General features: G+C 40.8%; 46 protein-coding genes. 17 read left to right on the top strand and 29 right to left on the bottom strand.

The genetic code is table 11. The annotated features are described in order from the left end of the window. The first annotated feature begins 162 nt into the window (after positions 1–162). On the top strand, positions 163–501 hold the full coding sequence (locus tag RV00_RS14785; protein ID WP_071863329.1) for a thioredoxin family protein: 339 nt from the start codon (positions 163–165) through the stop codon (positions 499–501). Positions 502–724: 223 nt separating this feature from the next. Here the strand turns inward: RV00_RS14785 and RV00_RS14780 are convergent, their stop codons facing one another. Further along, a complete protein-coding gene (locus tag RV00_RS14780; protein ID WP_071863328.1) occupies positions 725–1,363 on the bottom strand; it encodes a redox-sensing transcriptional repressor Rex in 639 nt (212 codons plus the stop codon). A 202-nt stretch (positions 1,364–1,565) separates the two neighbouring features. Between RV00_RS14780 and RV00_RS14775 the strand changes: the two genes are divergently transcribed. From RV00_RS14775 to RV00_RS14765, 3 genes are all read left to right on the top strand, one after another. After that, entirely contained in the window at positions 1,566–3,485 is a 1,920-nt protein-coding gene (locus tag RV00_RS14775) for an ABC-F family ATP-binding cassette domain-containing protein (RefSeq protein WP_071863327.1), read from the top strand. Positions 3,486–3,553: 68 nt separating this feature from the next. Continuing rightward, the gene (locus RV00_RS14770; protein ID WP_071863326.1) at positions 3,554–4,216 is read left to right on the top strand and encodes a C39 family peptidase; all 663 of its coding nucleotides are present in this window, start codon (positions 3,554–3,556) and stop codon (positions 4,214–4,216) included. 419 nt (positions 4,217–4,635) lie between these two features. After that, on the top strand, positions 4,636–7,002 hold the full coding sequence (locus tag RV00_RS14765; protein ID WP_071863325.1) for a phosphoketolase family protein: 2,367 nt from the start codon (positions 4,636–4,638) through the stop codon (positions 7,000–7,002). Between the two features lie 54 nt (positions 7,003–7,056). On the opposite strand, the gene RV00_RS14760 is transcribed toward RV00_RS14765, so the two are convergent. The 9 genes from RV00_RS14760 to RV00_RS14720 are packed head-to-tail and all read right to left on the bottom strand — an operon-like array spanning position 7,057 to position 14,606. Then, positions 7,057–7,689, bottom strand: a complete 633-nt coding sequence (locus tag RV00_RS14760) for a bifunctional 4-hydroxy-2-oxoglutarate aldolase/2-dehydro-3-deoxy-phosphogluconate aldolase (RefSeq protein WP_071863324.1) — start codon at positions 7,687–7,689, stop codon at positions 7,057–7,059. A gap of 9 nt (positions 7,690–7,698) precedes the next feature. Further along, positions 7,699–8,772, bottom strand: a complete 1,074-nt coding sequence (gene uxuA / locus RV00_RS14755) for a mannonate dehydratase (protein WP_071863323.1) — start codon at positions 8,770–8,772, stop codon at positions 7,699–7,701. Between the two features lie 20 nt (positions 8,773–8,792). Then, the gene (locus RV00_RS14750) at positions 8,793–9,239 is read right to left on the bottom strand and encodes a PTS sugar transporter subunit IIA (RefSeq protein ID WP_071863322.1); all 447 of its coding nucleotides are present in this window, start codon (positions 9,237–9,239) and stop codon (positions 8,793–8,795) included. Positions 9,240–9,257: 18 nt separating this feature from the next. Continuing rightward, on the bottom strand, positions 9,258–10,130 hold the full coding sequence (locus RV00_RS14745) for a hypothetical protein (RefSeq protein WP_071863321.1): 873 nt from the start codon (positions 10,128–10,130) through the stop codon (positions 9,258–9,260). A 41-nt stretch (positions 10,131–10,171) separates the two neighbouring features. After that, complete coding sequence (locus tag RV00_RS14740) at positions 10,172–10,678, bottom strand: PTS sugar transporter subunit IIB (RefSeq protein ID WP_071863320.1); 507 nt, start codon at positions 10,676–10,678, stop codon at positions 10,172–10,174. Between the two features lie 22 nt (positions 10,679–10,700). After that, positions 10,701–11,573, bottom strand: coding sequence for a PTS system mannose/fructose/sorbose family transporter subunit IID (locus tag RV00_RS14735; RefSeq protein WP_071863319.1), 873 nt, complete (start codon positions 11,571–11,573; stop codon positions 10,701–10,703). Positions 11,574–11,603: 30 nt separating this feature from the next. After that, complete coding sequence (locus RV00_RS14730; protein ID WP_071863318.1) at positions 11,604–12,452, bottom strand: PTS mannose/fructose/sorbose/N-acetylgalactosamine transporter subunit IIC; 849 nt, start codon at positions 12,450–12,452, stop codon at positions 11,604–11,606. A gap of 12 nt (positions 12,453–12,464) precedes the next feature. Further along, positions 12,465–13,568, bottom strand: coding sequence for an iron-containing alcohol dehydrogenase family protein (locus RV00_RS14725; RefSeq protein ID WP_071863317.1), 1,104 nt, complete (start codon positions 13,566–13,568; stop codon positions 12,465–12,467). 39 nt (positions 13,569–13,607) lie between these two features. Continuing rightward, a complete protein-coding gene (locus tag RV00_RS14720; protein ID WP_071863316.1) occupies positions 13,608–14,606 on the bottom strand; it encodes a D-isomer specific 2-hydroxyacid dehydrogenase family protein in 999 nt (332 codons plus the stop codon). 287 nt (positions 14,607–14,893) lie between these two features. Here RV00_RS14720 and RV00_RS14715 point away from each other — a divergent pair, with 287 nt between their 5' ends. Next, positions 14,894–15,745, top strand: a complete 852-nt coding sequence (locus RV00_RS14715) for a MurR/RpiR family transcriptional regulator (protein ID WP_071863315.1) — start codon at positions 14,894–14,896, stop codon at positions 15,743–15,745. 257 nt (positions 15,746–16,002) lie between these two features. On the opposite strand, the gene RV00_RS14710 is transcribed toward RV00_RS14715, so the two are convergent. The 8 genes from RV00_RS14710 to RV00_RS14675 all read right to left on the bottom strand — a co-directional run bounded on the left by RV00_RS14710 (position 16,003) and on the right by RV00_RS14675 (position 25,994). After that, on the bottom strand, positions 16,003–17,385 hold the full coding sequence (locus RV00_RS14710; protein WP_071863314.1) for a M24 family metallopeptidase: 1,383 nt from the start codon (positions 17,383–17,385) through the stop codon (positions 16,003–16,005). A 206-nt stretch (positions 17,386–17,591) separates the two neighbouring features. After that, complete coding sequence (locus tag RV00_RS14705) at positions 17,592–18,353, bottom strand: DeoR/GlpR family DNA-binding transcription regulator (protein WP_071863313.1); 762 nt, start codon at positions 18,351–18,353, stop codon at positions 17,592–17,594. Between the two features lie 224 nt (positions 18,354–18,577). Beyond that, the gene (locus tag RV00_RS14700; RefSeq protein WP_071863312.1) at positions 18,578–21,238 is read right to left on the bottom strand and encodes an HAD-IC family P-type ATPase; all 2,661 of its coding nucleotides are present in this window, start codon (positions 21,236–21,238) and stop codon (positions 18,578–18,580) included. 373 nt (positions 21,239–21,611) lie between these two features. Next, positions 21,612–22,682, bottom strand: coding sequence for an ABC transporter substrate-binding protein (locus RV00_RS14695; protein WP_071863311.1), 1,071 nt, complete (start codon positions 22,680–22,682; stop codon positions 21,612–21,614). After that, the gene (locus tag RV00_RS14690) at positions 22,679–23,524 is read right to left on the bottom strand and encodes an ABC transporter permease (RefSeq protein WP_071863310.1); all 846 of its coding nucleotides are present in this window, start codon (positions 23,522–23,524) and stop codon (positions 22,679–22,681) included. Before RV00_RS14690 ends, RV00_RS14695 begins: the two co-directional genes overlap by 4 nt. Further along, positions 23,521–24,330: an ABC transporter permease gene (locus RV00_RS14685; protein WP_071863309.1), complete on the bottom strand. Its 810-nt coding sequence runs from the start codon at positions 24,328–24,330 to the stop codon at positions 23,521–23,523. The genes RV00_RS14690 and RV00_RS14685 overlap by 4 nt, the downstream gene beginning before the upstream one ends. A gap of 15 nt (positions 24,331–24,345) precedes the next feature. Continuing rightward, a complete protein-coding gene (locus RV00_RS14680; RefSeq protein ID WP_071863308.1) occupies positions 24,346–25,434 on the bottom strand; it encodes an ABC transporter ATP-binding protein in 1,089 nt (362 codons plus the stop codon). 17 nt (positions 25,435–25,451) lie between these two features. Further along, on the bottom strand, positions 25,452–25,994 hold the full coding sequence (locus RV00_RS14675) for a helix-turn-helix domain-containing protein (RefSeq protein ID WP_071863307.1): 543 nt from the start codon (positions 25,992–25,994) through the stop codon (positions 25,452–25,454). Between the two features lie 343 nt (positions 25,995–26,337). Between RV00_RS14675 and RV00_RS14670 the strand changes: the two genes are divergently transcribed. From RV00_RS14670 to RV00_RS16170, 4 genes are all read left to right on the top strand, one after another. Next, positions 26,338–27,324, top strand: a complete 987-nt coding sequence (locus RV00_RS14670) for a YhdH/YhfP family quinone oxidoreductase (protein WP_071863306.1) — start codon at positions 26,338–26,340, stop codon at positions 27,322–27,324. Between the two features lie 89 nt (positions 27,325–27,413). Then, positions 27,414–28,139 carry a phosphopantothenate--cysteine ligase gene (locus RV00_RS14665; RefSeq protein ID WP_071863305.1) on the top strand — a complete coding sequence of 242 codons (726 nt, stop codon included), beginning with the start codon at positions 27,414–27,416 and terminating at the stop codon, positions 28,137–28,139. After that, positions 28,136–28,678 carry a phosphopantothenoylcysteine decarboxylase gene (gene coaC / locus RV00_RS16175; protein WP_084133314.1) on the top strand — a complete coding sequence of 181 codons (543 nt, stop codon included), beginning with the start codon at positions 28,136–28,138 and terminating at the stop codon, positions 28,676–28,678. The genes RV00_RS14665 and coaC overlap by 4 nt, the downstream gene beginning before the upstream one ends. 3 nt (positions 28,679–28,681) lie before the next feature. After that, entirely contained in the window at positions 28,682–29,305 is a 624-nt protein-coding gene (locus RV00_RS16170) for an ECF transporter S component (RefSeq protein WP_084133313.1), read from the top strand. Between the two features lie 45 nt (positions 29,306–29,350). Here RV00_RS16170 and murB read toward each other — a convergent pair whose 3' ends face one another. Both murB and RV00_RS14650 read right to left on the bottom strand, forming a co-directional pair. Further along, positions 29,351–30,247, bottom strand: coding sequence for a UDP-N-acetylmuramate dehydrogenase (gene murB / locus RV00_RS14655; protein WP_071863330.1), 897 nt, complete (start codon positions 30,245–30,247; stop codon positions 29,351–29,353). A 94-nt stretch (positions 30,248–30,341) separates the two neighbouring features. Beyond that, positions 30,342–31,253 (bottom strand): Gfo/Idh/MocA family protein, encoded by a 912-nt coding sequence (locus RV00_RS14650; RefSeq protein ID WP_071863304.1) that lies wholly within the window; start codon positions 31,251–31,253, stop codon positions 30,342–30,344. 114 nt (positions 31,254–31,367) lie between these two features. Between RV00_RS14650 and RV00_RS14645 the strand changes: the two genes are divergently transcribed. Both RV00_RS14645 and RV00_RS14640 read left to right on the top strand, forming a co-directional pair. Further along, on the top strand, positions 31,368–32,123 hold the full coding sequence (locus RV00_RS14645; protein WP_071863303.1) for an exodeoxyribonuclease III: 756 nt from the start codon (positions 31,368–31,370) through the stop codon (positions 32,121–32,123). A 75-nt stretch (positions 32,124–32,198) separates the two neighbouring features. Then, positions 32,199–32,732, top strand: coding sequence for a 3'-5' exonuclease (locus RV00_RS14640; RefSeq protein WP_071863302.1), 534 nt, complete (start codon positions 32,199–32,201; stop codon positions 32,730–32,732). A 35-nt stretch (positions 32,733–32,767) separates the two neighbouring features. On the opposite strand, the gene RV00_RS14635 is transcribed toward RV00_RS14640, so the two are convergent. The 4 genes from RV00_RS14635 to RV00_RS14620 form a co-directional block, all read right to left on the bottom strand. Continuing rightward, entirely contained in the window at positions 32,768–33,289 is a 522-nt protein-coding gene (locus tag RV00_RS14635; RefSeq protein ID WP_071863301.1) for a GNAT family N-acetyltransferase, read from the bottom strand. Next, the gene (gene tsaE / locus RV00_RS14630) at positions 33,286–33,753 is read right to left on the bottom strand and encodes a tRNA (adenosine(37)-N6)-threonylcarbamoyltransferase complex ATPase subunit type 1 TsaE (protein ID WP_071863300.1); all 468 of its coding nucleotides are present in this window, start codon (positions 33,751–33,753) and stop codon (positions 33,286–33,288) included. Before tsaE ends, RV00_RS14635 begins: the two co-directional genes overlap by 4 nt. A 156-nt stretch (positions 33,754–33,909) precedes the next feature. Beyond that, the gene (gene pta, locus RV00_RS14625) at positions 33,910–34,890 is read right to left on the bottom strand and encodes a phosphate acetyltransferase (protein WP_071863299.1); all 981 of its coding nucleotides are present in this window, start codon (positions 34,888–34,890) and stop codon (positions 33,910–33,912) included. A 158-nt stretch (positions 34,891–35,048) separates the two neighbouring features. Next, entirely contained in the window at positions 35,049–35,729 is a 681-nt protein-coding gene (locus RV00_RS14620) for a uracil-DNA glycosylase (RefSeq protein ID WP_071863298.1), read from the bottom strand. A 151-nt stretch (positions 35,730–35,880) separates the two neighbouring features. On the opposite strand from RV00_RS14620, the gene RV00_RS14615 reads away from it, so the two are divergent. Beyond that, positions 35,881–36,744, top strand: a complete 864-nt coding sequence (locus RV00_RS14615) for a Cof-type HAD-IIB family hydrolase (RefSeq protein ID WP_071863297.1) — start codon at positions 35,881–35,883, stop codon at positions 36,742–36,744. A gap of 23 nt (positions 36,745–36,767) precedes the next feature. Continuing rightward, on the top strand, positions 36,768–37,289 hold the full coding sequence (locus RV00_RS14610) for an LURP-one-related/scramblase family protein (RefSeq protein WP_071863296.1): 522 nt from the start codon (positions 36,768–36,770) through the stop codon (positions 37,287–37,289). A gap of 54 nt (positions 37,290–37,343) precedes the next feature. On the opposite strand, the gene RV00_RS14605 is transcribed toward RV00_RS14610, so the two are convergent. Continuing rightward, positions 37,344–37,925 (bottom strand): GNAT family N-acetyltransferase, encoded by a 582-nt coding sequence (locus RV00_RS14605; RefSeq protein ID WP_071863295.1) that lies wholly within the window; start codon positions 37,923–37,925, stop codon positions 37,344–37,346. 128 nt (positions 37,926–38,053) lie between these two features. Between RV00_RS14605 and RV00_RS14600 the strand changes: the two genes are divergently transcribed. After that, complete coding sequence (locus tag RV00_RS14600; RefSeq protein ID WP_071863294.1) at positions 38,054–39,121, top strand: endonuclease/exonuclease/phosphatase family protein; 1,068 nt, start codon at positions 38,054–38,056, stop codon at positions 39,119–39,121. A gap of 100 nt (positions 39,122–39,221) precedes the next feature. On the opposite strand, the gene RV00_RS14595 is transcribed toward RV00_RS14600, so the two are convergent. Continuing rightward, positions 39,222–41,639, bottom strand: a complete 2,418-nt coding sequence (locus RV00_RS14595) for a hydroxymethylglutaryl-CoA reductase, degradative (RefSeq protein ID WP_071863293.1) — start codon at positions 41,637–41,639, stop codon at positions 39,222–39,224. A gap of 233 nt (positions 41,640–41,872) precedes the next feature. Here RV00_RS14595 and RV00_RS14590 point away from each other — a divergent pair, with 233 nt between their 5' ends. The 3 genes from RV00_RS14590 (at position 41,873) to RV00_RS14580 (ending at position 44,962) form a co-directional block, all read left to right on the top strand. Beyond that, positions 41,873–43,024 (top strand): hydroxymethylglutaryl-CoA synthase, encoded by a 1,152-nt coding sequence (locus RV00_RS14590; protein WP_071863292.1) that lies wholly within the window; start codon positions 41,873–41,875, stop codon positions 43,022–43,024. Between the two features lie 514 nt (positions 43,025–43,538). Further along, complete coding sequence (nrdI, locus tag RV00_RS14585; RefSeq protein ID WP_071863291.1) at positions 43,539–43,988, top strand: class Ib ribonucleoside-diphosphate reductase assembly flavoprotein NrdI; 450 nt, start codon at positions 43,539–43,541, stop codon at positions 43,986–43,988. Between the two features lie 68 nt (positions 43,989–44,056). Further along, entirely contained in the window at positions 44,057–44,962 is a 906-nt protein-coding gene (locus RV00_RS14580; RefSeq protein ID WP_071863290.1) for an L-lactate dehydrogenase, read from the top strand. Between the two features lie 31 nt (positions 44,963–44,993). Here the strand turns inward: RV00_RS14580 and RV00_RS14575 are convergent, their stop codons facing one another. The 3 genes from RV00_RS14575 to rsxC form a co-directional block, all read right to left on the bottom strand. Continuing rightward, on the bottom strand, positions 44,994–45,554 hold the full coding sequence (locus RV00_RS14575; RefSeq protein WP_071863289.1) for a histidine phosphatase family protein: 561 nt from the start codon (positions 45,552–45,554) through the stop codon (positions 44,994–44,996). 156 nt (positions 45,555–45,710) lie between these two features. Next, on the bottom strand, positions 45,711–46,700 hold the full coding sequence (locus RV00_RS14570; RefSeq protein ID WP_071863288.1) for an RnfABCDGE type electron transport complex subunit D: 990 nt from the start codon (positions 46,698–46,700) through the stop codon (positions 45,711–45,713). Next, entirely contained in the window at positions 46,700–48,016 is a 1,317-nt protein-coding gene (gene rsxC, locus RV00_RS14565; protein WP_071863287.1) for an electron transport complex subunit RsxC, read from the bottom strand. Before rsxC ends, RV00_RS14570 begins: the two co-directional genes overlap by 1 nt. Positions 48,017–48,303 lie beyond the last annotated feature (287 nt).

Raw genomic sequence — 48,303 nt, 5'->3', positions numbered from 1 at the left:
CCACTAAACTACACCCGCATGTACAATAGAGAGTATAACGCTTTTTATTAAATCTAACAACCATTTCTCCCAAACAATAAAATTGACAATTTAACCAATACTGACTATCTTACAAATAAGTAGAATCGTTCTTTCGTGACGGTTTAAAAAGGAGCCTTAACAATGGAAACTTTAGCAGCTTTTCAAGCGGCACTTAAAGATCAGACCAACACAATCGCCTTCATCTCTTCTGAAAATTGTAGCGTTTGTCATGTAGATGAACCGAAAGCCCGCAAACTGGCAGAGGAATTTGAGATACCTTTTTATCATTTAGATATTATGCAAGAACCTGAATTGGCCGGTTTTTTTAAAGTCTTGACTGTTCCAGCCGTGCTAGTTTATCACGAAGGCAAAGAAATCGCTCGACAAGCGCGCTTCATTGACTTTCATACATTAGAAAAATTAGTGCAGCAGCTACCGAAACAATCAGAAGAAACCGATTATCAAACTTTATTTAATTAACGCGTTAATATAAGAAAGGCTTTCGCGAACTCGCTCAGCTTTTGAGCAATAAGACCAAACGATTTCTAAATTGTTTCTCAAATTTCGAAATCGTTTTACTTATTGTCGATAAAGCTAGTTTGTGAAGCCGGACATGAATATGCCTATTGTAAAGCGATTTATTCATATGAAAATTTTATACTTTCTTCATAGTCAAAAAAAGACTGAGCCGAGGCTCAGTCTTTTATTTATTGTCTGTATTATGATGCAAGAAGTAAATCAAGGTCTGCAATTCGTTGGTTAGATCGACGCTTTGGATAATGATATTATCTGGCGCTGTCAAACGAGCCGCAGTAAAGTTTAAGATACCCTTGATACCGGCAGCTACTAATTGATCTACCACTTGTTGGGCTTGTTGCGCTGGCAACGTCAAGATGGCGATCTCAATTTGTTGTAATTTGATTTGTTCTACCATATTGTCTAACGGGTATACGGGAATACCATCCACGATACGGCCGACGATATCTTCTTTGACATCAAAGGCGCAGCTGACACGAATACTATTGCTTTGATGGAATTTAAATTTCAGCAAGGCGCTACCTAAATTACCGACACCAACTAAAGCCACGTTAGTCAATTGATCGTCGTTTAAGATTTTTCCGAAGAAATGCATCAAGTCTTCTACGTCGTAGCCATATCCACGTTTTCCAAGTTCACCGAAATAAGAAAAGTCGCGACGGATCGTTGCGCTGTCGACTTGGATCGCCTCACTTAGTTCTGTTGATGACACTTTCGTTTTGCCAGCGTTATTCAATATACGTAAATACCGATAGTACAACGGTAGTCGTTTTACAGTCGCTTTTGGGATTGAATGTTCTTTCACAATAACTCTCCTTTAACAAAAAATTTCATAAATGTTGATTACTGAACTATAATAGCAAGAATGTTAGGTAAATTGCAACGCTCTTGCTCAAAATTTTGTGAAAAAATCACGATATAGTAGAAATGACCGCTTCCAATCGCGTCACTTTTAAAAATATGGTAGACTGAAGCCATTCGGAAAATAAATTTAAGGAAGAAAATAAATGATTTTATTACAAGCAAATCAAATCGCCCGTTATTTTGGGGCGGATACATTATTTGAAAATATTCATCTAGAAATCGCCAGTAAAGGTCGCATCGGCTTAGTCGGTCGCAACGGTGCCGGAAAGTCGACTTTATTGAAGATTATCGCAGGCATTGAAGCTCCTGACGCTGGTCAAATCATAAAAAATAAGCAAGCAACCTTAGGCTACTTGGCCCAAGATACCGGATTGGATTCTAATGAAACAATTTGGAATGAAATGCTGAAGGCGTTTGAAGCCGTTCGTAAAATGGAAACACGGATGCGTGAAGTCGAAGTCGCAATTGGCGAGACTTCGGAAAGTGATAGCCGCTACGCTTCTTTATTAAAAGAATACGATCAATTACAACATGATTTTAACGACCAAAATGGCTATGGCTATGAAAATGAAATACGCAGCGTCCTTCACGGCTTTAAATTCGACGAAAGCTTTTACGAAAAAGAGATCAGCACCTTATCCGGTGGACAAAAGACCCGTTTGGCTTTGGCCCGGATGCTCTTAGTACGACCTGACATCTTGATTCTCGATGAACCAACGAACCATTTAGACATTGAAACGCTGGCTTGGCTAGAGGATTATCTACAAGGCTATCCCGGTGCTCTCTTGATCGTCTCTCATGACCGATACTTCTTGGATCGGGTCGTAAATGAAATCTATGAAATTTCTCGCCATAAAATTCGCCATTACACAGGCAATTACTCCCGCTATCTTGATTTAAAGGCCGCGCAACTGGCGAGTGACTGGAAAGCCTATGAGAAACAGCAAACCGAGATCGACAAACTTGAAGATTTCGTTGCTCGTAATCTTGTTCGGGCTTCCACGACCAAGCGGGCTCAAAGCCGGCGAAAGACGTTGGAAAAAATGGATCGGCTGGATCGGCCTGATGGCAAGGAAAAATCGGCCACTTTTATGTTTGACATCGATAAAGTTTCCGGCAATGTCGTTTTACAAGTGGAAGAAGCGGCGATTGGCTACGCCGAAACGTTAGCCGAACCAATTGATCTGGATGTGCGCCGTGAAGATGCCATTGCGCTAGTTGGTCCAAATGGGATCGGCAAATCGACCTTGTTGAAATCGTTGATTGGACAGCTTCCCTTCATTAAAGGCGAGGCTCACTTTGGGACCAATGTGTCCATCGGCTATTACGATCAAGGCCAAGCTGATCTGCACGGCAATAAAACGATTTTAGCTGAGCTTTGGGACGAGCACCCAACCACACCGGAAAAAGACATTCGCTCTGTCTTAGGCGGCTTTCTTTTCAGCGGTGAGGACGTGGAAAAGACGATTCCTTTATTAAGCGGTGGTGAAAAAGCCCGCGTGGCATTAGCCAAGCTTTCGATGAACAAAGAAAACTTTTTGATTCTTGATGAACCAACAAACCATTTAGATATCGACAATAAAGAAGTTTTGGAAAACGCCTTGATTGATTATCAAGGAACGCTACTATTCGTTTCTCATGACCGCTACTTTATCAACCGGATCGCCAATAAAGTCATCGAGCTTTCACCAGAAGGCAGCAAACTGTATCTAGGTGATTATGATTATTATTTGGAGAAGAAACGTGAAGAAGAAGAATTAGCGGAACTTTTAGCAAAAGAGGAAACGCCAGTAGCTGCGCCAAAGAAAAAATTCTACCAAGACAAAGAGCAGCAAAAATTGATTCGTAGTTTAAAACGTAAGATCGAAGCTATTGAAGAAAATTTATCCAACCTGGATGAAAAGATTGATCAGTTGGAAACACAGATGAGCCAGCCGGATATCTTGAATGATCATGTTCAACTATTGGAATTGACTAATGAGCTTGAAGCGAAAAAAGCTGAGCAGGAAGAACAATTAGCCAGTTGGGAAGAGCTTAGCATAGAATTAGAAGAATTCGCATAACCTACAACTTTCGACCGATGACACCACCCTCCTTTTTCGCTTTAATAAAGGAGTGGAGGTGTTTTTTTATGACACGGCGAAGACGTCCGTTTTCAATTTTTCTAGGATCTATTTTAGTCATGGCAAGCTTAGGCATTTTTGCCACGCGCTTTTTAAATATAAATAGTAGTGCTGACAGCCAGCAAGATTTCTCTGAAACAGCCAATCAGTACTTGCAAGGACACGGACAGGATTTCCCACTGTTGCTCCAAACCGACCCTCGCTGGAAGGAAACCGCCTACGGCAGCGGCTCGGATCAAAATAATTTGGCGACGAATGGCTGTGCCATTACCTCTTTAGCTATGATCTTATCTTATTGGGAACATCGAACCGTTTATCCAACCGAAGTTTTACAATGGAGCGGTGATCGCTATTATCAAACTGGACAAGGAACAGCCTGGTCGATCTTTCCTGCTTTTGCCCAGAATTATGGGCTAACGATAACTGACCTCGGAAAAAATCAGACGACAATTCAACAGCATCTAAATCAAAACCAACCGATTGTAATTTCCGTTAATCCCGGCGAATTTACTGATGTCGGTCACATTATGGTCATCAAAAAAGATATTCAGAGCGACCAGCTCATCATTTATGATCCTAATGACAATCAAACAAAGGAACATTATCGACAAAAATATTCATTAGATCACTTGATGCCTCAACTGGCAAATGCTTGGGCATACACAAAATAGAGCGGACGCAAATGCGTCCGCTCTATTTTGTTGGGGGTTCCTGCTTTTACAGAGGAAAAAGATATTTTTTAGGGTAATTTCATCATAAAGGATAGATTTGAAAAAGCAGTGAGCTTTTTTAGCTAAAGATAGAATAATTTATGGCGAAAGTATGAAGCTAATTTTTTTTTAGCTTTAAGAGTAAATCCCTTAAAGCGTTTAATAAAAAAATAAATTATTTATTTACTATTCATTATTGTTATTAAGTTAGAATCCCAATTGATTGTATCAGCAATTCACTAAATTATATATGTTATCTTAAAAATAACCTTAGCTAATTAATGTAAAAAGTACTACAAAAAGGTTTACATATTTTGATTTAACGGGTATATTGTGTGTGTAAACTTTAAAGTATTTTTTACTTAAAGAGGAGGATTTTTATGTCAATCAACATAGACTCACAAGAATATTTAGACAAGATCGATGCGTGGTGGCGGACAGCCAACTATATTTCTGTTGCACAAATGTATTTGAAGGATAACCCATTACTACGTCGTCCGTTGCAAAAAGAAGATTTGAAAACTCATCCAATCGGTCACTGGGGAACCATTGCTGGTCAAAATTTCCTTTATGCTCATTTGAATCGGGTGATTAATAAATATGACTTAAATATGTTTTACATCGAAGGTCCAGGTCATGGCGGACAAGTCATGGTTTCAAACTCCTATATCGATGGAAGCTACACTGAAATTTATCCTGAAGTAACTGAAGATGAAGCAGGCTTGAAACGTCTATTCAAAATGTTCTCATTTCCTGGCGGGATTGCTTCACATGCAGCTCCTGAAACACCTGGTTCAATCCACGAAGGTGGCGAATTAGGCTATTCCCTTTCTCACGCTACCGGCGCAATCTTAGATAATCCAGACGTAATCGCTGCAACGGTCGTTGGTGATGGTGAATCAGAAACGGGACCTTTAGCAGCTGGTTGGTTTTCAAATACGTTCATTAACCCTGTAAACGATGGGGCTGTCTTACCGATTCTTTATTTAAATGGCGGAAAAATTTCAAATCCAACAATCCTTTCACGTAAAAGCGATGAAGATTTGACCAAATATTTTGAAGGAATGGGCTGGAAACCTTACTTTGTTGAAGGCAATGATCCTGAAAAAGTTCATCCATTAATGGCAAAAACGTTAGACACAGTCATCGAAGAAATCAAAGCAATTCAAGCCGAAGCACGTAAAGGCAAAGCTGAAGATGCAGAGATGCCTCATTGGCCAGTGATTCTTTACCGCACACCAAAAGGCTGGACTGGTCCTGAAACATGGGATGACGAACAAATTGCCGGAACTTTCCGTGCCCATCAAGTTCCAATTCCTGTTGATTCCGAACATATGGAACATGCGGATAAATTAGTAGCCTGGTTGAAATCTTATCGTCCAGAAGAATTATTTGACGAAAACGGCAGAGTTGTCGATGAAGTCAAAGAACTTTCTCCAAAAGGCGAACATCGGATGTCAACGAATCCTATTACCAACGGCGGAATTGATCCAAAACCTATGAATATGCCGGATTGGAAAGCTTTAGCGATCGATACTTCTAAGCCTGGAGCTGTCGTTGCTCAAGACATGATCGTCTTTGGCGGACAAGCCCGCGATATGATTAAAAACAATCCAAACAACTTCCGGATTTTTGGACCAGATGAAACCAAATCAAACCGTTTGAACAAGGTCTTCGAAGTAACAGATCGTCAATGGATGGAGCCCAAAAACAGTACGGATGAATGGCAATCTTCTGTCGGCCGCGTGATTGATGGACAATTGTCCGAACATCAAGCAGAAGGCTTCTTAGAAGGCTATGTCTTAACAGGACGTCATGGTTTCTTTGCCAGCTACGAATCATTCTTGCGTGTAGTGGATTCAATGTTGACTCAACATTTCAAATGGATGCGTAAAGCTAGCGCTCATTCATGGCGCAAGCACTATCCTTCATTGAATTTGATCTCAACATCGACCGTCTTCCAACAAGATCATAATGGTTATACCCACCAAGATCCTGGTGTATTGACTCACTTAGCTGAGAAAAAACCAGAATTTATTCGTGAATATTTGCCAGCAGATGCTAACAGCTTAATGGCCGTCATGGATAAAGCAATGCAAGATGAACAAGTCATCAATTTGATTGTTTCAAGTAAGCATCCACGTCCACAGTTCTATTCGGTTGAAGAAGCTGAAGAATTAGTCGATAAAGGCTTGAAAGTCATCGATTGGGCCAGCACCGATGGTGATAGTGAACCTGATTTAGTCATTGCAGCAGCGGGAACAGAACCTAATTTGGAAGCATTAGCCGCTGTAAGCATCCTAAACAAAGAATTTCCTGAGCTAAAAATCCGTTTCATTAATGTTGTCGATATCTTGAAACTTCGTCATCCAAACATTGATCCTCGCGGATTAAGCGATGAAGAATTCGACGAATTGTTTACGACCGATAAACCAGTCGTCTTTGCCTTCCATGGCTATGAAAATATGATTCGTGATATCTTCTTTGATCGTCATAATCATAACCTTAAAATTCATGGCTATCGCGAAAATGGTGACATTACTACACCATTTGATATGCGTGTCTTTAGTGAGTTGGATCGTTTCCATTTAGCACAAGATGCTGCCAACGCTGTCTTTGGCGAAAAAGCCGCAGAATTCGCAGAAAAAATGGACGAAACCTTACAAACTCATCACGATTTCATTCGTTCAGAAGGAAAGGATCTTCCTTTAGTCGATGATTGGCAATGGGCACCACTAAATAAATAAAACAATACAAGAAAGTCCCTAGAGCAAAATTTGCTCTAGGGACTTCTTTGTGTATTATAACTTATTGATTTTTTCTACTAAGGATTGGAGGATCTGATTCATTTTGACGCCGTTATCTTCCATAATCACTTTTTCAGACAAAATGAAGGAACCGCCAATGCCCACAACATTTGGATTTTCAATGTATTCTAGAAAATTTTCTTCATTGATCCCACCGGTTGGTAAAAATTTTATATCATAGAAAGGTCCGCTTAACGCATTGATTGCTTTCAAACCGCCATAAATATCTGCCGGAAAAAACTTAACTGTTTTTATTCCATAACTTGCGGCCTGCTGAATATCTGTTGGTGTTGCTGTTCCGGGAAAAATTGGGATTTCTTGCTCTAAACAATACTCGATTACTTCAGGTACTACAGCTGGAGAAACAATAAAAGTTGCACCATTTTCAATGGCAATTTTTACCTCTTCCAATGTTCGAACCGTTCCCGCTCCTACTAATAATTTGCCGGAAGCAGACAATTGTTTGATGGCTTCACCGGCTAATTTGCTACGAAACGTCACCTCAATCAAGGGAACGTGATTTTCTACTAAAATTTCCTCAACTTTGGGTAAATAGCTTAAATCGGTGGCAGTATAAAGAGGTAATAATTTCACTTCTTCTAGTGTTTGATAAACATTTTGTGACATTTTATTCTCTCACTTTCTAGCATTCGCTTTAGTGATCGCTTCGTGTAGGCCTTGCATATAAGTGATCCCCATCGCGCGGTCATACAATCCGTAACCTGGTCTTGCGACTTCTCCCCACAGTGTACGACCGTGATCTGGACGAATCACTCCATCAAAGCCAACCTCGATCAAGGCTTCCATAATTGCGTACATATCTAAAGAACCTTCCGTTGACAAATGCGCCGTCTCTTTAAATTTACGTTCACCTAAAAATTCTACATTACGGAAATGAACGAAATTGATTCGGTCACCTACTTCATGAATAATCTTCACCATATCATTATTAGGATCAGCTCCTAAGGCACCTGTACAAAGTGTGATCCCATTGTAAGGAGAGTCCACCATACTAGTGATTCGTTTTAAGTCTGAAAGATTCTTTGTAATTCGTGGGAAGCCAAAAATTTCCCAAGGTGGATCATCCGGATGAATCCCCATTTTGACATCTGTTTCTTCACAAACCGGAATGATTCTTTCCAAAAAGTACTTCAAGTTTTCAAATAAAACATCTTCGGTGACACCTTCATACATCTCAACTAATGAATTAAATTTGTTCAGACGCTCCTCTTCCCAACCAGAAAGCTGGAAACCTTTTGATTGGCTGCTGATTAACTTGTACATATCTCCTGGTTCCATATTGTCTACCACGGCTTGATCGTACAATAGCGCCAAACTACCATCTTCATTTTCATAATTCAACGTTGTTTTGGCCCAACCAAAAATTGGTTTAAAGCTGTAGCAAATTAAATGAACATCACACGCCGCTAAATTGCGGATGGTTTGAATATAATTATCAATGTAGTGATCGCGTTCTGAGGTACCTGCTTTGATTGCATCATGAATTGCGACACTTTCGATCCCTAGTAATTCGATTTTTTCTTTTTCGATCGAATCCTTTAATTCCTGGATCTCTGCAACTTCCCAGACGTCGCCTGGAAGTTTGTTTAATAACGTACCAACAATCCCATTGATTCCGGGAATTTGTCGGATATCGTTTGCTGTAATGGAGTCACCTTGCTCTCCATACCATCTAAAGCCCCACTTCATTTATCCAGCCTCCTGTTTGTTTAAAAATCATCCTCATCGTCTTCACCTTCAGCAACCTCTGAAATATGCCAGCTACTTAGGCTGTCCGTCCCTTGAGTAACGACTGCTTCCGCGATTTCTTCCACCGGTGTGCTCAAAATTTGGTGATTGATCGTTTCTAACAACATTGGCAAATTCACACCGCCGATGACATACACTTTTTCTTGCACTTCGCTGTCTAACCCATTGGTAATTAAAACCGCTTGATTATAGGGACTTGCACTGACTAAGTCCGTCAAAACGATCACGCCAGCGTCTTGATTTACTTCATTAATCGCGTTTTCGATCTTTCCACCTAAAGCTTGAACATCGTCTCCTGCATTTAGATTGACGGTTACGATATTATTGGTTTCTCCTATGATGACTTCTGCAGCATCTTTCAAGCCATCACTTAATTTTCCATGTGTTGCAATTACGATTCCTAACATAGCGGCCCTCCTAATTTTTTATTGCAGCAAATCCGCTACCAGAGAAATATTTTCCATATTGATTTTTTTCTCTTTTAAATCAGCTTTTGCGAGATAAAAAGACTGATCCTCCTGGTCGATTCGCGCACTGAAAAGATAGCTGACTTTTTGATTTGACGCATGATACGTTACTTTTTCATGATCAATTTTGGTATTTGGGAACTTGCCCACTAAATGCAGCGGTGCCGAAGCGCCCACACTGTCCAAATAATAAATCTTGCAGCTGTCTTTGACTTGGCTTTGCAATTCTTCAAGTCCCGCATTCCCATAACTGCCTTCATCTAAAAAGGCATAGGCAACCGTTTCTTGATCATTTTCCGCAATCATTTTTAACATCGCTAAAATCGATGATGTATTCCGCACCAGTGTTTTTCGAGTAGATAATCCTTTCGTTATTTTCCCAAATAGAGCAAAATAACCGGCATAAATCGCCACTATTAAAAGGGTACTCAAAGAATTAAATTGAAAAGAATCTGGAGAAATACGCATATAGATCAATGTCCCTAGAGCACCTATAGCGATTGCCGCCAGTGTACTCAGTAAGATGAAAGTGGTCGTTTTCTTCGCCTGGTCTTTCCGGTCAAATAAATGATACGAACCGATGCTTTCTGGAGGTGTGTCGTAGCTCGTACAAATGACGCGATTGGCCTTTTTAAGATTTCCTACATAGACGTTTCTTGCCGCGTATTTCTTTTGCTGGTTGTATTCGACTACGCGAATATCTTCACGTAATTTTGCAATGTCTGTCACTAGCGCTGTTAGAAATCTTTTTTTACTTTTTTCGGTACGCCGCAAGCGATAGATATATTGGTAACGAAACAACCAATCTTTAAATGCCTCTGTCTGCTCCATCGATTTCTCCTCCTGTTTTTATCGGTTCGTTTTAATTGATCTTAAAGCCCAAATTGTTTCAAGACATCTTTTAAACTTGATTTTGGTGCGGATGGTGTTGCTTGGAAATAAATATCCTCTACACCATAATTTTCATTCATATCTTTTAATTTTTCCGCATCCTCTTTGTTAAGATAAACTGATTTGGTTACCAGTAAATCTTTTTCAGGATCTTTTTGCGCGATTCCGCCGATGTTTAATTCCTTCATCGGCACACCATGCTTCACTAAATCATAGATGACGCCAACCGTCTTGGTGATTAGGATGCAGTTGTATTCTTTAAAGTTGAATTCATCCCAATAGAACTTCGCTTTTTCCGGTGTGATCACAATGGTTTTTTGACCTGTCCGGCCACCTGCATTCTTGTATAATTCACGCATAAATTTGTCTTTTGCGACTACTTCATCTACTACGAAGATTGAATTTACACCACTTTTTTGTGAAAGAGTCACCATTACTTGTCCATGAATCAAACGCTCGTCTACTCGAGCTAAATTAATTACGCCCATTTTAAACACTTCCTTCTAATTTTTATAAAATTCCAACTCCGGCTAAGATAATTAAAATCAAGGTTAGCCAAAGCAAGGCTTGCGTAACCTTCAATCCTTTTTTCGTGTAGAACCAATAGACACCCATCACGACCGCTAAAGGTAAAATTCCTGGAACGATCTGATCAAGGATTTCTTGAATAACGAATTTTCGGCCGGAGATTGCGAACTTCAAGGTTGATTCTACTTTGACATAATTGCCGGCTAAAATTCCCATCATGAATAACCCGAGAACTGACAATGCTTCGATTGCAGTTTGAACGCCAGTACTTTGCATCAGACCCGTTGCATTACGTCCCATTGTAAAGGACTGTCTCGCAAAGAAGACTCCTAAAGCTGCTTGGTAAATCGCAAAGCAGACAAATGGGAACAAGGCACCCAGTGGACTTCCTTGTTGTGCCCATGGAACAGCGATCGCAATAAAGATATATTGAACCGTTCCTGAGTCGATGGCATCACCAATCCCGGCTAACGCTCCCATCAAACCCGCTTTTGTGTTGTACATCAAATCATCTTGCATCAAGATTTCTTTTTTCTGATACTCTTCTTCTGCCCGTTGTTGTTCCATTGATGACATCAACCCGGTGATAACACCACCACCCCAACTTAGCTGAGTATTAAAGAATAGCAGTTGACGCTTATAGGCTGCTTTTAAATCATCATCATTTTTATATAATTTTTTCAAGATCGGCATCATCGCATAAAGTAGCGACGGTGCTAAATAGCGTTCAAAAGAATGAGGAATCTCATTGGCGAAATGCCATCTAAGATATGCTTTGGTTACGTCTTTACTAGTAATCTCTTCCGGTGCTAGATTATTATTTGATACTTGATTCGTCGAAACTTCTTCCGTCATTATCTTTCCCTCCTATAAATGGCTTCCTAATTAGAACCCGTCATCGTAATCATCGTCGTCATCGTCAAAAGAAGTACTTGAACCATCTCCAGCAGCTTCAGCAGCCGGTGGCGTTCCTTTGCCGCCCTTTTGTGATTGAACGAAGATCAAGGCAATCAAGATGCCAAAGATCGCGTACGTAACCATCGTGATTTCTAGTGATTTCAATACCACACTCATGAAATACGCAAGGAAGAAAAAGACCATATAATCTTTCCGACCAATAACATATACAGTTGTTGCGATCCCGATCGCGGCTAATCCGCCACCGACAACCTCTAGAATATGAATCACTACAGTACCTTCCAAAGCGTTAATAACATCGGCGATAATTGGTGCGCCTAAAAATAGGGCAATGAACACTAACGGTACAAATAAAACAAATGATGCCAACGTTGGGTATAAAATAATCGAACGTTTCATTGCTTTTGCATTCAAATCTTCCACCGCTTTATCGGTGTACTTCCCTAAGAAAGTATTAATGAAGAAACGGAACTGATACAAATAGCTTCCTAACAAACCAACTGGAACAGCAACCGCGATCGCGGCTTCGGGTTTTAAATTTCCTAACAAGGCAACTGGTACTGCGATCGCCGCCGCAATTGACGGTTCCGCCGGCATTGAACCACCTGGTGAGAAGACCCCCATATAAATCATTTGCAAAGCTGCCGTAACGATCATCGCTTGAGCAACATCTCCCATTACAATCCCGACAACTAAGCCGGTCATTAATGGTGAAAAGCGCAAGGTTAAGGTAGCTCCTCCTCCTAGCCAGCGTGACATTACTGCAGCGACCCATAAAGCAATCAACAGACTCTGCGTTACACTCAAAGTATCCATAATTTCCTCCTTCTAATGTGTACTTATATATTTTTCTAAATTAAACATTGATTCCTTCAATAAATTCTTCGTAATCGGAATGGGTAATAAATGTACCTTCTCTTTCGAATCCACAAATTCTACGATCTGATCGATGACTGCCTCGTCAGTGGGAAATAACTCCATTTGCTGCAATGACATTGGCAAATTCAGTTCCCGATAAAAAGGCAAAAGCGCCTCGATCTGTTCCCATTTTTCTTCAACTGCTAGTTGATAAAAAATACCATAGGCCACTTTTTCACCATGTAAATAGTTATGACTAGCGGGAAGATATTTACTCATGCCATCGTGCATCGCATGGGCGATCGCATTTCTAGCGTATTTATCGCCTAACCCACCAACTAATCCAGCAACTGCAAAAACGATTTCTGATAAATGAATAAATTCTTCAGTCGCAAGCCTCGCTTTCATATCACTAATGGCCTTGGCTGAATCATTTAGAATTGCTTCCTTACACAATACTGTCGTATAAGTCGCTACTTGTAAAAAGGGTTCGCAACGCAAATGATCTTGCTGTAAGATTGCATCCGATTCATACCATTTAGCTAACGTATCCGCGAGCCCAGCGACAAAATATTCTACCGGTGCATCTACAACCAGCTCCGGGTCTGTGATTAGAAAAGCTGCTTGCCGTAAAAAGTGCTCGGTCTTGCCTTCTGATTCACCAGTCTCTTTATACATTACTGAAAGTGGCGTCCACGGCGCACAGTTACTCGCTAGCGTTGGAATCACACCAAAATTGGTATCTAATCGATGCGCCGCATAGCCCACTAGGTCCGTCAGCTTTCCTCCACCGACCCCAATGATAAAATCAATCTGCTGTTCCTCAACATAATCAACAATTCGCTCCGCTCCATAGTAGCTGCACTCTCCAGTGTATTGTAGAAAGTGAAAATGGTACTCAGAAGCATCAAGGAAACTTAGATACGGCTTTGCTTTTTCAAAGGAAATCTGGCCATGAACGACTAAAATGTTTTTAGCTGAGAACTCTTTCAAAACATCTGGTACAAATTCGATTGCGCCAACATGATAGCGATAAAATTGTGGGCCAACTTTGACCTTTAAATCTGTTAACATTGCTTTCCCCCTTTCACAAATCCTAAAACTTACTCTTTCTTAACTGAAAGATTTGCTATATGGCTGAACTGCTCGCTCAGGAATTTTTCCAGTAACGACATCCTCAACATCTCGCAGACATTTAGCGCCCATTTCTTGTAAGCATTCCATTGTATATGCCGAAGTATGCGGTGTCATTACGACATTGGTGAAAGTTAAATACGGATGATCTCGCCGGCCTGGCTCTTCTTCCAAGACATCCGTCGCAAGTCCCGCGATTTTTCCTGATTCCAATCCTTTGACAGCCGCTGCTTCATTGATTAAGGCACCTCGTGCACTGTTAGAAATGTAGACATTGTCTTTCATTTGGTCGATTTCTTCTGTTGAGATCATGTGATAATTTTCATCGTTCAAGCTGGCGCATAGACAAATGATGTCCGCTTCTTTTAATAGCTGAGGTAGATCGACTTTTTTCGCGCCATAGCTTTCAATGTGTAACGCTGACTTATACGGATCATAAGCTAATACATTACAGCGGAACCCATTACGCAATGTTTCTACCACGCAGCTTCCGGTATTTCCCACGCCAATGACACCAACGGTTTTATTGAACAATGTTCGGCCAACAAAATTTGCTCGGTCCTCCCAGTTGTCATTCTTCACACTCAAATCAGCTTCAACTGTTTTCCTTAAAAGGGCTAATAAATTGGTAATATTATTTTCTGCTACTGCGTCTCGTTCTACTAAAGCTGGGATAATCGAAACTAGGGTATCATGTGCTTGTGCTGCCTCAATATCAATATTGTTATAGCCGATACCATGTCTAGTAATTAAAATAAGTTCATCCTTATGATCAAAAAATTCCTTCGTGAAAAATGGTGTGACACTTGCAATAACGATATTGTAGCCTTGCAACAGCTCGGCTAATTCCTTTCCGCCGATCTCCCCATCAACTGTAAATGAATTCACCTCACCAATTTGCTTTAGTCGATCCAACTGATCATGAAAAATTTTGCCGAAACTACTTGAATTCACAATCGCAATTTTGTATTTTTCCATTTTATAAACTCCTTTTAAACTTCCTTACCCATCCATACGCAACGAATTTTCTTCTACGTTACAACTACGCTGTTTTCTTCTTTTAGAGTCATTCCTTTCTTCAAAATCCTAAAAACTGACAAAACATTTCAGGAAACCGATTTCTGATAACGCATTCAACTATCTGTCTTTATTATACAAAAAAATATTTTTTTGTAAATAGAAAAAATAAAAAATATTTTTGTTGATTTATTTTTGATTACCTAGTATCTTATGGGTATCACTTACTTTGCAAAGGAGTTGTAGAAATGTCTAGCCCGATTAATTTACAGATTAAGTCGCTGTATGAGGACTTCAGTCCTAAAGAGCAGGCCATTGCCACCTACATATTAGAAAATCCAGACAAAGTTGCTCACAGTTCAATCAGCGATCTCTCCACCGAGCTAGGAATTGCCGATTCAACTTTTTTTCAATTTACTAAAACGCTAGGATATAGTGGGTTCAAAGATTTTAAGTTGGCTTTATTGAAACAGGAGAATGATTTGTCTGCCGTTACGATCCACGAGAATGTTCAAAAAGACGATTCTGTTTTAGTGATGGCTGAAAAAGTTTTTGATTCAAATATGAAAACATTAACGGATACGAGGAAACTTTTAAAGGAAGCGGATTTAAATAAAGCGATCAAGCTGATCTCCGAATCTAGAAGACTTTATTTTTTTGGTGTCGGCGGCTCTGAGATTGTCGCTACAGATGCCTATCATAAGTTTTTACGCTCTCCTATTCCGGTAGGACACAGTACGGACTATCATATTCAGTTGATGGAAGCCTCTTTGCTAACACAAGCAGATTGCGCGATTTTGATCTCCCATTCGGGAAAGTCCAAAGAGACGATCCACATCGCGGAAGCAGCTAAGAAAGCCGGAGCTAAAATAATCGTAGTAACTAGTCAAGCAAATTCACCATTAGCAAAATTAGGGGATGTCGTTTTTATCTCGATCTCGGAAGAAATTGAATTTCGCTCTGAAGCACTTGCCTCGCGAATCGCGCAATTAAGTATTATTGATTCACTTTTCGTCATACTGATGTTTAATAATCGCGAACAGGCTCAAGATACAATCGCTAAAGTCCGAAGCGTCATCTTAGAAATAAAGGAAAAATAAAACCCTCACCTCCGAATTAGTTGAAAATACTATTTAGAGGTATTTTTTTCATAACTTTCTTCATAGCTTAAGTTTACCTGCTTTCATTGTGTCAACCGACTAAGCAACTAAAAAGATCATTTCTATTTTTTTAACATTCATAAGGAAATAGAAAAAATTCCTGATGGATTACTTCGTTTAGTAATCCATCAGGAATCTTTTTATAAAACTATGGTATCGCAATCGCTAATACGCGCTGGCTTGTCCTTCATTAAAAATTATTCTTTGCAAAAGGCCGTTTCACGATCCAATAAATAAGGTCGATAGTACGCCAAGACATCATTTAACGGTAGAATTTCTTCTCTAAGCTTGATACCCAGCACCTGTTTTAAATACGTTCGTCTGCGAACCATTCGCTCCCAGACTTCTGGATACTCAGTTTCTAACGCATAACGCAATTCACTATCGGCAATCGCCACGCCATCCTCACAGCTGGCCCCACCGTAGCCCGCTACTCTCGGTATAATATCAATTTGAAAGAGCTGTCCGCTTTTGATTTCAGCGTTGCCATTTTCTGAAAACGGTGATGACATCCATTCTTCATCCGCGACAAAATGACCTGGATTCAATTCCCAATGATAGTCGGCTTGAGGCAAGGCCGTTTCAATCTCTTCATAAAGTTTCCCGGCTGCCATTCCAATATGAATTTTTTCTAGCCACGTACAAAAAGCAGAATAGTACGGTTTCGCTACCTTCTCTTCATAATCCGACACGGCCTCCGGCAAGTCTGACTTACTTTCGGCAACATACGCCGCACGACTTGATAGTCCGCCTTTATAACCGACAGAAGTCGAAAAAGTCTCTCCCAACTCAACTTGTTTATTCCTTGGATACAACGTCGCATTCGTAAAACGAGTACCAGTCGCGCAAATGGTTGTGATTGTATTCGGCTGACCAAATTGTGCCAAGTTACCTGCCAATTCTAATTCGGTTTTTCCCAGCTCAACGCTATTCATCGTATTTAAGATGCCCCTACCCGCTAACGTTGCGCCATATTCGTAATGAGCAATCTCATTCGCGTTATTAATCGTACGAATTCCATTATTCGCTCCAATCAATAAATCAGCACCATTAATTAACCCTGCTTCATCATTAATCACCTGCTTTAAGCTATCAACGATAAAATAAGGCAAATCAAATAATTTATAATTCTCTTCAACGGCTGAGGTGAAATTTTTCCAGCCAATCACTGCTACCTTTTGTCCTTTCTCAATTCCAGCTTCTGTCAAATAATCTTTGAAAGGAGCATCATCCTCCATTGGCTGATTGGGTAGAGAAAAGAATGGAACATGAATCAATTGGGTTTCCAATCTAGCATGTTGTACCATCTTTGTATTTTCATTACCCAGTAATAAAAAGGCCTGCCCATTTTGATGAATAACTAAAAGAGCTTCTTCAAACCGTGAGATAAATCCAGTGAAGTATTCGAAGTTCGATCCATGTTCTCGATCCCCATAAATCACTACCGTATCAATTTCCTTTTCCTCCATCGCCACGAGTAAAGCCTTTTTTCGTTTAGCCATCGTTTCATCTGATAACTCAACAGGAACGACATTCTTTGTAAATTCTGGCTGCACAATTTTCTTGGTAATTATTCGCATAATTTCTCTCCTTTTACATAGTTCTTCAACAATATCTGTACTTTCTAACAGTAAACTATCTTTTAACACATAGTAACACGAATACCAACATTTAGTAACTTTTTTTAACAACTGTCCAGAGTTTAAATTAAAAAAACATTATCCAGCACTTCTTGGATAATGTTTTGACTGCCAGCGATTATTTCTAATAACAAAAGATTAATCGGTTAGACTACTAAAATATTTCCTTCCGACTCATGATCGTTTGCAAGAAAATCAAAGATCTCTAAATAATCCGTGATCACTATATCAAAATCATAAATGGAACCAATACCATATAAATAATCATGGTCAATTTTACTTCGGTCGAAAACCAAAATTTTCTTTTTGCTTCTTGCCATCACCGCTTGTTTCGTAAAGGCATCCTCTTCACTATGCAAACTCACTCGACCATTGGAATCCACGGCTTCTGCACCGATAACGCAATAATCAAACGATAAATGATTCATATAATTTTGTGTTTCCATTCCTAAAAAACCGCCGGATAATTCTCTGTATTTGCCTGGAACTGAATGCAAACTTAAATTTTCAACCTTTGAAAGATGATTCATGACTAGTAACGAATTGGTGTAATAATTACAGCCAATCTTCTGCGTGAGTTCTAACGCAACATGAAGAACCGTCGTGCCTGTCTCCAAAAAGACCGAACTGCCATCACTAATTTCTTCCGCAGCCCTTTGACCGATCCGTTTTTTTTCGTTGACGAATAAATCCGACTTGACAGAGATCGGATACTCCAAAATATTGGAATCCTTATACATCGCTCCGCCATGAAAAAGTTGAACCACCCCACGGGCTTCTAATTCCTTGAAGTCTCTGCCCACTGTCATTTTAGAGATGCCAAACTCTTCAGCGATTTCAGCGCTGGTGATGCTGCCTTTTATTTTTACTTTTTCGGCGATCCATTCTTGCCGTTGTCTTTGATTCAACGTAGGTTCCTCCTCAACGCTTTACACTAAAATTTATTTTAACACGGTCAGCCGCTCATGTAATCTTTTTAAGTGATTCATTCAGAAGAAACTAAATTTCAAGCAATCAGTATTTTTTTAATACTTTATTTACTTCATTATAGGATCTATACATCGCTTTTTTTGAACCTGCTTGAAAGACATTGCAAAAAGACTGCACGAGTTTAACTCGTACAGTCTTTTAGTTAACTATAGCGTTCTTTCATTTGAGTTTTTCGCTGTTTACTGCGAATCCATTTATCTATTTCTGTAATTAATAGAATCAACATCCCGGCTAAAATAGTAATTCCCCATTCAATAAAACTCATTGACTCGGTATGAAACGCTTGCTGCATAAACGGCACGTAAGTTAACAATAGTTGCAGCATGACCATTATACCAATGATCAAAAAAGCTGGTTTATTACTGAAAAATTCTTTTGATAATGCGAATTTAGTCGTTCGAATATTAAACAAATAGAAAATTTTACTAATAACGATAATATTCACCATCATTGTACTTGCAGTGGTTTTGTCTAAGCCTTGATTCAACAACCAATCATGTGCAATCAAACTAATTAACGCTATAAGAATCGACACATATGCCATTTGAAAAATATCATGTTTGTTCATCAAACGACTACCTGTCTTTTGCGGCGCTTGTTCCATAATCTTTTCTTCCGCCGGCTCAAAGATAAAAGCGAATTGAATCGTGATAGCCGAAACCATATTGATCCATAAAAGCTGTGTCGCCTGTAATGGCATATCTTGCTGCATCAGAATTGTAAAGGCAATAATCAATCCTTCCGCAAAGGAGGTCGGTAGTAAAAAAAGGATACTCTTTTTAATATTGTCATAGATTCGACGGCCTTCACGAATGGCGATGGACATCGTTGCAAAATGATCGTTCGTTAAGATCATGTCGGCAGAGTCTTTGGCTACATCGGTTCCTTCAATCCCCATAGCCACACCGATATCCGCCCGCTTCAAAGCAGGTGCATCATTGACCCCATCACCAGTCATAGCAGTGACTTTATCATTAGCCTGAAGAGCCTCGATAATTTCAAGCTTGTTTCTAGGCGTCGTCCGAGCGAACACTTGATGGGAGATAGCTGCTTTCTTCTTTTCACTTTGAGACAGCTGATCCCATTCTTGACCAGTGATGACACGAATTTCTGGTGCCAAACTAAGCTTTTCTCCGATTGTTTTGGCAGTCAGCGGATGATCTCCTGTGATCATTTTTACTTCGACTCCTGCTTTACGCATGTCTTTCAGCGATTCAATTACTTCTTCACGTGGTGGATCAATAATTCCAGCTAAGCCAACCAGCTCGATTCCCTCAAATAGAATTTCATGGCTAATTTCTGTTAGTTCACTGGAAACCTCCTTGTAGCCTACTGCTACTACACGTTTGCCAGCTGCCGATAATTTTCTTACCGTTTGCGTCCATTTCTTTTCTGCAACTTTAGCCATCGGAAATAACTTATCCGGAGATCCTTTAATAAAGATCAATTGTTTGCCTGTTGCATCCTTAACCAGTTTCGCCATATAGCGATAGTCTGAATCAAAGGGCAGCATATCAACTTCTTCGTATGGTGATTCATGTTCCTCACCATAATATTTACGGTACAAAGTCAAGAATGATCCGTCAGTCGGCTCACCATTGATTCCCCAACGGCCATCTTCCTTGGTTAATAGCGTGTCATTCGCCTGAAAACCTGCTTCCAAAAATAATTCAAGCTTTTCAGAGCCCGCAATCTCCTGGCCCTTTTCTAAAATTTCGCCTCGTGGTTCATACCCATTTCCACTAACTTCATAATGGTGATCTGCTAGAAAAATATCCTTTACAGTCATTTCATTTTTAGTTAATGTCCCGGTCTTGTCTGTAGCGATCACATCGACTGATCCCAATGTCTCGACTGCTGGCAGTGATTTGACGATCGTGTGTTTGTTCTTCGCCATATCGCTGACACCCATGGCTAAAATAACAGAAGTCGTAGCGGGTAGCCCTTCCGGTATCGAGCCGACAATCATCGTTACGATTGCTAATGATAGGACAGACAAGGAATAGGTCTCAAGCAAAAGGCCTAAGCCAAATAAGAGAACAGCAGCTCCAATCACAACATAGGAAACGCCTTTCCCTAAGCCGTCGATTTGCTGCATTAAAGGCGACTTTCGTTTTTTTACTTGAACAACTTCCGCGGAGATTTGTCCGATTTGAGTCTGTTCGGCGGTAGCTGTCACAACTCCTACTCCGCTCCCATTAGTAACGGAAGTAGAAGCAAAACTTCGGTTAATCTGTTCAGCCAAAGGAACAGCCTTTTCCGGTAAATCCTCTGCTATCTTTTCAATGGAATCTGCTTCACCAGTCAAAGAAGCTTCTTGAATTCGTAAATTATCACTGTCAACGATACGCAAATCAGCAGGTACTTTATCCCCAGCTTCTAAGAAAACAACATCTCCGACAACTAAGTCCTCTGTAGGAATATCTATTCGCTGCCCCTCACGATAAACAGTCGCTTCAACAGCCAACATCTCTCTAATTTTTTCTAAGGCATCTGAAGCATTGGCTTCTTGGTAATAACCGATCAACGCATTGATCACTACCACCAGTCCAATAATTATCGCATCTGAATAATGCCCCATTAAAATGGTCAATAGCGCCGCAACTAGCAAAATGTAGATAATCATATTGTGAAATTGTCGGATAAACAGCCGCCACTTTGAAACTTTTTTGGTTTCTAACTTATTTGGACCATTTTCTGCTAAACGTCTCTGGGCTTCGCTGTTAGTCAGCCCTTGCTCGAAATCTTTGTTTGGATAATCTTCCCTCAATTGTTCGATACTCTGATAATGATCTTCCTGCATTCGTTCTCTTCTCCTTATTTTTACCTACGCTAAAAAAGCACCTTGTGTATACAACGCACCAAAATAAGCTATTCTCTTTGAAAATAAGGAATCTTCTGCTTTAATAACGACGTCTCACCGGCGTCAGGGTCCATGCGCCACTCACCTCCATTACTTGTTAAGTCAAAAATAGCAAACAGGTGTTTACAAGTCAAATAACTAGAGTTTCTTTAATAAAAATGCTAAAAAAACTTAACATAAAAAAGGACCTCATTTACTCGAGGTCCTTTTGATGTTAGAAAATTTATTTTGTTAAGCTCAATATGCTAGTAGATCAAAAATCAGACAGATTAGTTTTCACCCTAATCTTTTTAAACCAACACTCAATTTACCATTACTTCCGATACATCTTAAATTCCAAATACAAATCATTATAAATCCCCAAATACTTCGGTCCTAAATCTTTATAGACTTCTAGATGACTGATCGTTTGATCGTCAGGATAGAATTGTTTGTCACCAGAGATACTTTTCGGCAGCATTGCCAAAGCTTTTTTATTTGGGGTCGAATAGCCGATGTATTCAGCATTTTGTTTGGCGTTTTCTGGTTTTAGCATAAAGTTAATAAAGTCGTATGCCCCCGTTTGATTCTTCGAAGTCTTAGGGATCACGATATTATCAAACCAGAGGTTAGAACCTTCCGGTGGGATCACATAGTGCAAGTGCTTATTTTCTGACATCATATCGGCCGCTTCGCCGGAGAAGGTCACCGCTACCGCACTTTCTTCGTTTGCCATATACATCTTAATTTCATCAGCGACAATCGCTTTGACATTGGGAGTTAAGCTGCTTAATTTGTTGATAGCTTGATTTAATTGAGGCATCTTTTTACTATTAATAGAATAACCTAGTGTGGTCAAAGATAGCCCCATCACTTCCCGCGCACCATCAATCAGCATAATATTATTTTTTAATTCAGGCCGCCACAGGTCTTCCCAATGTTTGATCTTGTCACCGGAAACAAACTTATCATTATAAACGATTCCTAATGTGCCCCAGAAATAGGGAATCGAGTATTGATTGTTCTGGTCAAAATCCAAATTTAGAAAACGCGGATCAATATTTTCTAAGCCGTGAATCTTTGTGTGATCCAATGGCAGCAATAATTTTTCTTTTTTCATTTTTTGGATCATGTATTCACTGGGGATCGCGATGTCATAGTCGGTCCCGCCTTGCTTGATCTTAGCTTCCATCGCTTCATTTGAGTCAAAGGTTTCGTAATTGACTTTATAGCCGTATTCTTTTTCAAATTGCTTGATCAAATCGGGATCGATGTAATCGCCCCAATTATAGATGTTCAACACTTTAGAACCCGCGTTAGACGAATGATTCAAACGCACCACGACGAAGGTCAACAATAAAATGATGGCGACGACACCAATAATAAAGGACTGCAGCTTTCTCATTTAAGTACCGCCACCTCCTCAAATTCTCGTTTTCGTTTTCGTGCCTTTTTCGACGTATCGCGACTGATAAAGTAATAGCCCACGACTAATAATAAAGAGAAAATAAACACAAGGGTCGATAAGGCGTTGATTTCTAAGCTGATTCCTTGTCGTGCCCGCGAATAGATTTCCACGGATAGTGTTGTGAAGCCATTCCCGGTCACAAAGAAGGTCACAGCAAAATCATCAAGTGAATAAGTAAAGGCCATGAAATAACCTGCAATGATTCCCGGTGTTAAAAAGGGCAAGATGATATTGCTTAACACTTGAAAATTATTAGCCCCTAAATCTCGTGCCGCATCGATCATTGAATCATTCATTTCCTTTAGCTTCGGTAAGACCATCAACACGACGATCGGAATACTAAAGGCGACATGGGACAGCAAGACACTGACAAAGCCCAGCTGGAAGTTTTTCAAGACGCTTCCTAGCATGGTGAACAAAATCAAAAAGCTGGCACCGATAATAACGTCTGGCGACACCATTAAAATATTATTTAATCCTAATAACACATTCCGTGAATTGCGTTTTCTCGTATAATAAATCCCCATCGCGCCAAAAGTTCCAATCACAGTCGCTAGTAAAGCTGATAAAAAAGCTAAGACAAATGTTTGCACGACGATACTAATTAAACGACGATCTGAAAACAAATTCTGATAGTGTTCCCAGGTGAAGCCGGTGAAGGAACTCATATTTCCACCTTGATTAAAGGAATAAAAAATCAAATAGAAAATCGGAATATACAATAAGACAAACACAAAAATCAAATAAATAGTTGACCAAGAAAACTTGCTTCTTCTCATTTTACCCGGCCTCCTTTTCTTTTCTCACCTGTCAGCATCATCACGATGAACATCGCGACAATCAAGATCACACCAATCGTTGAACCCATTCCCCAGTCTTGAGTCACTAAGAAATGCTCCTCAATCGCTGTCCCTAATGTAATCACTCGATTCCCACCGATTAAACGAGTCAACATGAATAAAGAAAGCGACGGGATGAAGACAGCCTGTACGCCACTTTTTACTCCGTTCAATGACAGCGGAAAGATCACGCGACGAAACGTATCAACATTATTCGCTCCAAGATCACGACTGGCGCTAATCAACGAAGGATTGATTTCTTCTAATGCGTTAAAAATCGGCATGATCATAAACGGCAGCTCGATGTAAGCCGCGACAAACATAAAACTAAAGTCGGTGAACAAAAGCTGCTTTTGTCCGATCCCAATGAAGCTTAAAAAATCATTGACTGATCCATTGGCACTAAAGATTCCGATAAAGGCATAGGCTTTCAATAGTAAATTGATCCACGTTGGTAAAACGACTAATAGCAATAATAATTGCCGATGCTTTAATTTTGCTAAAAAATAAGCCGTGGGATAACTAATCAAAAGTGTCATCAAGGTAATCAAGAAAGCAAACAGTACCGAATTGACCGTCATCATCAAATAGGTTTTAGAAGTTAGATACGTATGGTAATTGGCTAGAGTAAAATGACCATTCATATCAAAGAAAGATTGATAAACAATCAAAATCACCGGCGCGATAACAAAAAATAGCAGCCAGAAAAAATAAGGGATAGAGTAAAAACGACGCATATTTTTCATTAAATACTCCCCTTTCTAATCCTCATAGCTGTCTAAACGCGCTTCGAAATCTTCTTCACTTTCATTGAAACGCATGACGTGGATATCTTCTGGTTCAAAGTACAAGCCGACCTTGCTGCCTTTTTTGGCTTTTTTAGTCGAATGCACCATCCACTCGTTGCCATCCGCATCAATACAGTTCATTTCATAATGCACGCCACGGAACAATTGCGTATCAACAGTCACAACTAGTTTGCCGTGTTCAGGTGTCGTTAAGCTTAAATCTTCCGGACGTAAAACCACTTCGACCGGTTCATTGGGACGCATCCCGCCATCGACACATTCAAACGTCTTACCGACAAACTTCACTAGATTATCTTCAACCATCTCACCGGCAACGATATTACTTTCGCCAACAAAATCCGCCACAAAATGATTGATCGGTTCATCATAAATATCGACGGGTGTCCCACTTTGCACGATCTTACCTTTATTCATTACAAAGATTTCATCACTCATCGCTAAAGCTTCTTCTTGGTCGTGGGTCACGAAAATAAACGTAATCCCCAAACGTTTTTGAAGTGCTCGTAATTCATATTGCATATCTGTCCGTAGTTTTAAATCTAACGCAGACAAGGGTTCATCTAATAATAAAATTTTTGGTTCATTGACAATGGCACGGGCAATTGCCACCCGTTGCCGCTGACCACCAGACATTTCGGTGATCTCGCGATTTTCATAGCCAGGTAATTGAACTAGCTTCAAGGCTTCTAAAACTTTTTTCTCGATATCCTTTTTAGACATTTTTTTGATTTTCAATCCGAAAGCGACATTATCAAAAACATTCATATGAGGAAACAAGGCATAGTCTTGAAAGACGGTATTGACTTGGCGTTTATTCGCAGGGATATCATTCATCCGTTTCCCCTCAAAAAAAATATCGCCCTCACTAACATCTGTGAAACCGGCAATGATTCTTAAAATCGTTGTTTTCCCACAGCCTGAAGGTCCTAATAACGTATAAAAACGCCCTTCCTCAATATCAAAATTTATTTTTTTCAATACCGGATCATCTTCGTCGTATTGTTTGACGACATCTTTAAAAGAAATAATTGTGTTTGCCATGACTTCACGTCCTTCTTCTATAAATAGGATTCTGTTGCGACGATCAACACTTTACTGATCCCCGCCGCTTGGTTTTGCAGCCGGTGGGGTTTGCTGGCCTCATAATAAATACTTTCCCCTTTTTCTGCTTGATACAAAGTTTCGCCAAATTGCAAAGCGACTTTTCCTTCCAAGACATAAATAAACGTTTCAGAGAGTGATGGAGTAAATTGTTTATACTGGCCTTTTTTATCTAAGGTTAATAAAATCGGCTCCATCTCTTTTTCATTAGATTCAGGAATCAACCACTTAATATGATAGCCGTGTTCTTCATCACTGTAAAAAGTTGTGTCCTCATCTTTATAAACGATTTTTCGTTCACCCGTTTTTTGCTTGAAAAATTCTGCAGGAGTGATGCCTAAAACTTCTAAAATATCAAAAAAAGTCTCCATTGAAGGAGAGCTTAGGTCACGTTCTAATTGAGAGATGTATCCCTTGGATAGATCTGTTCGTTCGCCTAACTCTTCTTGTGTTAAATTTTTTTGAATTCGTAAATTACGCAGCTTCTCGCCGATCTCCATGGCCGTCACCTCTGATTGTTTTTATAAAATAAGTTTTCTATTAGTAAACTTATTGTTTAATAGCACCTTTTCTAGTATACGAAGTTTTATCTAAAAATCAAGCATTTTGAAAGATTTTTCTTTTGCGCTTTTCATGGAAAATTAGGAAGAAAAGAAGTTTGCTTTTTCTTTCATTTCCGCTAAGATATATAGTAACCGAATTGTCTGCTGTTTTTTTAAATCATTAGCGATAATTCGACCTTGAAAAACGTAGTACTATTAATAGTTGAGGATTCCTAACTTTTGAATTCCCCACATTTTATGATGACTGATTGAATTGTTTTTTAATTTTAGGAGGGATAGTATGGCTGAATACCGCCGTTTACGAGTGTTAAATGATGAGACCGTTCACACTGAAATAGAAACCTTTGCGAAACCTGAAATTGATGAAGGCGAAGTTTTAATTGCTGTTCGCTATTCTGGCATCAATTATAAGGATGCCCTAGCAACAAAAGCCAATACAGGCGTGCTCCGTGATTATCCGATGACACCGGGGATCGATCTTGCCGGGAAAATTTTGACTTCAAATGACCCCAATCTTCAACCAGGTGATTCCGTTTTAGTTACCGGCTATGGCTTAGGTGCGAAACAAGATGGCGGTTTAAGTCAGCTGCAAGTCGTGCCAGCTGCCTGGTGTGTGAAAATCCCTGCAGGTCTGGATGAAAAACAAGTAATGACCTTTGGAACCGCCGGCTTCACCGCTGCTCTTGCCGTGGATGCTTTGCAGAAGCATGGATTGACTGCGGATAGTCGTGTCCTTGTCACTGGGGCAACCGGTGGTGTTGGCAGCTTTGCCATTCACTTTCTAAAACAAATCGGCTGCAAAGAAATCATCGCTTTAAGTCGCAAAGAAGATCAAAAAGATTATTTGACCAAATTGGGGGCGACCTCTATTGTCTCGCCAGCCGAATTATTTCCAGAAAAAAATCGTCCGTTAAATAAACAGCTCACTGATTTTGTCGTAGATACGGTCGGGGGTGACACATTAGCCAAAGTTTTACCTTTCGTTAATTATGGTGGCAGCTTAGCTTTATGTGGAAATGCCGGTGGAATCAAGTTAACGACAACGGTCTTGCCTTTTATTTTGCGAGGTGTTAATTTATTAGGCATCGACTCAGTGGAAGCTTCCATGAGCCAACGACAAAAGCTTTGGCAAAAAATGGCTGATGAATGGACTTTACCAGCAGGCATAGCCGTTCAAGAAATCACGTTAGAACAAGTTCCCGCTATCGCGGATGCCTTATTAGCTGGCAAACATGTCGGTCGAACCATTGTTGATTTAGAAGTTTAGTCAGCGTTGATTGAAAAGTTAGACGAGTTATATGTTTAAAAGAAGTGAATTCTTTATTAGGAACTATATAAACTAGGAGGAAATCAAGTATGAGAATTCTCATTACTTCCGGGGGAACATCTGAAAAAATCGACGATGTACGAGCCATCACGAATCATTCCAGCGGCAAACTAGGTAAAGCAATCGCCAAAACCTTCGCTGCTGACGGTGCAACGATCGATCTGATCACAACCCGGCAGGCGGTCAAAGTCGAAGATGAGAACATCCATCCTCACTATATTGAAACAACCGCAGATTTAGAACGAATGTTAAAAGCGTTAATGTCCGAAAATAATTATGACGCAGTTATCCATAGTATGGCAGTCAGTGATTTTACACCAGAAAGCTCCGTCACGCTGGAAGATTTAGAAACAGCCTTCGCCAAGCAGCCAAGCGATTTGCCAGCAGAACTGGCCAAGCTTGAAGCGCAGCGGACTGAGAAAAAAATTTCTTCTGACACTGATCATTTAGTGATCGTTTTGAAGAAGAATCCTAAAATCATTTCATTGATCAAACAATTACAGCCGGACACGATCTTAGTTGGCTTTAAGTTGTTGGTAGATGTACCGATGATCGAATTATTGAATGTAGCGAAAAAAAGTCTCGAAAAAAATCATGCTGATTTTATTTTAGCCAATGACTTAACAGAAATTTACGGTGAAAAACATCACGGTTATCTAATCAACCAGCAGCAAAAAGTCAAAGAGGCCCATACCAAAACGGAGATCGCTGAATTAATCAAAAAAGAAGTCTTGGAGTTGGAGGAAAAGAAATGAAAACTATTTTATTAGGCGTCAGCGGTAGTATCTCTGCTTATAAAGCAGCTGACATCACTAACCAGTTAACTAAAATGGGGTATAAAGTAGATGTGATCATGACCAAAAGCAGTACTGAATTTATTACTCCTTTAACGATTCAATCCCTCTCCCATCGGCGGGTTCATCTTGATGTGATGGAAGAACCAGATGCGGCCTTGATCAACCATATCGCTTTAGCCAAAACGGCCGATTTGTTTTTAGTTGCTCCGGCTTCTGCCAACACCGTTGGAAAACTGGCTAATGGTATCGCTGATGATCTATTGTCGACCGTTGCTTTAGCCCTGTTGCCTGAAACACCCAAAATCATCGCGCCGGCAATGAATACGTATATGTATCAAAACCCGATCGTCCAACGCAACTTAACGACCTTGAAAGAAGTTGGTTACCAAGAAATCGAACCGCGAGAAGCCCTGCTGGCTTGCGGAGATTACGGCCGCGGTGCGTTAGCGAACGTTTCAGATATTATTCATGCTGTAAATACGACATTAAAGGAGTAACTAATGAAAGACCAAAATGTTAAAAGCTTTACTTTGACTGCCATGTTTTTAGCCATCATGATTATTTTAGCGGTGACCCCTTTAGGTTTTATTCCCATCGGGCCAATCAACGCTACCACCATGCACATTCCGGTGATCATCGCCTCGATTATTTTAGGTCCACGGATTGGCGCTGGACTAGGTGCCGTCTTCGGCGTAATCAGCTTGGCTCGTGCCACGGTTGTAATCACACCGATGTCCTTTGTCTTTTCGCCTTTTATCGCCAATCCATTGACGAATCACGGCGACTGGCGGGCTGTTATCGTCGCTATTATTCCTCGAATTTTGATTGGAGTCATTCCTTACTTTGTTTATAAAGGATTGCATCATTTCATGAAAGAAAAGGCCCGACCCGTTAGTCTATTCATCGCTGGCTTAGCGGGGTCTATGACAAACACGATCTTAGTCATGAACTTGATTTTCTTTTTCTTTAAAGACAGCTATGCCGACGTATTACAAGTAACTGCCAACGCCGTCTACGGTGTCATCTTAGGCATTATTTTCGGCAGCGGCTTGGTTGAAGCCATCGTCGCCGGCATCGCAACGATGGGAGTCTGTGCCGTATTATTACGTTTAATGAAAAAATAAAAAAATGCTTGCTAGAAGTTGTTTCAGCTTTCTAGCAAGCATTTTTTATTTAGGCTCTTCGCCAATGATCCGGACTTCGGTTTCTAAAGTTACATCAAATTTTTCTTTGATCGTTTTTTGGATATGAGCAATTAATTCAATATAATCGGTCGCTGTCGCATTGTTGATATTGACAATGAAGCCCGCGTGTTTCTCAGAAATTTGCGCGCCGCCCCAAACTAAGCCTTGCAAGTCCGCATCTTGAATTAATTTTCCAGTGAAATGACCCACTGGCCGTTTGAAGACACTGCCGCATGATGGATATTCCAAGGGCTGCTTCAACTGACGCAATTCAGTCAGCTCTTTCATCCGTTTTTCGATTTGAACCGTGTCGCCAGCCATTAATTTAAAACGAGCGGTTAAAACGATAGCTGGTTGTTCTTGGACCGTTGAGTGACGATAAGCAAAATGCATATCACTGTTGCTCCATGTTTCGATGGTGCCATCGGCTAATAAAATATCCGCTGACTCAAAAACATCTTGCAGTTGTCCGTCATACGCGCCGGCGTTCATAAAGACCGCACCGCCGATACTTCCAGGAATCCCACAGGCAAATTCGAAGCCGGTCAAGGAATGATCCAACGCCACATAAGTGGTATCGATTAATTTCGCTCCGGCTTGCGCCGTAATTACATTCTCTTCGACCCGAATCGTGGTCATTTCTGTTAGCATGATCACTACACCACGAATACCGCCATCTCTGACGATCAAATTGCTGGCATTGCCTAACACAATCCACGGAATAGCCTGTTCACGACAATAATCCACTAATGCCTTTACATCATCATTGTCTTTGGGAAATGCTAGAGCGTCCACGGGACCGCCGGTTTTTGTAAAGGTATAATTCATTAAAGGTTCATCCAAAAGGATTTTCAAATTAGGTAAAGCCTTCGTTAATTCCATTGTTTTCACTTTGATAAGCCCTTCTCCTTCGATACGGATAAATTTTTCAAACATCTTTGCTATTTTAGCACGTGGTAAAAAATCTTACCACCCCTTATAGTTGGTGGCGAATATGCTGACGCAACATTTGGGCACATAATTCATGACTAAGCAAAACATTTTCTTGACGCAAATCGACAGCCTTCCCCTGCAAAGTCGCAATAAATGTTTGGACTAGTTGTTGGAAGCCGCGTTTTTCTAAAGTTGTGGTCCAATCGCCAAAGCGGTGTACTTCTTCTATTTGTCCCCGTTTGATCTTTAGATCAGTTAGCTGCTCCAAAACCATCGTTTGTTCCGGCGAGCTGACTTGATAGCGTTCCAGCTTACCGCCGCTCATCAGATCCATCGACAAAATACATTCAGTTGTGGCCGTGGAAAGCTGCATTTGCGCATAGACCATCTGCCCTTTTTCTTCACGAAGCTTAGAATGAACACTCATGATCTCATCATCCAGTAAGTACACCGCTGTATCCACTAAATGAATAAATAAATCATAGATTCCATATTGCGAATCCATCCCATGACTCGGCTCATTTTTTTGCAACTGGATTACTCGTTTTTCTGGCAACTGTTTCAACTGCTCGACCATTGGTGCAAACCGGCGATTAAAACCTACCATGAATAACAGTTCTTTTTCTTTAGCTAAGTCATCCAATGCTTGAACTTCTTGATAATTTTCACTAACTGGTTTATCCATGAAAACTGCTACACCGGCCTCCAAACATTTTTTTGCCAGCTCAAAATGAACCTTTGTCGCCGCATGAATAAAACAAGCGGTGATTTTTTCCGCTAAAAGCTCGTCAATGGTAACAACTGTTTTGGCAAAACTGTATTCATCCGCAATTTTTTTGCGCGTCGCTTCATTTCGCGTAGCAAAAATAAATTCTGCCTGATCACGCATTTTCGCGTAGGTTGGTAAGTAGGCTTTTTGGGCGATACCCCCGATGCCGATAACTCCGATTTTCATAGTTAAGACTCCTTTTTGATCGTTTTTTTTGATGAAATGCTAGACCGGCAACTTTGCTTTATTGCCTTTTTTCGTTACAATTAACTCATCTCAAATGTTACGGAGGAATGGATAATGAAATTAATTTCTTGGAACGTCAACGGCTTGCGAGCCGTGATGAAAAAGAATTTTATGGAAGACTTCAATAAGTTGGACGCTGATTTTTTCTGTCTACAAGAAACTAAACTGCAAGCTGGTCAAATCGAAATGGATCTACCCGGCTATTATGAGTATTGGAATTATGCCGAGAAAAAAGGCTACTCTGGTACGGCCATTTTTACCAAGCACGAACCGCTGAATGTGACCTATGGTTTAGGCATCGAAGAACACGATCAAGAAGGCCGCCTGATCACGCTGGAATACCCCGAATATTTTGTTATCACTTGTTATACGCCAAATTCGCAAAATGAATTGAAACGACTAGACTATCGGATGACTTGGGAAGAAGCCTTCCTAAATTATCTCAATGGCCTAAAGGAAAAGAAACCGGTGATCTTCTGTGGTGATTTGAATGTCGCCCATGAAAATATCGATTTAAAAAATTGGAAGACCAATCAGAAAAATGCCGGCTTCACTCCGCAAGAACGTGAAAAATTCAGTATCTTATTAGAGAATGGCTATATTGATACCTTCCGTCACTTCTATCCCGATCAAGCAGGCATTTATTCTTGGTGGAGCTACCGCTTCAATGCCCGCAAAAACAATGCCGGATGGCGGATCGACTATTTTGTCGTTTCCGAAGATTTGAAAGACAAGTTGCAAGACGCAAAAATCCATACAGAAATCTTTGGCAGCGATCATTGTCCCGTTGAATTAGACATTAATCTTTAAAAAGAGTAAAGCTGGTCCATTAAAACGGACACAAAGAAAAAAATGTGTTAAAACATTGGCGAAGAGGTGAATCAATTGAATTTTATCGCAATGGACTTTGAAACAGCGACTTACGAGGCACATAGCGCCTGCTCGTTAGCTTTGGTTATGGTAAAAAATAGTCAAATCGTCGGCGAATACTATTCGTTGATCAAACCTGAGACAGACTTCTTCTGGAAAAATATCCAAATTCACGGAATTCATCCCGAAGACGTGGCTGAAGCGCCGAAATTCCCAGATGTATGGCAAGAAATTAAACAATACTATCAAGAAAACCGCTTGATTGTCGCTCATAACGCTGGCTTTGATACGAAAGTTTTAGCAGGCTGCCTTGATTACTATCGCATTCAGCAGCCATCCTATCTTTCCCTCTGTACCGTGCGGACAAGCCGTAAGCTATTTCCAGAGATGCCTAATCATCGTTTGAACACGGTCTGTGACGAATTGGCGATCCCTTTGGAACATCACCACGATGCGTTGGAAGATAGCCGCGCCTGTGCGAAGATCCTGCTTTATCAAGAAGATCATTTTGGGGTCGATCCTTTAAAAAAATTAGTTTTACCGATGTGATAAAACGAAGACTGTTCTCGATGAACAGTCTTTTTTTAGTTGATCAGTTTACTCATTAATAAAACATCCAAGAACGCTCCTTGCGCGTCTCGTGCCCCTCGTTGCATGATTGCTTCCATCTCAAAACCAAATTTTTGGTACAAGTGGATCGCTCGTTCATTTCTTTTTTGCACGGTCAATTCTAATCGAGCTAACGGCGAAACAGTTTCGCACCAATAGATCACCTCATCCAATAATGCAGAGCCTAAACCAATGCCCCAAAATTCTTTTAAGACACTGATCCCTAGTTCGCCAATATGAGAGACCGTAAATTCTGGTGCTGCTTTAACAGAAGCCATTCCGACAATCTTTTCATCCGCTAACGCTACTAACAATAGATTATTTTCACTTTCGTAGAGATCAGCTAACTGCAGACTCAATAATTCTTCGCTAAGTCCCAGCCCCGCTTCATCCATGATCAAAAAATCCGTCTCCTCCGCGATTTGGCGGCTGACTTGTAATATTTCTTTTGCGTCCACGGGAATCGCTTCACGTAAAGTAATCTCTACTTCACTCATTTTTCTTCCCACGCTTCCATGATGCGCACTTGAAAGTTTTTCGCCGCTGTTCCATGAGGTGTTAATTCGACTCGGCGCAGATTCTCATCCTGTTCATCCTTGGAAAGAACCAACTCCAAATAATCCTCTGGCACGTATTCCCCTAGTTGTCGGCCCCACTCGATTACCGAAAGCCCATCGCCCTCAAAATAATCATCTAAACCGAGATCGTCCGCTCCCCCTTCGATTCGATACACGTCCATATGATAAAGCGGTAAACGCCCTTGCTGATATTCGCGAATGATTGTATACGTCGGACTCTTGATCATTTGATCGATCCCTAGACCTAAAGCGATCCCCTTCGTCAAGGTCGTTTTTCCCGCTCCAAGATCGCCGGTCAAGACTAAATTATCGCTAGGCTCAGCCGCCGCGCCAATGATCTTTCCTAATTCTTCAGTTGCTGCTGTATCTATTAACGTTATCACGCTGATTCCCCTCTTTTCTACACCCATCAGTATACCGATTTGTGAGCTGCGAGAAAAGGAAAAGATGCTTTTTAACTGATCCGGAACAACCAGAAAAAGGCAAGAATCCTAAAATGGATTCTTGCCTTACTGTTTGTTCTATTTAATGAATAAAGCTTAGTTCATCAATGTTTGAGCTGCAGTAATAATAGATAATTTGTAAACATCTTCTTCGTTTGAACCACGAGAAAGGTCAGAGATTGGTTTGTTCAAGCCTTGCAAGATTGGTCCAATAGCTTCAAAGCCACCGAAGCGTTGTGCAATTTTGTAGCCGATGTTTCCTGATTGTAATTCTGGGAAAACGAAGACTGTCGCTTGTCCAGCTACTTTTGATTCAGGTGCTTTTAATTGTGCCACACCAGGAATATAAGCTGCATCAAACTGTAATTCACCATCGATTAAATAATCAGGAGCTAATTCTTGTGCGATTTTGGTTGCTTCTGCTACTTTATCCACTTCAGGTGCTTTGGCAGAGCCTTTAGTTGAAAAGCTCATCATAGCAACTTTAGGGTCGATATCGAATAGTTCAGCGGTTTTTGCTGATTCGACAGCGATTTCTGCTAATTCTTGCGCATTTGGATTCACATTGATGGCACAGTCAGAGAATAAGTATTTCTCTTGGTCACGGCCGCGAACCATTAAGAAAGCGCCACTTGTCCGGCTAATGCCAGGTTTGGTTTTAATGATTTGTAACGCTGGACGGACAGTATCCCCGGTTGAGTGGATCGCACCAGAAACCATACCATCAGTGATGCCCATGTAGGTCAGCATTGTGCCGAAGTAATTTTCATCTTTAAGAATTTTTTCAGCATCTTCTTTGGTTACTTTACCTTTACGACGTTCAACAAACGCTTCCACCATTTCATCCCAACGATCAAAATGATCTGGATCAATAATCGTAAAATTGCCTAAAGCGATTCCACGAGCGTTCGCAGCTTTTTCAATTTCATCCACGTTTCCGATCAATATTGGTTCCACTAGTTCCTCAGCTCTTAGACGTGAAGCTGCTCCTAAAATCCGTGCGTCCGTTGCTTCAGGAAATGCCACTTTAATGTTACGGCGAATAATCTTAAATTTTAAACTATCAAATAGATCCACGATAAAACCCTCCAGAAATTTATTTCTTACTTATCATACAACAATTCACAAGAAAAGAAAAGGACAGAATAAAACATCTGTACTACTAATTAGAATCCAATAAACTTGAATGAAGAACCTTTTCACAATCTGTCTCTATAACAGAAACCGTTGTCATACTACACTGTTTCAGGCAGCTGCCAATTGATCGGCTGCTCATTCCATTCTTGCAAGATTTGATTGGTTTGGGAAAATGGTTTTGACCCAAAGAAGCCACGATGAGCCGACAATGGCGATGGATGAACCGACTTGATGATCGCGTGTCTTGTGGTATCGATCATTTTTATTTTTTCTTGCGCCGGCTTGCCCCATAAAATAAACACAATCGGTTTTTCTCGCTCATTCAAGCGTTCAATAATTGCGTCTGTCAATTGCTCCCAGCCTTGGCCCCGATGAGAATAAGCCTGACCTTCTCTGACCGTCAACACCGTGTTCAGCATCAGCACCCCTTGCTTGGCCCAGCTAACTAAATTCCCGTGTTGGACAGGCGGGATTCCAAGATCACTTTCCATTTCCTTGTAAATATTCCGCAAAGACGGCGGGATCTTAACCCCTGGCTGAACTGAGAATGAAAGGCCGTGGGCTTGGTCCACGCCATGATAAGGATCCTGTCCTAAAATTACGACTTTCACTTGATCATAAGGCGTCAATTCCAAGGCTTCAAAAATATGATACATATCCGGATGGATTTTTTGTGTCCGGTATTCATCTTTTAAAAATTCTCGCAGTTTCAAATAATACGGCGCTTGGAATTGGTCTGCCAGAACGGTTTGCCACTCATTGTGGATGATTTCTTTCACAGCGTACACTCCTAATGATTTTTTTTGCTGGCTTATTGTTCATTTTTCAATTACTCAGCTAATTCTTTTTTAAGAATAAATCCGACATGGTTATCCTCTCTGGGATTATGGTACACTATCGGTGAATGATAAGAAAGCTAGGTGAACAATTTTGATCAAACTTATTGCCTCCGATATGGACGGGACATTATTAAACAATCATATGCGGGTTCCGACAGCCAATATCGAAGCCATCAAAAAGGCTCAAGCACAAGGAATTGAGTTTATTACAGCAACCGGTCGTGGAATGAGTCATGCGAAGATTTCTTTAGACGAAGCGAAGATCCATGTACCGATGATTTTATTAAATGGCGCTCACGTGGTGAATGCCCAACGTGAAACGATTTTCACAATTCCCATAGGTCTACAAAAAACACTTGCCGTAATGGATGCCATTGAAAAGGCTGGCTTATACTACGAGATTTTCACCGCAGACCACGTCTATTCAGAGAACCAATCCATGCGGATCGAATTTGTTTCAGAACATCTGTTAAGCAGAGATCCTGAACTATCGAAAAAAATGGCGATCGCCGCTTCCTCGGAACATTTGACCTTGACGCCGATCGATTATGTCGAGAATATTCGCCAAACCTTAAAAGAAACCGGTGAAGACGTCTTGAAGATCATCGCTTTTGATAAAAATGGCCCAGAGCGGCTAAAGAAAGTCACGATTGAATTAGAAGAAATCGGCGACCTAGCCATCGCGGCTTCTGAATTAACCAATATCGAAATCAATCATGTCAATGCCCAAAAAGGGATCGCTTTGAAACAATTTGCTGAACAACGCGGCTTTACTTCAGACGAAGTTATGGCCTTTGGTGATAATTTCAACGACGTCTCGATGCTGACTTATGCCGGCAACAGCTATGCGATGGGCAATGCCGCTTTAGAGATTAAAAAAATCGCAAAGCACGTCACGGATACGAATGAAGAAAATGGTGTCGCAACGGCAATCGAAAAAATCCTTTCTGAGTGATAAAAACAAAGGTGTGAATCAACATGACCGAATTTTTTATTCAAGAAAAACAATTAAGCTCGGTGACCCGTACGATTGTGAAAGATAGTAAGGGTGTGCCTCTTTATTTAATGGTAGGTCACTGGGGGCGTAAAGGCAATGTGCTGTCTCTCTATGCGATGGATGGGCAGATCGTGGCTTACATCAAGCAAGCCAGCGTAATTCTCGGTCGAAAATTTGAAATTTATCAGGATCACACTAAAGTCGGTGTGCTTCATAAAATTTTTCATTGGCCAGGGGATTTTTACTACATCCAACAGCTTCATTGGGCTGTTTATGGGGATATTTATAATCATCAATATAAAATCAATCACTTTAATCAGCCGGTTATGACGATGGACAAAGCAACCTTACTGACCGGTGATTACTATGCGCTAGATGTCACTGATCCTGCCGATGCACCCGTTTGTATCTGCGTCGCAGCCGTCATGGACTACTGGCTCTACAATCGCAATAAACGCAGGGAGAAAGAGACAGCTCTAGAGATCACTTTTTCACAAAACTAACAGAGGATGAGCCTAATCGGCCCATCCTCTGTTTTCTCTAAAAATTCTTTTTTCCTAGCTGCGATCGCGTGTTTTGACCGCTCGCTGCATATGATCATACTGGTGTCCACTGATCATGATTTCTCCGACATCCTGAAAGCCATCACGTAAATATAAGCGTTTGGCATTAGGATTGGCTTTATCAACATTTAAGCCAATGACCGTCTCTCCTTCATGAGTCGCTAAACGATCCACCGCCGTTAATAACTTTGAGCCGATTCCATGTCCGCGATAACGCTCATCTACCACGATCGAATCTAAATACCATTCATTCGGAAACGCTTCTGGATCAATAAACATATTGATTTCTTCTTCAATGCCCTGTGACCGCAAATAATTTTGCAGTGGCAGATCAATGATTGCCTCTTGACTAGCAGGATAACCAAAGACCGCACCAGCGATTTTTCCGTCGATCTCTTCGACCAAGCCACGGGCATAACCAAAACGATAGGTTGGGTCAGTAAAGCAAGACGCGATTACTTTTAAAGCACTCTCTTCGCCAAATTCTTCTAAAAAATCCAGTTCCATGTCCTTTAAAATAACCAGTATTAATTTAGCTACCGCTGCACCATCTTGTTTTTTTGCAAATCGAATCATTTTAAAACCTCTCTTTTAATAACGTTTAACACTACCCATCTAGTGTAACATGAGGCGCTTTTTTACGAAAGTGAGGATACTTTGTGATCGCTGAAAAGTCTGCTATGATTGATGCGGGAGGAATACCAATGAAAAAATTTATAAAAATTATTTTGGGGATTGTCATCGCAATTATCGTCGTCTTCGGCGGCTATTTGATTTATTTATTCGCTAGTTACGATCGTTTACCTGACAACCTGACCTTAAAGCCGCATAACCAGCACAATGAGGTCTTGGAAACAAATAAAACCTATCGTGCCATGAGCCATAATATCGGCTATGGTGCCTACCCTCCAAGCTATAGCTTTTTTATGGATGGTGGAAAATATTCACGGGCTTATGATAAAAAGACCGTTGAAGAAAATATGCAAGGCATCGTCAATACGACCAAAGACGTGGCTCCGACTCTAGCTTTTTATCAAGAAGTTGACCAATCAGGGGATCGCTCGCAGCATGTCGATGAGGTCGCTTGGTTGAAAGAACATTTACCCACCTATAACAGTCTTTATGGGCAAAATTACGACTCGTCTTATTTATTCTATCCTTTTACGGATCCCATCGGCCAAGCCAAATCAGGCTTAGTCACCTTGAGCCACGCTGAGATCACTAGCAGTAAACGTTATTCATTACCGATCGAAACGAATTTCAATAAATTCTTTGATTTGGATCGCGCTTTTACCGTCAGCCGTATCCCGGTCAAAGGGAATCATGAGCTGATTGCTATCAACACACATCTATCTGCTTTCACAAAGGATCGTTCCGTGCAAGCCGCGCAATTGAAAAAAATTTTTGATGTAATGGAAACTGAATATCAAAAAGGCAATTATGTTATGGTGGCCGGTGATTATAATCACGACGTTTTAGGTAATAGCCCTGAAGTCTTTAATACAAGTAAAAAGCGCGAAACATGGACTCATCCGTTTCCTAAAGATCAATTGCCAGCAGGTTTTCACCTGCCTAATGGCAATTTAGCCGAAGAAAAAATCCCTTCGGCTCGAGCCTTAAATGAGCCTTATAAAAAAGGGCACACCTATACGACCTTGATTGATGGTTTCTTACTTTCAGACAACATTCAGGTGAAGGATCTCCATGTCAAAGATATGGCGTTCCAGTATTCTGATCATAATCCAGTTTATTTAGACTTTAGTTTGAAATAATCGCTACCTCCGACTAAAGAGATTAAGAGAGAAACTACCTCTAAATCATCGTTTATAAGTAAAAAAGCCGAGACAATGTTTGTCTCGGCTTTTTTAGCGACTAACCTTCTCGAATCTGCTGGATGATCGTTTCAGCGGTCGCCGAGTTCATTCGTTCGGAGTGACGCAATTGTTTGGCTACTTCAGCAATCTCATTTTCAGTCGCCCCTGCCGAAATAGCAAGGGAACGACTTTGCATCGCCATGTGGCCTTTTTGAATTCCGTCTGTCACTAAGGCCCGAATCGCTGCTAAATTTTGGGAAAGTCCCACCGCTACAATGATTTCACCTAGCTCAGCCGCGTCAGTTACTTCTAATATGTTTAAAGCAATTTGTGCTTTCGGCAAAACTTTTGTGGCGCCCCCAACGATCCCAACTTTCATTGGCATGACTAGCTGGCCGATTAGTTTGTCTGCTTGGATAGACCATTCACTTAAGCCTTCATAACGACCGTTACGAGCTGCATACGCGTGACTAGCCGCTGCCACAGCACGGGTATCATTGCCGGTCGCTAAGACGATCGCATCGACGCCATTCATGATTCCTTTATTATGTGTCGCCGCTCGATAAGGATCAAGCTTGCTATAATCACTTGCAGCAGCGATCTTCTCTGCTAATTCAGCCGAAATCTGACTGAAAGGCAATTCACAACGAGCCTCGATCAGCGATCCCGTCCCATAATTACTTAAAATACTAAATAGTACATCCGATTCAGGCAATAGCTGCCGTACTTCTTGAGCGACCGCCTCTAACATCGTGTTCACGATATTGGCACCCATCGCGTCCTTTGTATCTACCACAAGATCAAGTGACAGATACCCTTCCGCAAAAGTTCTAATCGCAATCGATCGTAATCCGCCGCCTCTTTGGTAGATCGAAGGATAACTCGTTTCAGCGGTCTTAAAAAATAAAGTCTCATTGTGTAGAAGGCATTTTTTAGCGGCTACTAAATCTGAAACATTGCGTAAAACGATTTGCCCCGTCATCGCTTGTCCAATGACTCGCGTTGTTAATCCGCCAGCCTTTGCAATAATTTTTCCGGCATTACTAGCTGCCGCAATGACAGACGGTTCTTCTGTTGCCATTGGAATAATTTTTTTTTTACCGTTAATCACAAAATTTTGTGCGACGCCTAAAGGAATCGATGCTTCACTGATTTGATTTTCAATCAAATTATTCGCAATCTTTTCTGGTAAAACTGTTTCACTGGCTAATTGGGCTGCTTCTTTAGCTGACAGCTTTTTTTCTTTAACCAATAACGCCAAACGTTCCGCCTGCGTCATCTGGTAGAATTTTTTTTTGGCTGTCTCCTGATCCTCCGCTTTTGTAACCATTAAGGCCAAGCCTAAGCCGCCACCGATACAAAGACTGGCAACGCCACGTTGTTTTCCTTCTTGTATCAGCTCAGACAGCAAGGTCGTCACGATTCGGGCCCCGCTGGCACCAATCGGATGGCCTAAGGCAATTGCTCCACCATAAATATTAACCCGTTCATCCGGCAAAGCTAACTCTTTTTGAACCGCCACCGATGCTGCCGCGAAAGCCTCATTGATTTGGAACAGATCGATATCTGCTGTGGTCCGATTTACTTTCTGTAGCAGCTGGTTGATGGCCGAAACAGGTGCAACACCCATGATACTAGGGTCGATTCCGACTTCACTATAGCCATTAATCTCTGCTAAATAATCCAAGCCATGTTCAATCGCGTAAGCTTTTGAAGCCAAAACAACCGCCGAAGCACCATCGTTTAACGTTGAGGCATTTGCCGCCGTCACTACACCGCCTTCTTTAAAGGCTGGCTTTAACGAGCTGATTTTTTCCAGCGTCGTATCGGCTCGAATGCCTTCATCGGTATATAACGTGCTGCCATCTGCAAGCGGCACCGCCACAATTTCTGACTCAAACTTTCCTTCACGGCTTGCTTGTGATGCTTTCATTTGCGAATCATAGGCAAACTGATCCTGCATCTCACGAGTGATCTGGTATTGATCCGCCACTTTTTCGGCGGTTAATCCCATGTGCTTCCCACTAAAAGCATCTGTCAAGCCATCATAGATCATGCTAGACTTTGGCTCCTGCCATTCCTGTGTCACATAATCAAAGCCAGTCACTTTTGGCGCCTGAGACATATTTTCTGTTCCGCCAGCCACCACAACCCGAGCATCACCAAGCTGAATCTGCTGCATACCAAAAATAATCGATTTCAATCCCGACCCACAAACTTCATTGATCGTCGTTGCCGGAACTTCATAAGCAAGCCCAGCCTTCACTGCTGCCTGACGAGCGACATTTTGTCCATTGCCGGCTTGCAAGACATTTCCCATAAAAACTTGATTAACTTCTTGTCCGGTGATCTCTGCCCGGTTAATTGCTTCTTTCACCACGATTGCACCAAGCTCTACCGCTGACACGCTCGCTAATTTACCTCTGTATCTTCCAATTGGTGTTCGTACAGCACTTAAAATGACTACTTCTTCCAAGGGTGCACCTCCAATAAAATTGTTTAAAAACCAGACGTAAGTATAGCACAGATAGTTTTATAATTTCTTAAGATTCAAACTCACCTAATTCTGACCTTTCTATGATATATTTACCAATGGAAGAGGAACAAATCTATTTCTTGATTTCTTTTTTTACGATAGCGGATCGTTATCCGCCGCAAACAATGAATTCTATCAATAAGGATTCAATCATAAGAACTAGGAGGAGCAATATGACTATAGGAATTGATAAAATCAGCTTTCAAGTGCCTAATTACTATCTCGATATGACCGATTTAGCTAACGCGCGGGAAACTGACCCTAACAAATTTCACATTGGTCTTGGACAGGATCAAATGGCGATTAATCCTGAGACCCAAGACATCGTTACTTTAGGGGCAAGTGCTGCTGCAAAAATTCTTACTGATGAAGACAAGAAGGACATCGATATGGTCATTGTCGGAACAGAATCAAGTACTGATTTTTCAAAATCTGCTGCCGTCATTATCCATAACCTGTTAGATATCCAACCATTTGCTCGTTCATTTGAAATAAAACACGCATGCTATGGTGGTACAGCTGCCTTGCAACAAGCACATGATTATGTAAGCTTGCATCCTGACCGCAAAGTGTTAGTGATCGCAGCCGACATCGCTAAATATGGCTTAAATAGTGGGGGGGAACCCACTCAAGGTTGTGGCGCTGTCGCAATGCTTATAACGAAAGAGCCTCATATTTTGGCCTTTAATAACGATAGCGTCTTTTATTCTGAAGATGTCTATGATTTCTGGCGCCCGGCTGGTCATGACTATCCGTTGGTTGATGGTCATCTCTCAAATCAAATCTATATTGATTCTTTCACACGCATCTGGGAGCAAAATAAAAAAATCAATCAAACAAGTAGTGAAGACTACGCTGCCCTTACCTTCCACTTACCTTATACTAAGATGGGTCGAAAAGCATTACGGGCCATTTTCCCTGAGATGCCAGAGGAAGAACAACAGCGTTTAGAAGCTCGCTATGACGAAGCAATCCTTTACAGCCGACAAGTTGGCAATCTTTATACCGGTTCACTATATTTAGGTTTATTATCGTTGTTAGATAATAGCCAGTTAGTGGCGGGAGACAGAGTGGGACTTTTCAGCTATGGTTCTGGTGCAGTCAGCGAATTTTTCTCCATGACCTTGATGGAAGATTACAAAAAATATTTAACCTCAGAAAATAATCATACGTTGTTGGCCCAACGGAAACGTTTGACCATTGCAGAATACGAAAAAATGTTCAACGAAAAATTACCAACCGACGGAGGCAGTCATAGCTTCTCCGATCCAACCGACTTTGCTATCAACAAAATCGATGGCGATATTCGTTACTACAATAAATAATTTGACGCAAAAGGAGCTGAGACATAACTGTCTCAGCTCCTTATTTACGTATAAACGGTGGCCCAGAAGTAGCTTCTGTTCCAACCTCTTATTTTTAGGCACAAAAATAGTCTAACAGGTCTAATGGCTGTGTGTTTTTGTTTCATTCCAAGTTTCTAGAATATTTACACTCTTTTCTAGGTCTTAAACGTTTTTGTTCTTGTGATTGAATGTTCGTTTAAGCCTCACCATTAAATAGAGAAATGGTTCTACTGTCTACATCTCTCATCCTGTTAGACCTTGATTCCTTGGTAAGGAGTTCTCAAAATCCCTACTTCCTTCCTGCCCTTTTAGGCACTCTCTCTTGAAATGAATGCCTCCATTCATTTCATGTTGCTTTGATCCTTAACAACTTTAGGGATACTACCCCTTACACCTATTTTATACCATATTTCCGGACTTTTTGCAAGCGTTTGCAGTTTTGCTGGTCGATTTTTTTCATGTTACAATGTTCTCCATGGAAGGAATGATTTCAATGAATATTTTATATATATCAATTTCAGGAAACACCCGTGCTTTTGTCGAAAGACTAACAACTTATGCTGCCGAACAGCACCAGGCAGACGCTAAAAATCCACTGATCACTAGTAAAGAGATCTCTGAGAACAGTCCCTTCGAAACAGAAGCGGAAGAATTTTTTACCTTCGTTCCTACTTATCTCGAAGGTGGAAATGGCGTAGACAATGGCGATACTGAAATTTTGACCGAAGTCATGCGGGAGTACTTGGACTATGAGGCTAATTATCAAAAATGTCTCGGCGTAGTCGGCAGTGGCAATAAAAATTTTAATTACCAATACTGTCTTACTGCTAAACAATATAGCGAGGCCTTTGGATTTCCTTTTTTAGCGGATTATGAACTGCGGGGTACCATCAAAGATTGCGAGCGTATCTATGATTGTCTAAAATCTGCTTTAACAAGCTGATTTTTTACTCATCATTTTATTGACATTTTCTCATTAAAGTAGCATTCTTTTTTAAAGGAGTGAAGAATTTGAGAAAAGTCGCAATTATTGGTGTCGGCCACGTTGGCAGCACCACTGCCTATACATTAATCGCTAAACAAATCGTTGATGAAGTAGTCTTATTCGATACAAATACAAACCTCGTCCAAGCTGAACTAAATGATCTAGTTGATGGACAAATGGAACAGCCACATCAAGTTAAATTGATCGCACCAGATTTATCTGAGTTAGCTACCACCGATGTACTGATCTTTTCCGCTGGGAATATTTCGATCCTTAATGGTAATTCAGATCGCTTTGCCGAGCTGAATTTGACAAAAACAATCGTAGAAGAGTGGGCACCTAAAATTAAAGCTTCCGGCTTTAAAGGGATTATCTTAAATATTACGAATCCTTGCGATGTGATTACCCGCTATTTGCAGGAGTTAACCGGATTGCCTAAAGAACGCGTCTTTGGTACTGGCACTTCTTTGGACACCGCTCGGATGAAGCACGCAGTCAGCGAAAAAATCAACGTCCACCCGACTTCCGTGAACGGCTATGTAATCGGTGAGCACGGCGAAAGTCAATTTGTTGCTTGGTCCACTGTCACTGTCGGCGGTCTGCCAGTCGCCGAGAGTTTAACTAGCGAACAACGGATAGAGCTTGATGCAGCAGCGCGCAAAGGTGGTTGGACCACTTTCAGAGGAAAGGGCTATACCTCTTATGGGATTGCCATTCAGGCCGCACGAATCGTCGAAGCGATCTTAAATGATAATCAGCTGATCGTGCCCGTTAGCCATTATCAACCAATTGAAAAGTGCTACGCCGGCTCACCTGCCAAGGTTTCGATTAGAGGAATCAGTGAATCGATCCCGCTCAACCTGACAGCAGCCGAAAAGCAAAAATGGCAGCTCACCATCCAAACGATAAAAACAATGTACGAAACGATTTAAAGAAAAAAGGCTGGACGCATTGTCCAGCCTTTTAAGCGCTTTGAATAATTGTGGACCCTTTCTCCCAATCAAATGAGATCAATTTCGCGTTTGGCGTCCGATAATTGAAGACTTTTTCATTCTCCAATGGTTCAAAATAATTTTTCATCGCGCGTATCACCGAGTTATGACAAACCAACAAGTAGGTATTTTCTTGGTCTTGCTCCAATTCAGTTAGCAATGGAACGATACGAGCATAAACATCCATTAGTGATTCGCCATTGGGATATCGCACCGCAAACTGTGTCCGCAACTGCAAATAAACTGACTGCTGATCACTCGTTCCATCAAAGTCGCCATAATCTAATTCAATCAAACGTTCGTCAACGCTCATGGGTAACTTATTTTTTTCCGCCACAATCCGTGCTGTTTCCTTTGCACGTTGAAGCGGTGAATGAATAATTTTTGTGATTGGTTGTGATAAATTAGCGACTTCCTTTGCTAATAGCTCCGCCTGCTGATAGCCGACCTCTGATAAAGCAATATCGCTTCTGCCTGAAATAATTCCTTTATGGTTCCATTCCGTTTCTCCATGTCTTGCAACGTAAAGCACTATAACAACCCTCTCTAATCTAGCTCAAAAAATGAAAAACACTGAAACTGATTTCATTCTATTTTCAAAAAGATGCAGCGTAATAAACTGGTAATAGCCAGTGACCATACCACTTTATCACTAGAATGAAAGAACGTCTACTTTTTTTGAAAATGATTAGGACTTTTTAACCCCGTAGACCCGCGGAATAATTAAATGATCAATTAGTGGGACGAAGCAATTCATAATCAGCAAGATAAAGGTCATTCCCTCTGGCATCGAGCTGAATTGGCGCCACAGCATTAATAAAATTCCACAGCAAATCCCGTAAATAATTTCACCTTTGGGGGTAGTCGGTGACGTACTGTAGTCCGTCGCCATGAAAAAAGCTCCCAACATCGTCGCACCGCCAAAGACATGTGCAAACACAATCGTCGGATCTCCTTTTCCAAAAAAGAAGGCCAACAGAATAATCGTTCCCAACATAGAGAAGGGAATCTGCCAAGTGATGACCTTTTTGTAAAGTAAAAATAATCCACCTAGAAGCAATAGGATAGCAGCTGTTTCTGCATTTTTACCGGCAATCAACCCGGTCAGGCTGTCGAGCATTTGTTCCCCCGAAAGTCCTATCCCCGCTTTCGCATCCATTAATGGCGTTGCCGAGGATACAACATCTAAACCATCGAGGGAAAATATCGGACGTGGTTGGACATTTTCAGACATTTCCTTCACAAAAACCAAGCGTAGTACGGCCCGCCCAGTTAGCGCCGGATTCAATAAGTTTCTGCCGATTCCGCCAAATAATTCCTTCGCTACAAGAATCCCTATCGTGCCCCCTAAAATCGGATACCACAACGGAACACTCGCTGGCAAACTCATCGCTAACAAGACACCTGTTACGACTACCGAATAATCTTTTGGCAAAGAATTTTTCCGCAGCTTGAACCATAATAGCTCAACGATTAAACACGTTGCGACAGAAATTATATACAGTAACAATGAGCGCAAACCAAAGAAAATAATCGAAGCCAAGACACTTGGCAGTAAAGCAATTAGTACCCATTTCATCAGATGATCCGTTTTTTCTCGATATAATAAATGTGGTGAGGCTTCCATCATAGGATAACGCTGGCTACGTACTTCTTCAAATGCCGATCTTTTCTCCATTACGATTCCCGCCTCTCTTTCAGCGCTTGCTGCCCTGCCACAATATGCTCCGCTAAATGACGACGCGCCGGACAAATATAGGTACAACAACCACAATTAATACAGCTTTCGACATATAGTTTTTCCAGCCGCTTCCAGTTTTTCTTTAAATAATTTTTTTCAAGTTGATGTGGTAACAGACCTACCGGGCAAACTTCTACACAACGAGCGCATAGAATACAAGGACTAGGCGTACTGTCTTGGTCATGCTTTTCATTTATCACGATCAAGCCATTCGCTGATTTTGTTAATGAAGCTGCCAACGTATCTACCGTTCTCCCCATCATAAAGCCACCAGTAATAATTTTTGAAGGGGTCCCATCAAACCCACCGCAAAAATCGATCATGTCTTGAATCGAAGTTCCAATCGGAAAGTAAACATTTTTTTGCTGCATCACATCTCCCACTACAGAACAAATCCGATAACTTAATGGAATGCCAGGGTCAATTGCTTCAGAAACAGCAACCGTTGTAGCGACGTTAATGACCAAATAGCCTAAATCTCTTGTTGATCCATCTGGGGGCTCTTCTTTTCCGGTAATCGTTTTAAACAACATTTCTGTGCTTCCCTGCGGGTATACAGAAGGTACTTCAATAACTGAAAGAGTTGGAATATCTTTACATAATTCTTTCATAACTTCAATTGCCTCTTGCTTATCATCTTCAATCGCTATGATTCCCTCATTGGCTCCTACAGCCTTTAATACAAGCTTGCAGCCTTTAATGAGTTGATCTCCCTGATTTACCATTAAAGCGGCATCCGCCATTAGCAACGGTTCACATTCCGCACCGTTAAAAATACAGGTATGAATATCTTCTTTGGGATTAAGTTTTACATGACTGGGAAAAGTCGCTCCCCCTAAACCTACAACACCTGCAGCTTCCACTTTTTCAACAATCGTTTCTGGTGACAATTCCTCAATCTTATCATGATAGATTTTCTTAGGTTGTTCTTGAAAATCATTTTCGATCACGATACAAGTCATTTCATCCCCTTGACCTTGATCGATTTCTTCGACTCCAACAATCCTTCCCGAAACACTCGCATGAATATTGGCTCCCAATCCCTCATCCATTTTAGCAATCGTTTGACCTAAAAAAACCTTCTCACCAACTGAGACAGTCACCTCCGCCGGATCACCAATATGCTGCTGGATTGGAATATAAACTTTTTTAGGATAAATACTTTCTACCCTTTTATAATTATCAATTCCTCTTAGGTGTAACGCTTGATCCTGATGAAGATCAATCCCACCTTTAAACGCCCGATTTACCATCATAATCCCCCATTTTTCTTCTTAATTTTAGTATAACATGAACATTTTTCAACTAAAAATAATATCCCATACCTAAAAAGAAGGATTAGTTAATAAAAAAAAGTTATCGAATGATCGAATCTATAAAATTTAAAAATTGACTTTCCCAGTGCAAGCCACACCTTCAGCTATCCGTGATTAGTATTCATAGCTAGATAAAATTTAAACAACGCTAGATAAAATTTAAACAACAAAAAAGACTATCCATATTATGAATAGTCTTAACTGCGTGGCGACGTCCTAATCTC

The organism is Enterococcus devriesei (genome assembly GCF_001885905.1).
Lineage (GTDB): Bacteria > Bacillota > Bacilli > Lactobacillales > Enterococcaceae > Enterococcus_A > Enterococcus_A devriesei.
The sequence above is the reverse complement of the archived record's forward strand: the minus strand, read 5'-3'. Positions and strand labels throughout refer to the sequence as shown.

Bases quoted from the DNA above. Each gene is read 5' to 3' on its own strand.
- RV00_RS14785 (WP_071863329.1), top strand. From the start codon at position 163: ATGGAAACTTTAGCAGCTTTTCAAGCGGCACTTAAAGATCAGACCAAC.
- RV00_RS14775 (WP_071863327.1), top strand. From the start codon at position 1,566: ATGATTTTATTACAAGCAAATCAAATCGCCCGTTATTTTGGGGCGGAT.
- RV00_RS14770 (WP_071863326.1), top strand. From the start codon at position 3,554: ATGACACGGCGAAGACGTCCGTTTTCAATTTTTCTAGGATCTATTTTA.
- RV00_RS14765 (WP_071863325.1), top strand. From the start codon at position 4,636: ATGTCAATCAACATAGACTCACAAGAATATTTAGACAAGATCGATGCG.
- RV00_RS14760 (WP_071863324.1), bottom strand. From the start codon at position 7,689: ATGTCACAAAATGTTTATCAAACACTAGAAGAAGTGAAATTATTACCT.
- uxuA (WP_071863323.1), bottom strand. From the start codon at position 8,772: ATGAAGTGGGGCTTTAGATGGTATGGAGAGCAAGGTGACTCCATTACA.
- RV00_RS14750 (WP_071863322.1), bottom strand. From the start codon at position 9,239: ATGTTAGGAATCGTAATTGCAACACATGGAAAATTAAGTGATGGCTTG.
- RV00_RS14745 (WP_071863321.1), bottom strand. From the start codon at position 10,130: ATGGAGCAGACAGAGGCATTTAAAGATTGGTTGTTTCGTTACCAATAT.
- RV00_RS14740 (WP_071863320.1), bottom strand. From the start codon at position 10,678: ATGGGCGTAATTAATTTAGCTCGAGTAGACGAGCGTTTGATTCATGGA.
- RV00_RS14735 (WP_071863319.1), bottom strand. From the start codon at position 11,573: ATGACGGAAGAAGTTTCGACGAATCAAGTATCAAATAATAATCTAGCA.
- RV00_RS14730 (WP_071863318.1), bottom strand. From the start codon at position 12,452: ATGGATACTTTGAGTGTAACGCAGAGTCTGTTGATTGCTTTATGGGTC.
- RV00_RS14725 (WP_071863317.1), bottom strand. From the start codon at position 13,568: ATGTTAACAGATTTAAAGGTCAAAGTTGGCCCACAATTTTATCGCTAT.
- RV00_RS14720 (WP_071863316.1), bottom strand. From the start codon at position 14,606: ATGGAAAAATACAAAATTGCGATTGTGAATTCAAGTAGTTTCGGCAAA.
- RV00_RS14715 (WP_071863315.1), top strand. From the start codon at position 14,894: ATGTCTAGCCCGATTAATTTACAGATTAAGTCGCTGTATGAGGACTTC.
- RV00_RS14710 (WP_071863314.1), bottom strand. From the start codon at position 17,385: ATGCGAATAATTACCAAGAAAATTGTGCAGCCAGAATTTACAAAGAAT.
- RV00_RS14700 (WP_071863312.1), bottom strand. From the start codon at position 21,238: ATGCAGGAAGATCATTATCAGAGTATCGAACAATTGAGGGAAGATTAT.
- RV00_RS14695 (WP_071863311.1), bottom strand. From the start codon at position 22,682: ATGAGAAAGCTGCAGTCCTTTATTATTGGTGTCGTCGCCATCATTTTA.
- RV00_RS14690 (WP_071863310.1), bottom strand. From the start codon at position 23,524: ATGAGAAGAAGCAAGTTTTCTTGGTCAACTATTTATTTGATTTTTGTG.
- RV00_RS14685 (WP_071863309.1), bottom strand. From the start codon at position 24,330: ATGAAAAATATGCGTCGTTTTTACTCTATCCCTTATTTTTTCTGGCTG.
- RV00_RS14680 (WP_071863308.1), bottom strand. From the start codon at position 25,434: ATGGCAAACACAATTATTTCTTTTAAAGATGTCGTCAAACAATACGAC.
- RV00_RS14675 (WP_071863307.1), bottom strand. From the start codon at position 25,994: ATGGAGATCGGCGAGAAGCTGCGTAATTTACGAATTCAAAAAAATTTA.
- RV00_RS14670 (WP_071863306.1), top strand. From the start codon at position 26,338: ATGGCTGAATACCGCCGTTTACGAGTGTTAAATGATGAGACCGTTCAC.
- RV00_RS14665 (WP_071863305.1), top strand. From the start codon at position 27,414: ATGAGAATTCTCATTACTTCCGGGGGAACATCTGAAAAAATCGACGAT.
- coaC (WP_084133314.1), top strand. From the start codon at position 28,136: ATGAAAACTATTTTATTAGGCGTCAGCGGTAGTATCTCTGCTTATAAA.
- RV00_RS16170 (WP_084133313.1), top strand. From the start codon at position 28,682: ATGAAAGACCAAAATGTTAAAAGCTTTACTTTGACTGCCATGTTTTTA.
- murB (WP_071863330.1), bottom strand. From the start codon at position 30,247: ATGGAATTAACGAAGGCTTTACCTAATTTGAAAATCCTTTTGGATGAA.
- RV00_RS14650 (WP_071863304.1), bottom strand. From the start codon at position 31,253: ATGAAAATCGGAGTTATCGGCATCGGGGGTATCGCCCAAAAAGCCTAC.
- RV00_RS14645 (WP_071863303.1), top strand. From the start codon at position 31,368: ATGAAATTAATTTCTTGGAACGTCAACGGCTTGCGAGCCGTGATGAAA.
- RV00_RS14635 (WP_071863301.1), bottom strand. From the start codon at position 33,289: ATGAGTGAAGTAGAGATTACTTTACGTGAAGCGATTCCCGTGGACGCA.
- RV00_RS14610 (WP_071863296.1), top strand. From the start codon at position 36,768: ATGACCGAATTTTTTATTCAAGAAAAACAATTAAGCTCGGTGACCCGT.
- RV00_RS14605 (WP_071863295.1), bottom strand. From the start codon at position 37,925: ATGATTCGATTTGCAAAAAAACAAGATGGTGCAGCGGTAGCTAAATTA.
- RV00_RS14600 (WP_071863294.1), top strand. From the start codon at position 38,054: ATGAAAAAATTTATAAAAATTATTTTGGGGATTGTCATCGCAATTATC.
- RV00_RS14590 (WP_071863292.1), top strand. From the start codon at position 41,873: ATGACTATAGGAATTGATAAAATCAGCTTTCAAGTGCCTAATTACTAT.
- nrdI (WP_071863291.1), top strand. From the start codon at position 43,539: ATGAATATTTTATATATATCAATTTCAGGAAACACCCGTGCTTTTGTC.
- RV00_RS14570 (WP_071863288.1), bottom strand. From the start codon at position 46,700: ATGGAGAAAAGATCGGCATTTGAAGAAGTACGTAGCCAGCGTTATCCT.
- rsxC (WP_071863287.1), bottom strand. From the start codon at position 48,016: ATGGTAAATCGGGCGTTTAAAGGTGGGATTGATCTTCATCAGGATCAA.